A 57671-nucleotide genomic window follows, 5' to 3' on the forward strand; every position below is an offset into this window, starting at 1 on the left:
GTTCGATACCGAATACGGCCGGGCGCCGCTCGCGGGAACGACTCCGCGGGCGACGTTCGTCGTGTCGAGGATCGGGGACGCGGAAAGGAATTCGGAGCGTCGAGGTGACCAGCGGGTACTCCGACGTCGGCACGGGCAACTCCCCGTCGGTGCGTACAGTGCAGATATGCCCGAAACGCATCCCACACCAGTGGTGCGTGTCGAAGCGGCCGAAACCTCCGGTGGTGCTACCGCGCCCTCCCGGGGAACCGACACCGACCTGCTCTCGCTCGCCGCACAACTGTGCTTTGCCCTGTACTCGACCTCGCGTGCCATGACGGCGGCCTACCGCCCGTTCCTCGACGCCATGGAGGTGACATATCCGCAGTACCTGGCGCTGCTGGCGCTCTGGGAACAGCCGGGTATGACCATGCGGGAGCTGGGGGAACGACTACGCCTCGACTACGGCACCGTCTCACCGCTGATCCAGCGTCTACAGGCGCACGGGCTGGTGGAAAGTGTTCGCAGCCCGCATGATCGGCGCGCGGTGCAGTTGCGCGCCACGGATGCCGGTCGCGCGCTTCAGGATCGGGCGCGACAGATGATCGAAACGGTGCTCCTGGAGGTGGACTGGCCATTGGAAACCGTAATCGCGTTGCGCGATCAGGTGAATGCGCTCGGTGCGCGACTGGACGCCGTCGTTGGAGAGAGAACCCGCGCTGTGATCGCGGACGTGGGATCGAACACAGCTGTTCGTCCGGAATAGATGCGTTAGCCCGTGCCCCGGGTGGTACTCCGTGACAGATACGCGGCACCGACGACGGGAGGGCTATCGCTGATGGGCGACAACCGCGGTGCGGTGCGCGAGGTATTGCCGTCCAAGGATGAGCTGCTCGCGGCATTGCGGGGGCACTATCTGCTCGGTCCGTTGTGCGCCCAGGCCTTCGGTTTGGCCGAACTGCACAGACAGCGCCGCGACCATCCCGAGCGGTCCGCCGAGATCGATTCCTACCGTAAGGAAATCATCGAGGAGATCGATGAGTGGACGCGGACGGCGCTGCCCGACCCGCGTCCGGGCGCGCGCCGGGTCGCCGAACCGCTCGGTGTGACGATCGACCGGATGGCGGCGGCCTCGGATCTGGCCTTCCATTTGTTGATGACGATCGATCCGGGCAGCGACGAAATGCACGCGGCCTGGACTCGTTTGGCGGAATTGGAGATCGCCTACGGGGAATTGTCGACCGCGTTGGCGGCGGGCTACCGCAGCCTGCCGTGGGAGTAGCTCGGTCGCGGCCCTCGTGCCGACCCACCGGGCATCGATCCATTCGCGACACGGGAGTAGTAACGTATCAAATAGTCCCGGGCTCACGTCCCGGAATCGCGAGAGGATATGCCCGTGCGCTCGACGTTGATCTCCCGACGGGATCTGGACTTCCTGCTCTACGAATGGCTGCGGGTCGAGGAATTGACCGCGCTGCCGCGTTTCGTTGAGCATTCCCGGGAGACCTTCGACGGCTTCCTCGATCTGTGCGAGGACTTGGCGACGCGCCATTTCGCGCCGCACAACAAGCGCAACGACACCGACGAGCCGACCTTCGACGGCGCGCGGGTCACCATCATTCCCGAGGTCAAGGCCGCGATCGAGGCGTTCGGCAAGGCCAACCTGCTCGGCGCGGGAATGGACGAGCAGATCGGCGGACTACAGCTGCCCTCGGCCGTCGAGGCCGCCGGATTCAGCTGGTTCCAGGCCGCCAACGTGGGTACGGCCGCCTATCTGTTCCTGACCGTCGGCAATGCCAATCTGCTCGCGGCGCACGGCACCCCCGAACAGGTCGACCGGTTCGTGCGGCCGATGGTCGAGGGTCGTTTCACCGGGACGATGTGCCTTTCCGAACCACAGGCCGGTTCCTCGCTTGCCGATATCGTCACCAGGGCCGAGCCGCAACCCGACGGCACCTACCGGCTGTTCGGTTCGAAGATGTGGATTTCGGGCGGCGATCACGAGCTGACCGAGAATATCGTGCATCTGGTGCTGGCCAAGATTCCCGGCGGCCCCGCCGGTGTCAAAGGGATATCCCTGTTCGTCGTGCCCAAATATCTCGTCGGCGAGGACAATTCGCTCGGCGCGCGCAATGATGTGGTGCTGGCGGGACTGAACCACAAAATGGGCTATCGCGGCACCACCAATACCGTGCTGAATTTCGGCGAGGGTGCGTTCACCCCGGACGGCGCGCGGGGGGCGGTCGGCTATCTGGTCGGCGAACAGCATCGCGGCCTGTCGTACATGTTCCACATGATGAACGAGGCGCGCCTCGGCGTCGGGCTCGGTGCGACGGCGCTCGGCTACACCGGATACCTGAAATCGCTCGACTACGCCCGCGAGCGTCGTCAGGGCCGCGCGATCACCGCCAAAGATCCCGCCGCCCAGCAGATTCCGATCATCGAACACGCCGACGTCCGACGCATGCTGCTGGCGCAGAAGTCCTACGTGGAGGGCGCGCTCGGTCTGCTGCTGTACTGTAACCGGCTCGTCGACCTGCGGCGCACCGCGACCGACGCCGAGATCGCGCGCGAACACACGCTGCTGCTTGAAATCCTCACCGGCGTCGCCAAGAGTTGGCCTTCCCAGTGGTGCCTCGAAGCCAACAATCTGGCGATCCAGGTGCACGGCGGCTATGGATACACCCGCGAATACGATGTCGAACAGCATTACCGCGACAATCGCCTCAATCCCATCCACGAGGGCACCCACGGCATCCAGGGCATGGATCTGCTGGGACGCAAGGTGATCCAGCACGACGGCGCGAGTCTGGGGGTGCTGTCCGCCCGAATCGCCGAGACCGTCGCCGCCGCGACCGACCACGGTGGCGACGCGGCCGGATTCGGCGCGGAACTGGCGGCGGCGTGGCAGCGGCTGGTCGTCGTGACCGGGGGCATGTTCGCCGCGGGCGATCCGGCCGCCGCCATGGCCAATTCCAGCGTGTACCTGGAGGCGTTCGGGCATATCGTGCTCGCCTGGATCTGGCTCGAGCAGTCGCTCGCGACGCGGGGACGCGAGGGTGATTTCTACGAAGGCAAGCGTGCGGCTGCCAGGTACTTCTTCCGCTACGAACTGCCGAAGACAGCCCCGCAGCTCGATCTGCTCGAGTCGCTGGATCGCACCACCCTGGAGATGCGTGACAGCTGGTTCTGATGATCTGATGAGTGCCGCGCTCGCGCATTGGAATCTGCGTGATCTGAAGTCGGAGCTGGTCGCCGGGGTGGCGTTTATACCGCTCACGAACCCGTCTGCCCAGGTAGAGCCGATGGTCGAGCGGCGCAATAACATCCCCTGATTCGCTCGGCATCAGCGCGGGGTCTCCGGCGGCCTTTCTCCCACTATCGTCGCTATCCATGCAGGTCAGCGACCGACAAGGGGATGAGATGGCGGCGGAACCCACGCCCGTACGGCATCTGCGCGCCGATCAGGCGCGCCGGGTCGCCGACGTATTGCGTCATCAGATCCATGCCGGTGCCTTCGGCGACGCGCTGCCCGGTGAACAGCAGCTCGCCGCCGAGTACTCGGCCTCGCGCAATACCGTGCGCGAGGCGTTGGCCCTGCTCAAGGACGAAGGTCTGATCGATCGGGTGCCGAAGGTCGGCACCAGGGTCGCCAAGCGCAAGTACGACCACGGCCTCGACGCGCTGCTCGGCCTGCAGGAAACCCTCAAGGGGCATGGGACGGTCCGCAACGAGGTCCGTGCCGCCATGCACATCACCGCGCCGCCCGCGGTGGCGCGGCGACTCGGCATCGCGCCGGGGGAGCGCGTGGTCTATCTGGAACGCCTGCGCTACCTCGCCGATCTCCCGCTGAGTCTCGACCTCACCTATCTCGCGCCCGATATCGGCACCGAAGTGCTCGGCCACGATCTGGAGGCCACCGATATCTTCGTGCTGCTCGAGCAGATCAGCGGACAATCCCTCGGCTCGGCCGATCTCGCCCTGGAGGCGACCCCCGCCGACCCGCATACCGCCTCGACGCTGGAAATCCCGGACGGCGCGCCCCTGCTCATGCTCGAGCGACTCACCCGACTCGATGACGGCAGGCCCGTCGATCTGGAGTACATCCGCATGCGCGGCGACCGAATCACCATGCGCGGCAGTCTGACCCGCAGCACACCGGAATGGAAGGTCATCTGATGGCACTGGCGAACCAGCGTGCCGACATCCCCGTCACCATCGACGAATCGCTGTGCATCCAAGGCTGCACACTCTGCGTCGAGATCTGCCCCCTCGATTCGCTCGCGATCAATCCGGATAACGGCAAGGCCTTCATGCACGTGGACGAGTGCTGGTATTGCGGGCCGTGTGCTGCTCGCTGTCCCACCGGTGCCGTCACCGTCAATATGCCCTATCTGCTCCGCTGAAATCTCTGGGAAGTTCGATGAAACGCCTTGCGCCCCTTGCTCTCGTAGCCGCACTCACCGCCGCCATCGCCGGTTGTTCGCTGGACAGTTCCGGCGACACCCCGGCAGGCACCGTCACGGTGGTGGTCGGCTACCAGTCGAAGACCATCAACACCGTCACCGCCGGAACCCTGCTGAAGGCGCAGGGTTACCTGGAGCAGCGGCTCCAGCGCATCACCGAGCGTGGCGGCGCGAAGTACCAGGTGCAGTGGCAGGACTACGACACCGGCGCGCCGATCACCGCGCAGATGGTGGCGGAGAAGATCGATATCGGCTCGATGGGCGACTACCCGCTGCTGATCAACGGATCGCGGACCCAGGCCAACGAGCGTTCCAAGACCGCCCTGGTGTCGGTGACCGGGTACAACCCCAAGGGCGCGCTCAATATGGTTGTGGTGCCGACGGATTCGGCGGTCGACAGCCTGAGCCGACTGTCCGGGCAGAAGATCTCGGCCAGTGTCGGCTCGGCCGGGCACGGCACCCTGGTGCAGGCGCTCTCGCGTGCCGGAATCGATCCGGCGAAGGGCGTGGAAGTCCTCAACCAGCAGCCGCAGGTCGGCGCGACGGCACTGGAATCGCACCAGGTGAGCGCGCTGTCGCAGTTCGTGGCGTGGCCGGGTCTGCTGGTCTTCCAGAACAAGGCGAAACTGCTGTACGACGGCGCCGAACTGAATGTGCCGACCTTCCACGGCGTGGTCGCCCGACGCGCCTACAGCGCCGAACACCCGGAGGTGCTCGAGGCGTTCCTGGCCGCACAACTGGACGCCACGAGATTCCTGAACGAGAAACCCTTCGAGGCCGCGAAGATCGTGGCTGACGGATCGGGGCTGCCGCAGGAGGTGGTGTACCTCTACAACGGACCCGGCGGCACCTCGTTCGACGTCACCCTCAAGCCGAATCTGATCGAGGCGCTCAAAGGCGATGTGCCGTACCTGAAGTCGATCGGTGACTTCGCGGATCTGAATATCGACGGATTCGTCGACGAGGCGGCACTGCGCACCGTCTACGGCGGGCAGGGAATCGGCGACTACGACCAGGCCAAGGGCTCGACTGTCAATCCGAGCCGGGTGACCGGCACCGACCGGACCTGCGGCCGATCCGTCGACGCCGCGCCCGCCGCGGGCGAACTGTGGCTACAGGGCGCCGACCGGCCCGCCCCCGCCGCCGACGCCACCTGCCTGCTGCGCGCCGTCGCCGCCGCGAAGGCCGATGGCGCGGTTATCCGCGCCGCCTACATTCCCGATGCCGAACTCGGTACCCGATGGTTCGCCGATAAGGCGAGCTGGCTGCGGGAGGGCGAGAACTACCTGCCCTTCACCACCCCGGCTGCCGCGCAGCGCTACCGCCAGGCCCACCCGGCCGCCGTGGTCGTCTCCTACGACCAGGCCGTGACGGAAGTCCGTGGATGAGCACCGCGGCCATGGCAGGCCCTTCGGCCGCCCGAACCGGCGAACCTGCCAAGGGGCCCCGCGTCTCCGGTTGGCGCACCAGGGTGATCCAGATCCTGTCGGTAGCGGCGGCGGTCGGCCTGTGGCAGCTGCTGACCGCGAACAATGTGCGAGCGTGGCTGCGCTTCGACACGCTGCCCACCGTCACCGAAATCATCGCCGAATTCGGTGAGCGGCTCGGCCGCGACGAGTACTACCTCGATATCGGGCAGTCGCTGATCCGGATCCTGACCGGATTCGGACTGGCGGCGGTGGTCGGCGTGCTCGCGGGTATCGGCCTCGGTCGTTCCGATCTGCTCGCCGCCGTCTTCGGCCCGCTCACCGAATTGGTGCGCCCGATTCCGGCCATCGCGCTGGTGCCGGTCGCGATCCTGCTGTTCCCCAGCGACGAATCGGGGATCGCCTTCATCACTTTCACCGCCTCGCTGTTCCCGGTGCTGGTCAGTACCAGGCACGCGGTGCGGGCGCTGCCGACGATCTGGGAGGACGCCTTGCGGACCCTGGGCGCCACACGAACCGATGTGCTGGTACGCGTGGTGTTCCCCGGCATTCTGCCCGGCATTTTCAGCGGGCTCTCGGTCGGGATCGGCGTCGGCTGGATCTGCCTGATCTCGGCCGAGATGATCTCGGGACGCCTCGGCGTCGGGTACCGGACTTGGCAGGCGTACACCATCGTCGACTACCCCGGCGTCTTCGTCGGCATGATCACCATCGGCGTCCTCGGGTTCGGCACCTCGGCCCTCGTCGAGTACACGGGCCGCCGCGTCACCCGCTGGCTGCCGGGAGAGGTTTCGCGATGACCACGACCACCGCACAGACCTCGGCACCGGTGCATACCGGGATGAGTTTGAGCCTGAACGATATTCGGATCGCCTACGGTGGGCAGGCCGTGATCGAGAAGCTGGATCTCACCATCGCGCCGGGCGAGATCCTTGTTCTCGTCGGCAAATCCGGCTGCGGCAAATCCACGCTGCTGCGCGCGATCGCCGGATTGCGCGCACCCCAGGCGGGCCGGATCAGCGCCGATGGCGTGCCGGTCACCGGCCCCTCCGCGGACCGAGCGCTGGTCTTCCAGGACGACGCGCTGCTGCCATGGCGGACCGCGCGCCAGAATATCGAGCTGGCGCTGCAATTGCGCGGTGTCGCACGGTCGGTGCGCAGGGCGACAGCGCGTCACTGGGTGGAGGAGATCGGGCTCACCGACTACGCCGACTACCTGCCGCGCGATCTGTCCGGCGGTATGCGCCAGCGGGTTCAGTTGGCGCGCAGTCTCGCCGGCGCCCCGCGCGCGGTACTGATGGACGAACCGTTCGGCGCGCTGGACACGCAGACGCGAGCCACCATGCAGCGGTTGCTGATCGACACCTGGCGCGCCCACCCCACCACGATCGTCTTCGTCACCCACGATCTGGACGAGGCCCTGGTGCTGGGCGACCGGATCGCGGTTCTCGGCGGCGGCGCGCTACGCGCCGTCGTCGATGTCCCCGAGCCGCGAACCCCGCTGGATCGCCGGTCGGCGAAGGCCGAACTACTGGAGACGTTGTGAACATTCCGGAACTGAACGAGCGGACGCGGCTCGACTGCGACGTGCTGGTCATCGGCGGCGGCACGGCGGGCACCATGGCCGCGCTGACCGCCGCCGAACAGGGCGCCGATGTGTTGCTGCTGGAGAAGGCGCACGTGCGGCATTCGGGTGCGCTCGCGATGGGGATGGACGGTGTCAACAACGCCGTCATTCCCGGCAAGGCCGAACCCGAGGACTACGTCGCCGAGATCACCCGCGCCAACGACGGAATCGTCAACCAGCGCACCGTGTATCAGACCGCGACCCGCGGCTTCGCCATGGTGCAGCGGCTCGAGAAGTACGGGGTGAAATTCGAGAAGGACGAATACGGCGAGTACGCGGTGCGTCGCGTGCACCGCTCGGGGGCCTACGTGCTGCCGATGCCCGAGGGCAAGGATATCAAGAAGGCGCTGTATCGCGTTCTGCGGCAACGGAAGATGCGGGAGAAGATCCGCATCGAGAACCGGCTGATGCCGGTGCGGGTACTGACAGACAACGGCCGCGCGGTCGGCGCCGCCGCATTGAATACGCGCACCGGCGAATTCGTCGCGGTCGGCGCGAAGGCGGTGATCCTGGCGACCGGTCCGTGCGGCCGGTTGGGACTGCCCGCCTCCGGCTACCTGTACGGCACGTACGAGAACCCGACCAACGCCGGTGACGGCTATTCGATGGCGTACCACGCCGGAGCCGAACTCAGCGGTATCGAATGCTTCCAGATCAATCCGCTCATCAAGGATTACAACGGACCGGCCTGCGCCTACGTCGCCAATCCGTTCGGCGGCTACCAGGTGAACGCACACGGCGAACGGTTCGTCGATTCCGATTACTGGTCCGGCCAGATGATGGCGGAGGTGAAAGAGGAGATCGAATCGGCGCGCGGCCCCATCTATCTGAAGGTGTCGCATCTGCCCGACGAGACGCTCAGCACGCTCGAGGGCATTCTGCACACCACCGAACGACCCACCCGCGGCACCTTCCACAGCAATCGCGGACACGACTATCGCACCCACGACATCGAGATGCACATCTCCGAAATCGGTCTGTGCGGCGGCCATTCCGCCTCGGGCGTGTGGGTGGACGAATACGCGCGCACCACCGTGCCCGGCCTCTACGCCGCGGGCGATCTGGCCTGCGTACCGCACAACTACATGATCGGCGCGTTCGTCTACGGTGATCTGGCGGGCGCGCACGCCGCGGGAACGCTTGCCGAGGTCGACGCCCCCGCCGACCTACCCGAGGATCAGCTCGCGCAGGCGCATGAACTCGTCTATCGGCCGCTGCGCAATCCGGACGGTCCGCCCCAGCCGCAGGTCGAATACAAACTGCGCCGTTTCGTGAACGACTATGTCGCCCCGCCCAAGACGGCCGCGAAACTGTCCATCGCGGTGGAGACCTTCGAGCGGATGCGCGGTGATATCGAGGAAATGGGCGCGCGCACCCCGCACGAGTTGATGCGCGCGGTGGAAGTGTCGTTCATCCGCGACTGCGCCGAAATGGCGTCTCGTAGTTCGCTCACCCGCACCGAATCCCGCTGGGGCCTCTACCACGAACGCGCCGACATCCCCGAACGCGACGATGTGGCGTGGCGCTATCACCTGAATCTGCGCAAGACCGACTCCGGCGAGATGGAATTCCTCAAGCGCCCGGTCGCGCCCTATATCGTGCCGGTGCCCGGCCTGGACGATCTGCCCTCTGCCGATGATTCTGCGGTGATCGTCGCCCAGCCGGAACTGGTCGGCGGACGTGCTCCGCAGAATGTGGCGGCGGTAGTACCACAACGGGTGCCGCCCGCTCCGCCCTCGCCCCGCATCGTCACCCTGCTCGGCCTGGATTCGCCGACGGTGGAGGATCTTTCGAGCTACCTGCGCGACACCGACCCGGTGGTGCGGATAGCCGCGCTTTCGGTGCTCACCGAACACACCCCCGAGCGCTTCGCCGACGAACTGGTGCGCGCCCTCGACGACGAGGCGTCCTCCGTTCGCCGCGCCGCGACCGAGAGCCTGCGCGAATTGGTGGAGGTACTGCCCGCATCGGACGGGTTGGCCGAGCGGCTGGATTCACGCGATCCGGTGGTTCGCGCCACGGTGATCGACCTGCTGCGGGCGCTGCGGGCGGGCTCGGCGCCGCAGTTCGCCGCCGGCCTGACGGATTCGGACCACCGGGTGCGCATCGAGGCGGTGCGGGCTCTGGTATCCCTGGACGACTGGCACGCTGTGGCGTCCGCCGCCGGTGACGAGAACCGCGAGGTGCGCGTCGCCGTCGCGCAAGGTCTTGCCGCGATCGGGACGGGCGGAGCCGAGGCCATCCGCGGCCTCACGGCTGACGCCGACCCCCTGGTGCGGGCCGCGGCCTTCGCCGCCTTCGCCCAACTCGGCGCGACCGCCGAAGACGTCTCGGAACTCGCTGTCGCACTGGGTAGTTCGGCATGGCAGGTGCGTGTCGGGGCAGCTACGGGCCTGTCCGGGGCCGAGGTCGACACGGCCGTGCCGCCGCTGACATCGGCCCTGCTCGACCCGCATCTCGACGTGCGCAAGGCCGCCGTCCTCGCACTGGCGTCCTGGCCGGATGACAATGGCGCCCAGGATGCGTTGAAGACGGCGATCGACGACGGCGATGCGGATGTGCGGGCATACGCGCGCCGCGCCCTGACGCACGCGGCGGTGTAGCGGAGGGGGCGCGCAGGCGCATCCGAGACGATCAGTTCGGGTCTGCGAGTAGACGGTGTTCGAGTAGGCGGTGTTCGAGTAGGTGGTGTTCGAGTAGGCGGTGTTGATGGGCGAATGCCGCGGCTTCGGTGCGAGTGGAGACGCCGAGTTTGTCGAGGATGCGGGAGACGTGGACACCGGCGGTATTGGCGCTGATGAACAGTTCCGCGGCGAGTTGGCGGTTGCTCGAACCCTGTGCCACCAAGCGCAGCACCTCGAGTTCGCGCGGGGTGAGTCCGAAGGTGACCGGTTTCGGTGCGCCGCCGGATCGGCCGGGTGGGGTGCTGTCGAGACGAAGGCGGGCGCGGTCGGCCGTGCGGCGGATCTTTTCGACCAGTGGGTCCGCGCCGATCGCCGTCGCGCGGGTGGCGGCCGAGCGCAGCGCCGTGCGGGCCGCCGCGCGATCACCAGCGCCCAATTCTGCGATAGCGCACGCTAATAGCGTCTGCGCCTGTTCGTAGGGTTGGGCGATGGTCTGCCACGCGGTGACGGCCGCCTGCCAATCGAGCGCGTCGGAGGAGATCGTCGCGGTGTAGACGGCGCGGTGCGCGGCGGCCACCGGGGACGTCCACGGCAGTGCGGCGGCCAACGTGGCGAGAACGGGCGGTGGCTGCGGCAATCGGACGCCGAGTGCCAGCAGGGCCCAGGCTTCGCCCGGATGTCTGTCGAGTTCGCCCACGGTCAGTGATTCCGTGAGCCTGCGGGCCGCGAGTTCCGGATCGGCCTGTGCCAGAGCCAGACTCGCGCCAACCCAGCCAAGTTCCAGCCGGTATTGCCCGACCCGGATACCCGCACCCAGAATGCGTTCGGCGCGCTCGGCCTCGATCGTCGCATCCTCGATACGGCCTCGGGCGAGGGCGATTCGGGCATGACACAGATGGAGAGCCGCGGTACTGAGCGGAGGAAGCGGTTCGGCGAGGGTTTCGCGGATCAGTTGCGTGGCCTCCGGCCAGCGACCGAGCGCGGTCAGTGCCTGCGCCCATTTCACCAGCAGGATCGGGCCGCGCTCGGCGAATCGGAAGGTGTCGTGCGCGGTGCGCAAACCGGTACGGATGGTGTCGATCGCGGTCGTGTAGTCGCCGGCGGCGACGAGTGCGGCGGTCTCCCAGGTGAGGACGCTCAGCACGGTCTCGGCGTCGTCCGCGGCAGTCGCGGCGTCGTGGGCGCGGGCGAAATGTTGGATCGCCGCGGCCGAATCCATCTCGGCGAGACCGAGATACGCATGCGCCTTGGCGGCGAGCGCGCTCGCGCCGAGGGATTGCGCCACCGCCAGCGCGTTCAGCGCATGCCGCTCGGCGGCTGCCCGGTCCCCGGTGAAACTCGCGATCGCCGCGAGTTCGGCGAACACCCTGCCGCGCAACAGTGTCGGCGGTTGCGCGGGGAGCAGGTCGAGCGCGCGCTGTAGATCCTCGTACCCGTCCTCGCCGCCTTGATTCCTGAGATACGCACGCTGGTAGTGCAGGCGCGCGGCCCGCTCGGCCGCCGCCGCGTCGACCAGGGCCAGCGCCTGGTCGGCCGCCTCGATGCCGCGGTGTGCCGCGGCGCTGTGGAAACAGGCGTCGACGATCTGCTCGAGTACCGCCAGCCGATCGACGGGCGTGCCATCTGATGCCGTCGTCTCCCATAATTCGACGACGCGCTCGAGATGTCGCAGCCGTTCACCGTGGGCGCAGGCCCGCTCGGCGATCCGCGCGGCCTCCAGCGACGCCGTGAGCGCGAGCGAACACTCGCCCGCGGCGAAGGCGTGACGGGCCAGGTCCGCGTGCAGGCGTTCGGTAGGCAGCAGCGAGGGCCGCGCGCGGAGCAACCGGGACAGGGCCGCGTGCCGCCGGATACGTTCGATCGGCAACAGATCCTGGTAGACGGCCTGCCGGATCAGAACGTGGCGGAACGCGTATCCGGTGTCGGTCGCGGTCAGCAGATGTTGGTCGACGAGTTCGCGTACCGCCGCGTGCAGCCGTGACATCGGCAGCTCGGCCGCGGCTTCCAGCAGATCGTGTTCCACCGGCGATCCCGCGACCGCGGCGACCCGCAGCACCGTTCGCGCGTCGGCGCCCAGTTCCGACTGTGCTGACAGCAGCAGTTCGGACAGTTCGGCAGGGGTCTGCTCCGGCGATCGGCTCAGCGCCTCGACGAACAGCGGATTGCCCCCGCTGCGGGCGAAGATCCGGCCGATCGACTCCGGTTCCGGTTCGCGACCGAGCAGTGCCGCCAACTGCCTGCCGACCTCGTGTCTGGTCAGCGGTTCCGGCGCGATGAACCGCACGGCCGGGTTGCGGCGCAATTCGGCGACGAGCCTGCGTAATGCCGGCGGCCCCGAGGGCCGAAAGGTCGCTACCAGCAACGCGTTCGGTTCGGCCAGATTGGCGACGAGGAAGGCGAACAGCTCGCGGCTGGAATCGTCTGCCCAATGCAGATCCTCCAGGATCAGCACCGCAGGACGCTCTACGGCGAGCCGTTCGAGCAGCGTAAGCAATTCGCCGAAAAGTCTCAGGCGGTCGAATTCGACATCGGCTTCCACTGTGCCGGTGCGCAATTCGGGAAGCCAACGGGCCAGTGCCGGATTCGCCCCCGGTAGCAGCGCGGCGAGTTCCTCGGGTCCGCGCAGCCGGATCAACCTGCGCAACGCGGCGACGAACGGCGCGAACGGAACGCCTCCGCCGCCGAATTCGGGGCAGCGTCCGATCAGGACCGCTGTCTCCGGGGCGAGTCGGGCGGTGAATTCGGCGACCAGCCGTGATTTGCCGATTCCCGCCTCGCCCGTCACCAGCACGGCCTGCACCCGCGTTGTCGCCGCGGCCTCCACCAGCGCGGTCAAATCACCCCCGCGCCCGACGAACGTGGTGCTGACCGGAATGCTCACCCCGAGATCATGCCCGCGTACTACCCGCCCGCGCCAACCGTGATTACGGGTGAACAGGTCCCGACATGGCGGAATAACGAATTCTCGTGATTCGCCGACCCCCTCTTTACGCAGAGCATTGATGGCATGACCGATAACGCGAACGGCATCCATCCCTTCCGCATCGACATCCCCGACACCGACCTCGACGACCTGAAGGATCGACTGGCTCGTACCCGCTGGATCGATGATCTGCCCGGCACCGGTTGGGAACGTGGCGTCCCCGCGTCGTACCTGAGGGAGCTGGCCGGATACTGGGGTGAGAAATTCGATTGGCGCGCGCGGGAGGCGGCGCTCAACGCCTACCCGCAATTCACCACCGCCATCGATGGCCAGCGCGTCCACTTCCTGCATATTCGCTCGAACGCGTCGGAGGCCACGCCCCTGCTGCTGATCCACGGCTGGCCGAGTTCGGTGGCGGATTTCCTCGACCTGATCGGTCCGCTCACCGCGGGCGATGCGGACGCACCGGCCTTCCACCTGGTCATTCCCTCGCTTCCCGGCCACGGATTCTCCGGCCCGCTCACCGAACCCGGCTGGGATGACGGGCGCGTAGCCGCCGCGTTCGCCGAGTTGATGGATCGGCTCGGCTACGACCGCTACGGCGTACACGGCGGCGATCACGGCGCGTTCATCGCACCGCGACTTGGCCGTCTCGCCCCCGACCGGGTGATCGGTGTGCACGTCAACGCGTTGGTCACCTTCCCGACCGGCGATCCCGCCGATATGGCGGCGCTCACCGAGGCCGAACGCCAGCGGCTCGCCGCCATGAAGAGGTTCAAGGACGACGGATCGGCGTATATGGACCTGCAGGGTTCGCGTCCCAACACCATCGCGCAATCGCTGGCCGATTCGCCCGCGGGCCAACTGGGCTGGATCATCGAGAAGTATCGGGAATGGACCGATCAGTCGCACGAACAGCCGGAATCGGCCATCGACCAGGACCGTATCCTCACCACGGTCAGCATCTACTGGTTCACCGAGACCGCGCGCAGCGTCGCCAATTACTACTACGAACGGTTCCACGACGCGACCATGTTCGCGCCGAAGCCGAAAGGGACGGTGCCGACGGGCGTCGCGGTTTTCAAGGACGGCGATTACGCCATCCGCCGTTTCGCGGAGCGGGCGCATACGGTGACGCACTGGTCGGAGTTCTACTCCGGTGGACACTTCCCCGCATTGGAGGTTCCCGAACTCCTGCTCGGCGATATCCGAGCATTCTTCGGCGCACTCCGGTGAATTCCCGACGCTGATTCCCTGACGCTGATTCTTCGACGCGGATTCCCCGACGCGGCGATCAGGCCAGATCCGCCAACCTGCCCAGGATGATCGCCGCCATCGCCACCGGATCACCGTGCTCGGGCCGCAAAATCAGGTCCGGCTCGGCCGGCGCCTCATAGGGGGCGTCGATCCCGGTGAAACCCTTGATCTCACCGGCTCGGGCCTTGGCGTACATCCCCTTGGGGTCACGGGCTTCGCAGATCTCCAGGGGAGTGTCGACGAAGACCTCCACGAACGGGATGCCGGCGGCCAGGTGTGCGGCGCGGACCGTCGCCCGATCGGCCTGGTACGGGCTGATGAGCGAAACCACCGCCACCACACCGGCTTCGGCGAACAGGCGAGCGACCTCCCCGACGCGCCGGATGTTCTCGATCCGGTCCTCGGCGGAGAAACCGAGATCGGCATTGAGTCCGTGCCGCAGGTTATCGCCGTCCAGCAGGAAGGCGGGGCGGCCACTGGCGACCAGCCGACGTTCCAATTCGACGGCGACGGTGGACTTTCCGGATCCGGACAGGCCCGTCAGCCAGACCGTCAGCCCCCGGGTGGCGCGTTCGTCGCGCCCGACGGCGGTGGAATGCCAGACCACGCGGGCCGATGGCAGGGTCGGGCCGGTGATCATGCCCGCCGCGACGGTGTTGTTGGTGGTGTCGTCGACGAGGATGAAACTGCCGGTGGACCGGTTGCGGCGATAGGGGTCGAACAGCAGCGGCGTGCGGGTGCGCAGCTGGACGCGTCCGATCTCGTTGAGCGACAAGCTTTCCGCGCTCTCGTCGCGATGCAGCGTGTTGATGTCGAGCCGGTAGTCCAGGCTCCGGATTTCGGCGGTGGCGGTGCGGGTGGTGTGCCGAATGGTGTAGGTGGCCCCCGGGGTCAGCTGGGTTTCGTCGGCGAACCAGCAGACCATGGCGTCGATATCGCGGCCGACCTGCGGGCGGTTGGCCGGGCGGCAGATCATATCGCCGCGCGCGATATCGAGTTCGTCGGCGAGCTGGATGGTCACCGCCTGCGGGGGGAAGGCCTCGGCGACCGGGACGCCGCCCGGACCCCAGATGGCGGAGACCGTACTGGTGAACCCCGAGGGCAGGACCGTCACGTCATCGCCGGGTTTGAAGACACCGCCCGCGATCGTGCCCGCGTAGCCGCGGAAATCCTCCGCGTGCCTTCGGGTGACGTACTGCACCGGGAAGCGCGCGTCGATCAGGTTGCGATCGGAGGCGATATGCACCTCCTCCAGGTGGTGCAGCAGCGGCGTGCCTTCATACCACGGCATACTCGCGCCCCTGTGCACGATATTGTCGCCCTGCAGGGCCGAGACCGGCACGAACGCGAGGTCGGAGATATCGAGTTTGGTGGCGAAACCGGTGAACTCCTGACGGATCTCCTCGAATCGCTCCTGCGACCAGTCGACCAGGTCCATCTTGTTCACGCACAGCACGAGGTGCGGGATGCCGAGCAGTCCGGCGAGGAACGCGTGCCGCCGGGTCTGTTCGACCACGCCCTTGCGCGCGTCCACCAGGATCAGCGCGACATCGGCGTTGGACGCCCCGGTCACCATATTGCGGGTGTACTGGATGTGCCCCGGGGTGTCGGCGATGATGAATTTGCGTCGTGGCGTGGCGAAATAGCGATGGGCGACATCGATGGTGATGCCCTGCTCGCGTTCGGCGCGCAGCCCGTCGGTGAGCAGCGCCAGATTCGTGTACTCGTCACCGCGATCACGGCTGGTCCGCTCCACCGCGGCGAGTTGGTCGGTGAAGATCGTCTTGGAGTCGAAGAGCAGTCGGCCGATGAGCGTCGATTTGCCGTCGTCGACGCTGCCCGCGGTGGCGAGGCGCAGCAGGGTGGTGGCCATCAGAAGTACCCTTCTCGTTTGCGATCTTCCATGCCGGCCTCGGAAATCCGGTCGTCGGCGCGGGTAGCGCCGCGTTCGGTCACCCTGGCCGCGGCGACCTCGATGACCACTTCGTCGGGGGTCGCGGCGCTCGACTCCACGCATCCGGTGCACGTCGCGTCGCCGACGGTGCGGAAGCGCACGGTGGCCTCGTAGGGCTGCTCGCCGTCGAGCAGTCGCAGGAATCTGGTGTGCGCAAGCAGCATTCCGTCGCGCTGCACTACCTCGCGACGGTGCGAGTAGTAGAGCGGCGGCAGGTCGATGCCCTCGGCGGCGATATAGCTCCAGATGTCGAGTTCGGTCCAATTCGACAGCGGGAACACTCGAATGTGTTCGCCGGGACGGTGTTTGCCGTTGTAGAGATTCCAGAGCTCGGGCCGCTGGCTGCGCGGTTCCCACTGTCCGTATTCGTCGCGGAAGCTGAATACCCGCTCCTTGGCGCGCGCCTTCTCCTCGTCGCGGCGGGCGCCGCCGAAGACCGCGTCGTAGCCGCCTTCCTGGATCGAGCGCAGCAGGGTGGCGGTCTGCAGGCGGTTGCGTGAGGCGCGCGGACCGGTGTCCTCGACGACGCGGCCCGCGTCGATATCGTCCTGCACCCGTGCGACCACCAAGCGCAGGCCGAGCCGTTCGACGGTTTCGTCGCGAAAGGCGATAACCTCGTCGAAATTGTGCCCGGTGTCGATGTGCAATACCGGGAACGGCAGCGGCGCGGGCCAGAAGGCCTTGGCCGCCAGATGCAGCATCACCACCGAATCCTTGCCGCCGGAGAACAGCAGCACCGGACGTTCGAAAGTCGCTGCCACTTCACGGAATATATGTGCCGACTCGGCCTCGAGCGCGTCCAAGTGCGGCAGCTCGTAGGTGCTCGCCGTCGACTTTGCGTACTGGCTCACCTCTCAAAACTAGAACACGTTTCGGTCATTGGTCAACGGGTGCGGGCATCGGGAGGCGACCGCCGGAGTTCTCGGTGACCGCGCGCGCGGCCTCGACGAGGGCGGCCCCTCTGCGCTCGATCTCGGCCCCGGTGATCGACGCGCCGACATACATCGTCAGCACCATGTTCTGCCTGCCGTCCGCGTCGTAGGTCGGTGCCGCGAGCAGGCTGACCGGATGTTCCTTCCTCGGTCGCAGATCGGTGCCGAGGTAGACCCGTTCGCCGAGGCTGGTCACCAATTCGCCGACCAGTTCGCGCAGCTCGTCGGGCAGGTCTCGGGCGGCGACCCCGGCCAACAGCCCGTAGAGGCGCCTGCCGTGCGCGGTGAGGCTCTCGACGAGATAGCCGCGCTCCCTGCACTCGCCGACGACCTGACGCAAACGCGCCTCGTCCTGCCGCAAAGGCACCGTCGGCGGCGTCGCGAGCCAGGCGTCGAATGCCGCGTCGGTGTCCCACAGCACGTACATCAGTCCGACCGGCGGCGCGAACGCGTACGAGGCGCCGACCTTGACCATTCCGGGTCCGGTGCCTTCGAGTACCGCGATGCGTTCGCCGACCACGGCCGACGCGGTGCAGGTCGTCCGGTATCGCGCGGTGAGTTTCTCTAGTTCGGCGCGGGCGATCGCCGAGATCGCGAAACTCTGCTGGGCGACCCGGCCCGCGGCGATCAGGGCGGGTCCGAGGCCGTAGGTGAGATCCCTCGGATCGCGTACCAGGTAGCCGCCCGCGGTGAGTTCGGTGAGGATGCCGAGGCAGGTCGGTTTGGCTAGGTCGAGTTCGCGCGCCAACTCGGATAATCCGAAGCGTTTGCCGCGTTGTTCGACGAGGAAATCCAAGACGCGCACCACCCGCTCGGTGGGGGCGGATCGTCGGGTGACCGGGGAAGCCATTGACCACTCCTAGAACACGTTCTAATCTCTCTCCTAGTGAAATGTACCAGAGCGGTACATATATGGAACACCGGGAGAAGGCTTGTGCTGACCCAGCCGTTCGCGGACGCGATCGCCGCCGCCGAAGAGATCATCAAGGGCGCCCCGCATATCGAGACCGAGCAGGATCTCATCGAGGGATACGACTATCTCGCGGGCAGTATCCGCGCCTCGCTCCAGCTGGCGTGGGCCTACGATCGCGACTTTCCGTTCTTCGCGATGTCCACTGGTCCGTACACGAAAATGGGGCTCGACAATCCCGATACCCTCTATTTCCACGCCTTTCTGCGCCCCGACGCGGAATATGTGGTCACCGGCAAACGCGGCACCACCCGTGACCTGAGTTTTCAGGTGCTGAACGGTAACTACTCGCCGGTGGACGTGCCCGACAGCCTCACCGCATTCGATGATCGCGCGCTTGACATCGCGGCGGACGGCTCCTACGAGATTCGTTTCGGACCCGGTCAGAGCAAGCCGGGATACGTGCAACTCGGCTCCGATGCCGCGATGCTCGTGGTCCGCGAGGTCTCCAGCGACTGGACCGACGAGGCGGCGGGCACGATCCGCATCCAGCGCGTCGACCGGATCGGTGACGCGCCGCCCGCGCCGACCATGGATGTGATGGCCAAGCGGTACGCGGTGACAGGCAGGATGCTGACGTCGCGGCTGAACACCTTCCTGGCCTTCCCCCAGTGGTTCTACCTGAACCTGCCGGTGAACACCCTCACCGAACCGCGCCCCACGCCGGGCGGACTCGCCACCCAGTTCTCCTCGGTCGGCCATTACGACCTGACCGACGATCAGGCGATGATCATCACGGTGCCCAAGTCCGACGCCCCCTACCAGGGGTTCCAGCTCGGCAGCATGTGGTATCTGTCGCTGGATTACATCAACCACCAAACCAGCCTCACCGCCGATCAGGCCCGGGTCGATCCGGACGGGCTGATTCGGCTGGTCGTCAGCGAGCGCAATCCCGGCCTCGCCAACTGGATCGAACGCACCGGCCACGCCCGCGGCTATCTGCAATTCCGGTGGCAGCGGCTCTCGCGCGATCTCGGGCCCGAGGACGGGCCGACCGTCGAGGTGGTCTCGGTCGACGAACTGCCGAGGCGGCTGCCGTTCTACGAACAGGCGCAGATCTCGCCCAAGGAATGGCAGTCGCGCATCGCGGCCCGCCAGGTGGCCGTCGCGGAGAGGATGCTGGGCTGATGTTGTTGCGGGACAAGGTCGTCGTGGTCTCCGGTATAGGTCCCGGCCTCGGCAGGGCGATCGCGGTGCAGAGCGCGAAGGCAGGCGCGGACCTGGTGCTGGCCGCGCGCACCGAATCGCGACTCACCGAGGTAGCCGAGGAGATCACCGAACTCGGCAGGCGGGCGGTGGTTGTGCCGACCGATATCAATGACGAGGCGGCGGTGACGAATCTGGTCGAGACGGCGCACAGCGCCTTCGGCCGGGTCGACACGGTGGTGAACAATGCCTTCGCGATCCCGCCGATCGCGGATCTCGCCGATGTCGACCTCGATCAGGTGCGCGCCGGTTTCGAGACGAATGTGCTCGCGGCACTACGCCTGACGCGGTTGTTCATCCCCGCGCTGGCCGAGACGAAGGGCTCGGTCGTGATGATCAATTCCGCCGTGCTGCGGCATTCGCGGCGGACTTTCGGGCCGTACAAGATGGCGAAGTCGAGTCTGCTCGCGCTCGCCCAGAGTCTGGCGACCGAACTCGGTCCGAAGGGGATCCGGGTGAATACCGTTGCCCCGGGCTATATCTGGGCGGACAACCTGAAGTGGTATTTCAACTACCTCGCCGAACAGCGCGGGATCACCTGCGAGGAGGTGTACGCGGAGACGGCCTCGACCATCGACCTGCGCAGGCTGCCCGAGCCCGACGAGATCGCCGAGGCGGTGGTCTTCTTCGCGTCATCGATGGCGCGGGCGATCACCGGGGCGTGCCTCGACGTCAACTGCGGCGAATACCACCACTGACACGCGTTCGCCCCGCGGGGGCGTGCGAATACCGAGGAGACGGCAAGACATGATCGGCAGAGACGACGTCGGCACCATCGATGATCTGCACGCCTCGGCCACCAAGGTGGTCGGGCTGGAGGATTTCGGCGATCCGGGATATCGCGAGGGTTTACACGTGCTGCTCGAGTCCTACGCGAAGGACGCCGAGCTGACCCCTCTCGGCAACAAGGTGAACCGCGCCTTCCTGCGTGGCGCGCTCATCGCGCGCTTGCTGAGCGAGTCGGCGTGGCAGCGTTTTCCGGAACACGCGGACGTGGCGATCGATCGCCCGATCTTCGTGACGGGGCTGCCGCGTTCCGGCACCACCGCGGTGCACCGGCTGTTGAACGCGGACCCGGCGCATCAGGGTCTGCAAATGTGGCTCACCGAGATGCCGCAGCCGCGCCCGCCGCGCGAGACCTGGGCGGACAATCCGGTCTACCAGCGGATCGAGGCGGCCTTCGCCCAGCATCACGTGGAACATCCGGAATTCATGGGCGTACACCATATTTCGGCGGATCAGGTGGAGGAGTGCTGGCAGCTGCTGCGGCAGTCGGCCATGTCGGTGTCCTACGAATGCCTGGCCTACCTGCCCGGCTACTCCCAGTGGCTGCGCGAACAGGACTGGACCCACGCCTACCGCAGACATCGGCGCAATCTCCAGCTGATCGGTCTCCCGGACGCGGACCGTCGCTGGGTGCTGAAGAATCCGAGCCACCTGTTCGCCCTCGACGCGATCTTCGAGGTGTACCCGGACGCGCTGATCATCCAGATGCACCGGGATCCGAGCACCATCATCGCCTCGGTGTGCAGCCTCAACGAGCAGGCCTCGGCCGGATGGTCGGAGAAATTTCGCGGCGCGACGGTAGGCGAGACGCAGTTGGACCTGTGGGCCCGCGGCGCGGATCGGTTCCTGGCGGATCGTCAGCGCCACGACGCCGCGCAGTTCTGCGACGTCTACTACGACGATTTCATCGCCGACCCGATCGGCACGGTCGGATCGATCTACGGTCACTTCGGAATACCGCTCAGCGCGGAGGCCGAGGCGGCGATGGCGACGCTGCATGCCGAGAGCACCTCCGGGGCGGCGCGGCCGGTGCACCGATACACACTCGATGATTTCGGCTTGACCGCCGAGCAGGTCGACGCGCGTTTCGGCGCGTACCGGGAAGCGCACTTCCCGGGTCGGTGAGTGCGGGAACCCGCCGGTCGTCTCCGCTGATCGGCGGGGCTTGCGCGCAGTGCCGACCGACCTACTGTTGACCGGGTTTGAGCACGATGAACAACCCGTTCGCCTCGGCGCACAGACGTTCGCCCGCGTGCAGGGTGGCGCGGACGTAGACCTTGCGACCCTCCTGGCGTTCGGCCCACGAGTGCACCCGCAACTCGGTGTTCAGCGGCGTGATCGAGCGATAGTCGATGGTCAGCGAGGCGGTCCTGGTCACGCCGCCCGCGTGCACGGCGGCCGCCATACCCAGCAGTTCGTCCAGGGCGATCGCGATCTGTCCGCCGTGCGCGGCCGCGTTACCGCCCAGGTGGAACGTACGAAACGTCACGCGGGCGTCGACACCGTCTCGATCGGCCCGGTCGACCGTGAACGGCGGCAGTGTGATGTTGCCTCGGCCGGGCAGGTCGTGGCGCGTCCAGGTGGGCGAGGACCATTCGTCGACGACGGAAGCGTCGAGTTTGTCGTTGAGCTTTTCGAGGATGCCGATGACTTCCAATGTCTCCTGGTCGGAGGGACAGGCCAGCCGAGCGCGATCCATGAGAGTGCGGACCTGCTCGATCAAGGCGCCGAAGTGCGGCCCGCCCCGCGTGGTATCGGACGCGTGCTCCTCGATCAGCTCCATCATCGGCCGGAAACCGCCTTCGTGGTGTTCCGCGCTGGGTAGGGCGGCGCCGACCTGCTGTTCACTCATATAGAACAAGTTATCGGTTGCCAGTCGAATGCTCACTGTCGGCATCCCGTCGTTCGCGTCACATTCGGGCGCGTTCGGCGATGACGGCCGACCCCGATATGGTCGGCGAGGCGGGCCGAGCGCGGGTGAACGCCGTGCCCTACGCTGGATACTCGTTGATCCATCAGGTCTTGCGAACAACCCCGCGATGCCCGAATCGGTCCGGCTCGAGCGTCGGGTCGAAACGAGTCGCGGCCTGGCGAAAGGCGTTGTACCGATGCGTATTACGGCGGTCGTCTTCGACATGGACGGCGTCCTCATCGATTCCGAACCGGTGTGGGAGCGAGTGCGCCGCGACTATGTCGCCGAAAAGGGCGGGCAGTGGTTACCCGATACGCAGAAACGGCTGATGGGGATGAGCACGGGGGAGTGGTCGCAGTATCTCAGCGCCGACCTCGGTGTCGGGGAGACGCCCGATACGGTGGCCGACGAGGTGATCGAGCGGATGGCCGCCCACTATGACCGGAAGGTGCCGCTGCTGCCGGGCGCGGTCGAAGCGGTGCAGCGCTTGAGTGAGAACTGGCCGCTCGGGGTCGCGAGTTCCTCGCCGCGCGCACTGATCGACACGGTGCTCGGTCGTACCGGCCTGATCGAATTCTTCGATGTCACCTTCTCCACCGAGGAGGTTGACCGGGGCAAACCCGCGCCCGATGTCTACGTCGCCGTCGCGGGATTCCTGCGCAAGAAGTCGACCGACTGTGCCGCGGTGGAGGATTCGAGTAACGGCCTGCGGGCCGCGCACGCCGCGGGCATGCGCGTCATCGCAGTGCCGAGGCCCGAATATCCGCTCGACGCGGATGCCCGCGCACTGGCCACCCACATCATCGACGGGCTCGACGAACTGACACCCGCACTGGTGGCGGCGGGGAGTTGAGGCGGTACCTCACCCCCGGTACGACTCGAGCAGCGTGCGGGCGGCGGTGAGGTCGGCATCGAGCCAGTCCGGCATGGCCGCCGCGTACTCGCTCTCGCTCTCGCCATCGCGACCCCGGCATCGACCGCGTCCGAATGATCGGACGCGGCGAGCGCGCGGGTCTGGAAGCGCTCGAGTGCGCGCAACCACGCGGCGGTGAGTACGCCGTTGCGATTGCCGAAACGGTGGTAGAGGGTGCCGACCGGCGCCCCGCTCGCCGCGGCGATGGCCGCGACGCCTGCCGCCCTCGGTCCGTCCTCCGGGACCAGGGTGCGCGCGGCGTCGAGGATCACGTCGGTGGAGTGCTTGCGCGGTGGTGCCATGTACTAGTACGGGCGCTGGTCATCGGCTCCGGCGGACACAAGGTCGTGGTCCGGCGGATGTTGCGTCGGATCGCGGCGGCGGCATGATGCGGGGCCGGGCTACTGGGCCAGTGTGACGATCTTCGCCTGCCCCGAGACGACGATATTGTTCCGATCGACCAGCGCGACGCGCACCTGCATCAGCGCACCGGCTTCCAACGGCGCTTCGCCCTCGGCCCTGGTCATGGGGATGGCAGCGGTCTGCGGCGTGCCGTCGCAGATGACGGCGTCCTGGGCGCCGAGTGCGGCGGGACGTTCCGCGGTCGGTTCGCCCACCATCGCCTTCACGCTGGTCACGCCCGCGTTGGCATCGCAGCTGTAGTCGACGCCGACGGCCCGGGAACCCGCGCTGACGACGTCGATCGCATTGGCGGCGGAAGCGGGCGCGGCCACCGCCACCAACGCGGCGCTCAATGCGACGAAGGCGGCGGCGCGGGTGATGATGCGAGGATTTCGAGTGGTCATCATGGATCTTCGTTCCTCCTGTGCGGTGGAGTCGGATCGCTGAACACGACGAATGCGTATACGGCCCTCATCCGGCCACGCGCTTCCATGATCCAGCCCATCGACCACCCGCGTGGTCGAATGCCGCAGACAGCGGCGTCACCGTGCTGGTCAGGGCATCGGTCATCGACCAGGTGACGCGCGCGGGAGGGTATTCCGTGCTCGGCTACCCGCGCTCGACGAAGAACCGCGCCGCGCCCCGGATCGACTCGATGGCGGGACGCGGCTGCCAGTGCAACTCCCGTACGGCCTTGCCGTGGTCCAGCGGCGAGGTCCACCGCAGCAACTGGACCGAGGTCGGGGTGAAACGATAATCCCGACGACGCATTCTCCTGACGACAGCCATCGCATAGCCGACGGTGACGAGGACGAATTGCGGAATGCCGACGGCAGGCGGTTTCAGCCCGACCGCCTCCGCCGCCACGGCATAGAGTTCGCGCTGCGTCAGGTAACTCTCCGACACGATATAGCGTTCACCGACACGCCCGTTGTCGGCGGCCAGTACCATCGCCTCCGCCGCGTCGTCGATGCCGACCACAGCCGATCCGATGCCACGGAAGTAGACCGGCATCCTGCCCCTTGCGACCATCGCCACCAGTGCCCCGTGCGGTGTCGGCTGCCAGTCATCGGGCCCGTAGGTGTTCGCCACACACATCACCACGGCGGGCAGGCCGTGTTCGCGGGTGTATCGGAGGACGAGATCCTCGGCCCTGCGGCGTGATTCGATATACGGACCACCCCTGCCTTTCCAGTTGTACGGCGTGTCCTCGGTAGCGGGGGAATTCACCTCGCCAACGGCGATCGTTCCGATCGTGCTGGTGAAGACGAAGCGGCGCAGGTTCAGCTGAATCGCGATATCGAGGACATGCCGCAGGCCGTCGACATTGGTGCGGAACAGCGGTGTCGCGTCCCGCAGCCAGGCGCGGGTGTCGACCACGCAGTAGTACACGGTGTCGCAGCCGGCCATCGCCGCCCGCACCGCCCGCTCGTCGAAGATATCGCCGTAATGCCGCTCGACGTCCAGATCCTCGATCGGCTTCGTGGTGCTGCTCCGCCGGAGCAGCACCCGGACCTCGTCACCGCGTTCGACCAAGTGCCGCGTCACGTGCGAGCCGAGGAATCCGCTGGCGCCCATGACGAGTACGGTGCGTCCGCGCGTGTCCGGCTGGTTCGGCGTCACTGGCGACTCCACTGGTAGTGAAATTTACTGTTCACGCTACAGTAAACGCACTCGGCGTCTCAGTCGCGCCGGGTGAACCGTGCGGCGTCGGGGCCGCTGAGATACCCGGTCGGCAGGGTTCGCCCGCACAGTACCAGCAGCAGATCCTGGGCTCGCCCGGACAGCACCGCGCCCGATCCGTAACTCCAGTCCAGGTCGTCGGCCCGTAGTTCGATACCGTCCAGGTCGACGCCGAAGTAGGCGACGCTCCTGGGGGAGTTGGCGTCGAGTACTGCCCGCATGCGCTCGATCGGAACGACGCGGTCGATCCCGAGGGCGACGGTGATGTCCAAACCGTGAATGACGTCGTGACTCAGCGCGCCCGCGTACCCGCCACCCGGCGGCTTCCACGGATGGTGACGGTTGTCCCGGAGTGCGGCGATCAGGTCGTCGCGGGTGAGTTCGGCGGCGTCGCGGCGCGCCTGACGATCGGCCATCCGATCGAAATTGCCTCGCGCCTTGAGCATTTCGAGCCCGAATCGCGGCATGGACAGCCGGAACGGCATGGTGATGTGCGCGACCACTTCGGGAACGCGCCAGCCCCGGCACAGGGTGGCGCTGTCCCAACTCGCCGCGTCCAAACCGCCGAGCAGTTCGGCGAGATCACCCCGTTCGGCCGCGATCGCCTCGCGTATCTCGGTCTCTGTCACTATCGGTCCTCCTGTCGCGAACGAACATATTCGGCCATCACTGCAGACGGGGCACGGCTGCGAAACTCATCGGCCCATCCGATGGTGAGTTCCGAGAGGTTATTTCCGCGGCGGGCGCGGCGCGGCCCGATCACATCGGGCACACTGGGCGCGGTGAGCGACGACCCGGACGAGGAATCCGGCATCCGTATCCGAACCGGTGACGGGGCCGCGCTGCCCGCGCTGACGGATCGGGCGCTGAACGGTCTGCTCGGCGCCACGGTCGCGGCCGAACGCCCCTTCCTGGAGATGACCCGCGCGGACGAGTGGATCAGGGCCGGGCTGCTGCCCGACGAGATGTACCGGCTCACCCATGGGACCGGCGCGACCGCTGACGAGTTCGAGCTGTACACCGGCGACCTGGTACTCCTGCGCGACATCATGTTCGCCTGGATCGATCGCGACTCGTGGTGGTCGAAGAGGGTGGCGTGGTCGCGTATCGATCCGGCGATCGCGGAACTGGAATCGGCGCGCGCCGAGTTGACCGAATTCGTGGACGGTTTCGGCATGCTCGACACCCTGGCGGGCACGATGGACGACGCTCTCGCCCGCGCGGACGAACTGCTCGCGGGAACGTTCGACACCGTCGATCCGCCGGCCCGGGATGCGTCGGTGTCGCGCGGTGGCGAAACGGGCGCCGGGCTCGCACTGTTCGGCCCCGGTGAGGAAATCGGCGCAACGGATATCGATGATCCGTTCGCGCGGATGGACGCGCTCCTCGCGATGGACCTCGACGATCCGGATTTCGGCTCGCCGATCGAACGGGACGATCCCGAATCCACCGGACGCTGACCTCGGGATTCAGGAAGGGTGTTCCGCCCCGCGCTGTTCGGCCGCGAGGAAATGGGCGATATCGGCGGTGCCGCGATACAGATCGCGGTAGTGCAGGTAGTAGGGCTCGTAGCGGGCCGCCCGCTCGGCATCGGGCTCTACGGTGTCGACCACCGGGTTCCATGCCGACGTGTCGACGCCCGCCGCCTCGGCCGCGAGCCGCGCGTCGCCGAGACAGGCGCCTATGGTCTCGGCCGGAAGTTGTTGCGGCAGGCCGGTGATATCGGAGACGATCCGGGTCCACAGCCCGCCCCTGGTGCCGCCGCCGACCGCGATCAGACGGCGTGCCCGCCCGCCCGCCTCGGTCATCGCCTCGAGATTGTGCCGCACGCCGTAGGCGGTGCCCTCCAGAGCGGCCCGGTACAACTCGGCCCGGCCGTGCGCCGTCGTCAGTCCCGCGACCATCCCGCGCGCGTCCGGATCGAACAGCGGTGTGCGTTCGCCCGCGAAATAGGGGAGAAGTAGCAGTCCTCGGCTGCCCGCGGGCACCCTAGCCGCCGCTTCGGTCAGTGTGGCGTAATCCTCGCCGAACAGCCGTCGCAGCCAGTCGGTGACCGCGCCCGAGGTGGCCATGCCCGCGGCGAGGGTGTACATACCCGGGTCGACTCCGCAGGTGCCCCACAATCCCGGATGCGGTCGCGGGTCCGCGAGCACCTGTACCAGGAACATGGTGGTGCCGTACATGATCATCGCGTCACCCGGTTCCCGGACGCCGACGCTGGTGGCCTCGGCCCAGGCGTCGACGGTGCCGGTGGTCACCGGCAGCCCGGCGGGGAGCCCGGTATCCGCCGCGGCCCGTTCGGTGACGCGGCCGATCACCTCGGTAGGCCAGGCCAATTCGGGCAGTGGGAGTCCGGGTGCGACGGTCTCGCACCAATCCGCCGCCCATTCCCGCCGGTACAGGTCGTACAGGGGAACACACTGGCTGGCCGAGTGGTGGTCGAGCACATATCGGCCGGTGAGCCGGTGCACGAGAAAAGAACTCGCCATCAGCAGCTTGGCGGTGCGGTCGGCGACATGTGGTTCGTGACGGGCGAGCCAGCGCCATTTCGGCCCGACGGCCTGACTCGTCAGTGGCGCGCCCGCGCGAGCAAGTACCGTGTCCGCGCCCAATTCCGCGTTGAGGTCGGCGATTTCGCGGGTGGACCGGGTATCGACGCCGTAGAGGATGGCCGGGCGCAACGGAATCCCCTCGGCATCGGCGGGAAGCAGGCAGGGGCCGATCCCGGAGACCCCGATCCCCGCCAACCCGCCGACGTCGGTCGCGGCGAGCAGCTCGCGGGTGATCGCGCGGAAATCGGCCCACCACACCGCCTCGGCGTCGTGTTCGACCCATCCCGGATGCGGCGTCGAGACGCCGTGCGCGCGTTCGGCTTTCGCGACAACGACCCCGTCGTGACGGACCAGGGCGCCTTTGGAAGCCGATGTTCCGATATCGATGCCGAGAAAGATGGCGCACCTCCCACTCGAATACCGCTCGCTGGAGAAGTCGCCCGCGATATCGCGGTACGTGGGGGCAAGCCTATCCGCCGAGATCGCGGTGCGGCGCGATCGGGGCCGATCGGTCGGGCGACGGTATCCGCGACAGTGCGGGGTCACCGTATCCAGCCGCCGTGCCGGTTCGGGTCGATATCGACCCGTCCGGCGCACGGTGTGCGCCGCCCGATCGTCAATCCCCCTGGACCGTAATTATTTACGATCGGAGGGTCGGATCGGCACGCCATTCCCGCGATGTCGCCCGATAACCGGAGCAATGTCGTCGGCGGCCCGGTAACGCGATTCTCGCTGGTCACGTTCGCGGTCGGCATCGGAGCAACCCCAGCGCATACCGCCCCGCGCACCGGTGATGGTACTGAATTATGTTGGGCGATAGCGGTATACGCTTCATTTCGGAAACGATCGTGGTTCGTGACGCGGGGTACGGTGAGTCCGTGGCGGAGTGGATCAGCGTGTACTGCGAGAGTCGGATCGAGCTCGACGTGAAGGAACTGCGCGACGAACTCGCGACCGCCGACCTGCGGACCCTGGCGAAAGCGGTTTTCGACAGCGACGAGGAGGCCGCGCGAGCGCTCGAGGCGGCCACGCGGAACCTGCGGATCGAACGCTACGGGGCCGAGATCGAAGTGCGGTGGAAATCCGCCGGACGACCGCTGCAGATCCGCGCCGTATCGGGTGCGGCGGCGGAGGGGGATATCGCGGAGGTTCTCGCCGAGCGATTACCCGCCGCATCGGGCCCCGGCCCCGATCGCGTGCGTGCCCAACTCGCGCGTTCCCAGCAGGTCGTCTACCTCGAAATGGCCGCCAACGACGCCAAGGGGCTCGGCGCGGTATTCGGCGAGGTTCTCGCCTTCCGGCTGGCGGCGGCGGGTGACGGTCTGGTGTGGCTTTTCGATCGGGAATGGGCCGCACCGGATGACCGGGCCGTGCCGATCTGGAGTCATTCCTGATCCTCGGCGGACCCTGCGGTCGAATCAGCCGCGGGGGCGAGCGGCGGCGGTGATGGCCTCGGCGGCGGCACGTGTCGCGCGAATGTAGGCGTCGCGTTCGGAGGTGGTGGTCGCGGCGCGCAGTGGACCGAGTTGGACCTCGTAGGCGGCCGTGCCCGAGCCGTCGAAGACCGGGGCGGCGAGATAGCTGAGGGGCAGCGTCGCGTCGGAATCCAATTCGGCCTTGGTGAAAGGGCGCGAGGTCAGCGCGAAGAGTTGGCGCAGCGCCCTGGTGCGTAGATTCGATTGCAGCAGTTCGGTTCCCGCCGCGGTGAGCAGATCGGCGAGCAGGTCGACCATTCCGGTGTCGTCGGCGCGGGGGCGGAACAGGGCGACACCCCGGTCGCGCACCAGGCTGAGCAGCGCGCCCGCGATGTGGCGGTCGGCGCCGGGGGCGGTACGGAGCCAGGCGTTCTGTTCGCTCGCACTACGCCACGGCATCACACCCGCGCCCGCCGGGAATTGCAGCGGTATGCGGTGCCCCACCGGAATCCCCGGGACGACGCGATCAGGGCCGTGGCGCACCTCGAGCACGGTGAGCCAGTCCGGCGAAATCCGGCTCAGCGTCGCGCCGCAGCCCGTCTCCGCGGCGAGCGCGGCGAGGATGTCACCCACGCCGGGTGGTAGCGACGGGTCGGCCAGGCCGGCCATGGCGCTGCCGATGCGGTAGCCGCGCCGCGGCACCCGCACCACCCAGCCCGCCGAATCCAGTTCGGCCAGCACGGCGGTCGCGGTAGCGCGGGCGATATCGAGGCGGTCGGCGATGGTGGCGACGGGTAGTGGCTCCGGCGCCGACGCGAGTAGCGCGACGATATCGACGACACGGCGGGTCGGCGGCGACGCGCAGCGGTCGTCCTCGATCGGCGCGCGGGTATCGCCGGTCGTGCGTTCGATCATGGACAACCCCTTGTGCGAACTTCTCGGACAACCTTACGATGACGAATATACGACATAAGGTGTCGAATATTCGTCATCAGGATGGGTGGATCGCATGATTCTGGATAGGTTCCGGATAGACGGCCAGGTCGCTGTCGTCACGGGTGCTGGACGCGGACTCGGCCGGGCGATCGCGGTGGCGTTCGCGGAGGCGGGGGCCGATGTGGTGCTCGCGGCGCGGACGAAGAGTCAGTTGGACGAGGTGGCCGAGCGGGTCGCCGTGCTCGGTCGCCGGGCGTACGTGGTGCCCGCGGATTTGAACGACGTCGACACCGTCGCCGCCTTGGCCGGGACGGCCGTCGAACAGTTCGGCCGACTCGATATCGTGGTCAACAATGTCGGCGGCGCGATGCCGTGCACACTGCTCGACACCACGCCGGAGGCGCTGGACGCCGCCTTCCATTTCAATGTCACCACCGCGCACGCACTGGTACGGGCCGCGGTGCCGCGGATACTCGACACCGCGGGCGGCGGCTCGATCGTGAACATCACCTCGACCATGGGGCGGTTGCCCGGCCGCGCTTTCGCCGCCTACGGCACCGCGAAAGCGGCGCTGGCGCACTACACCAAATTGGCCGCGCTGGACCTGAATCCGCGGATCAGGGTGAATGCCATCGCGCCCGGCTCGATCCTCACCTCGGCGCTGGAGATCGTCGCGGGCAACGAGGCGATGCGCACCGAAGTGGAGTCGAAAACGCCGCTGCACACCATCGGGGAACCAGAGGACATCGCCGCTGCCGCGCTGTATCTGGTCTCGCCGGCGGGCAAATACCTCACCGGTAAGGTGCTCGAACCGGACGGCGGATTGATCAGCCCGAATCTCGACCTGCCGATCCCGGACCTGTCATGACCTACCGCGTGGTGCAGTGGGGCACGGGCAATGTCGGCAGGCACGCGTTGGCGGGCATCATCGCCTCGCCGGATCTGGAATTGACCGGCGTATGGGTTTCGGGGCCGGAGAAATCCGGCCGGGACGCGGGAATTCTCGCGGGACTGGATCATCCGGTCGGCGTCATCGCGACGAACGATGCCGAGGCCGTCATCGCCGCGCGACCGGACTGCGTCGTCTACTGCTCGATGACCGACAACCGGCTGATGGAAGCGATCGAGGACCTGCGGCGTCTGCTCGCGGCGGGTATCAATGTCGTGGCCTGCGCGCCGGTGTTCTTCCAGTACCCCTACGGAGTACTGCCCGACGAACTGTTGACACCGATCGAAGACGCCGCGCGCGAGGGGAATTCGTCGCTCTGGGTGAACGGCATCGATCCCGGATTCGCGAACGACCTGCTACCGCTGGCGCTCGCGGGCACCTGTCTGCGCATCGACCAGCTGCGCTGCCTGGAGATAGTCGACTACGCCAGCTATGACAACCGGGCGGTCATGTTCGACATCATGGGTTTCGGCACACCGCTCGACGAGGTGCCGATGCTGCTACAGCCCGGCGTGCTGTCGCTGGCTTGGGGCGGAACGGTGCGTCAGCTGGCAGCGGGTATCGGCGTCACCCTCGATGGTGTCACCGAGGTCTTCGAACGGGTGCCTGCCCCGGATTCCTTCGATATCGCCACCGGCCGCATAGCCGAAGGCACCGCCGCCGCCCTGCGTTTCGAGGTGCGGGGGATGGTCGGCGACGAGCCGGTGACGGTGCTGGAACACGTGACCCGGCTGCGACCCGACCTGTGTCCGCAGTGGCCGCAACCGGCGCATCCGCAGGGCTCCTACCGGATCGAGATCACCGGCGATCCGTGCTACGCCATGGATGTGGTGACCTCGAGTCCGCGTGGCGATCACAATTTCGCGACGCTGCTCGCGACAGCCATGCGAATCGTCAACGCGGTACCCGCCGTGGTGGAATCCGCGCCCGGCATCCGGACCGCACTGGATATGCCGCTGATCACCACGCCCGCCAGCAGACCCGGTTAGCCGAACAGTCCGCTATCGCGCCTCGCCCAACACTTCGAGCGCCCGGTCGACGTCACGCGTGCTGTTGTAGAGGTGGAAGGCGAATCGCAGTCCGCCGCCGCGCGCCGAAATGATGACATCGGAGTGTTCCAAGCGTCGGGCCGTTTCTTCGGCGCCGGGTACCGAGACGATCGCGGACTGCCCCGGCACCGGCGCGTAGCCCCGGTCGGCGAGGCCGGTGCGGAACCGGTCCGCGAGGGCGAGATTGTGCGCGTTGATGGTCTCGACGGTGATTTCCTCGAGTAGTCGCAGGCCCGCGCCCGCCGCGATGACACCGAGCCAGTCGGGTGAGGAGTCGAAGCGCCGTGCCGAATCCGCCAGCGCCACCGGCTGGTACAGCTGCGCCCAGCGATCGGAGGCCGCGTACCAGCCGGGGGAGACCGGTCGCAAGGAGGCGGCGGCCTCCGGGCCCGCGGCGAAGAAGGCGACGCTGCGCGCGCCGATCATCCATTTGTAGGTGGCGCATACCCAGTAGTCGGCGTCGGCGAAAGTCAGCGGCAACCATCCGGCGGCCTGGGTCGCGTCGACCAGCAGCCGGGTGTCGTGTGCCGACGTGGCGGCGCGCAGCCGCGCCAGATCGGTGACGCTGCCGTCGGCGGACTGCACCACACTCACCGCGACCAGCGCGGTCTCCGGGCGTACCTGCGCCGCCAACTGGTCCAGCGGAACGACCCGAACTGCGAGATCGCCTCGGTGCAGGAAGGGCATGGAGACCGAGGAGAACTCGCCCTCGGCCAGTAATACCTCGGCGCCCGGCGGCAGCGCGGTGACCACGGGGCCGATCAGTCCCGCGGCCGTGCTGCCGAGGCCGATGTCATCGGCGGTCGCGCCCGCGAGCAGTCGGGCGAACCCCGCGCGCACGGGTTCGATGCTGTCGTCGGCGGCACTGGGGCCGCCCCTGCCCGCGGCCCATCGCGTCTCGGCCTCGCCGACGGCCGCCAGGGCGCGCGCGGACGGCAAACCGTACGAGGCGGTGTTGAGATAGGTGGTCTCGGGGGCGAATTCGGCTGGCGCGAGCGAGTTCATGACCCCAGCATGTGATCTCGTCCGGAGTCCGTCCAGCGCCACTGCGGCGGAACTGGACCGGTCGAGCCGGGGTGCGGCGGTCCTCAGCCCGAGAAGGCCGTCGACCCCGGCCCGGAGCCGATGCCGATCGGCGGACCGGCCTGCTGGAAATCGACGGCGCCGAAGGGGATCAGCGTGCCCGGTCGTGGGTTCGCCTGCAGGAACGCGGGCAGTACTTCCGTGGCGTCGAAACCGGCGATCGCGGTTGGCACCAGCGGCCGTGACTGGGGGCCGAGACTGCCGACGTACATCTTGGCGCCGTCGGCGGTGAATCCGACCGAGACGGGGGCGTCGACGGGAACTGTGCCGACCACCCGGTCGGAGGCGATATCGATGATCTGCACCGCGTCCGAGCCCACGGTCGCGACCATGAGCCTGGTGCCGTCCGGGCTGATCGCGCCCGCGACGGGCGCACTGCCCGCGCCGAACGAGATCGCCCCGGTGCGTTGCCAACTGGCCGTGTCGATGACCGACACGTTATCGCCGAGCACATTCATCGAATACAACTTGCGGCCGTCGGCGGAGACCGCGGCGGCATAGGGCACCGATCCGTCGATCTGGATGCGCTGTCCGAGTTGGAATCCGGATTCCGGGTCGAACGCGGCGGCGGTGGAATCGGCGAAGACGGTGTACAGGCGGCTGCCGTCGGGCGCGATGGCCGCGGCGAACGGGATGGACGGCAACGGCATCGAGCGCACCAGGGTATTGGTTGTCGTGCTCAGCACGTCGATCGACGGTCGCGCGGTGAGAATGTAGACCTGATCGCGCACCGGATCCGAAATCGGCTGGGCGAGTCCGTCGGTGCCGGTGATCGGGACGCGGGCGGTGACAGCGTGGGATTCCGTGTCGATCACGGCGATATCGTCCGCGCCGACGAACGGTGGATTGAAGGCCTGGACGTAGAGATGGCGGCCGTCACGCGACGCGGTCACCGCGGAGGCGTGCGGGCCCGCGCCTTCGATTCGCTCGACGACGCGGTCAGCGGCGGTGTCGACCACGAGTACCGCGCCTTCGCTCACCACGGGGACGTAGGCGTAGGGACCGGTCCGCTCCGCCGAGGCGCTCGGAGCGAGAATCGTGAGCCCGACCGCGGTCAGCGCGACCGCGATAGACCTGAATGCCATCCCTTGACCTTTCCGTGTTATCCGCAAGAGGTCACTATTGCGTGGAAATGCCACGGCCGCAACAGGTCGTCATGATTCGATGAGATTTCTCGCGGCGCGGGCGGCATTCTCGCTACGGCGCGGCGGGGGCCCACATATTGCTCAACAGTTGATAACTGGGCGTGTCGGCCAGTGCCTGTGACGATTCGTAGATGCGTCGGTAACCGGTCTCGGCAATCCGCCAGCGGCCGTCGTCGTCGCGGCGGTAACGGTCGGTGTAGTACCCGGCGCCGCGGATCAATACCCCGTATTCGGTGGCGATCACGGTGTCCTCGAAGGCCCAGGATCCGGTGGCGGTATCACCGTCGACGGTGATCTCCGGGTGGTTCGCGATATGGACCGTGACGATCGACGGGCCGAGGTTCTGGCGCATGAAGTCGGTGATGGCGTCGCGTCCGTCGAGCACGAGGGGTTCACCGAGTGCCTGCGTGCCGTATCGCCCACGGGCGTCCTGGGCGAGGGTATCCGCGAATTCGTCCCACTGTTTGAGGTCGAGGGTCCGGAAATAGCGGTACTTGAGCAGGCGAACGGCTTCGATGGCGGCGAGATCCATCCGCCCAGCGTCGCACGCCGGATCCCACCACACAAGAACGTGTTCTAATTCTGCCCCGGCCTCGTCGGCGCTGACGAGTGCCACGGCCGGTCGCCGCGGGGCGCGAGCGGCCGATTGGTGAACGGCGGCGAATCGGGTATTCGGGAGAGGAGCGCGGGTCACCGGCCCGGCTCGTCTTCGAGAATCCACAGACGCCATGTCGAGGAGCCATCGTGACCGACAGTCCCATCGAGACCGACAGTCCCATCGAGACCGACAGTCCCATCGAGACCGACCTCTCGCATTCCGACGCATCCCCCGATCAGGCGGTCGCGCTGCGCGCGGCCGTCGAGCGCCTGACGCGTGAATTCGGCGGCGTCGCCGCTGACGAGATCGCGGGCATGGTGCACGCCGCGTATGCGCATATGGCTGACCACGCGAATATCGACAATTTCCTCCCCCTGCTCGCCGAGCGCTACACCCGCGAACTGTTGCAGGCGGCGGACGAGGATCGCCGCCACGAGGACAGGAAGGCGCCTGCCGATCTGTAGTGCCGCACCGAGGTCACCGGGCTCGATCGTGAGCCCGGTGATCAGCCGAGCGCGTGACGGTCTCAGCGCTCGCGACGGCCGGTGCGGCGTCGCGGATCGCTCAGTGCGGGATGGAGTCGATCAACGCGCGGGCACCCTGGCGCAGCAGGTCCGCGCCGACGAAGAAGCCCAACGCCCGGGGATCTTCCGGCACACCCCAGTGCATGGCGTCCAGCCATCGACTGCCGTCGCGGTCGAATACCTTGCCGTGCAGGGTGAGACGGCCGGTGGCGTCGGAGGTCGCGTAGCCCGCGATGGGGGAGTTGCAGTGCCCCTGGAGTGCGTGCAGCATGGCGCGTTCGGCGTCGGCGTGACGATGGGTGCCGACATGATCCAGCTGCGCGCCGAGTTCGAGGAGTTCGGTGTCGTCCGCGCGGCACTGCAGTGCGATGACGCCGGCGCCGATGGGCGGGAGCATGACGTCCAGGCCGAGGGTTTCGGTGATGCGATGCGCCTGGTTCACCCGGTGCAGACCGGAGACGGCCGCGATCAGCACGTCGACATGGCCCTCCTCGAGGCGTGCCAGCCGGGTATTGACGTTGCCGCGCAACGGCTTCACCGCGAGGTGCGGGTAGTGCAGCCGCAACTGCGCCGTACGCCGGACCGAGCTGGTGCCGACCACCGTGCCCTCCGGCAATTCGTTCAGCGGTGCGCCGGTGCGCGTGATCACCGCATCGTGCACGTCTTCACGGGCCAGATATCCGGCGAAGGCGAGCCCGTCCGGCACCGGGATATCCCCCGGGATGTCCTTGAGGCAGTGCACGGCCAGATCCGCCTCGTCCGCGAGCAGCGCGACGTCGATCTCCTTGACGAACGCGCCCTTGCCGCCGAGTTTCGACAGATCACCCATCCATCGGTCGCCCGCGGTGGTCAGTTTCACGATCTCGCTGTCGACGCCGAGCCCGCCGAGTAGCTCGGCGACCTGCTCGGCTTGGGCCAGAGCCATGGGGCTCGACCGGGTGGAAATGCGGATGATGCGCCCACGCGACATGGCGGGGACACTACTCCGGCGACAGGAGCGGTGAACAGAGGGGCTGGCGGCGAGCCGGAGGTGTCGGACCGTGCGCGAGGGCCGGTGCAGGGGAAAGGGTCCGCGACTGTTGCCTGTATCGCCCTACTCCCGGGTTCGAGTGACGGAGGTTCGTCGGACGCGGTCGGGTCCGGGCTCCTACCCCGGCGCGGCAGCACCGGTCCCCCGGACGGGACCGGTGGCCGCGCAGGGCATTTCGCCGGATTGTCGGCGCTAGGACGGTGAATTCGCCGAGGTTTCACCGGTCGTGAGCCGGGTCGCCAGCGCGCGCCCGGCGGTACGGCCGGAGAAGATACACCCGCCGAGGAAGGTGCCCTCCAAGGCGTTGTAGCCGTGCACACCGCCGCCGCCGAATCCCGCGACCTCCCCCGCGGCGTACAGGCCGGGGAACGGTGTGCCGTCAGGACGCATGACCTGCGAATCCAGATTCGTCTGCAGACCGCCGAGAGTTTTGCGGGTCAGAATATTCAACCGGACGGCGATGAGCGGGCCGTGCGCCGGATCGAGGATGCGATGCGGTTTGGCCACGCGTCCCGCCTTGTCACCGAAGTACCTGCGCGCGTTGGTGATCGCCATCAACTGGCTGTCCTTGCTGTATTTGTTGTCGATCTCCCGATCCCTCGCGATGATCTGGCGCTCGAGTGCCTCGAAGTTCAACTGCGGGCCCCTGGCGATCTTGTTCATGCCGTCGACCAGTTCGCGCAGTGTATCGGCCACGACGAAATCGACGCCGTGCTGTTTGAAGGCCTCGACCGGGCCGGGCGCACCCTTGGCGACGCGGCTCTTGAGCGTGAGTTTGAGATCCTTACCGGTGAGATCAGGATTCTGTTCGGACCCGGAGAGCGCGAACTCCTTCTCGATGATCGACTGGGTGAGGACGAACCACGAGTAGTCGTAGCCGGTTGCCAGGATCTCCTTCATGGTGGCGTTGGTGTCGAATCCGGGGAAACACGGTGCGGGCAGGCGCTTTCCGTTCGCGTCGAACCACAGCGAGGAGGGGCCGGGAATGATCCGGATGGCGTGGTCCGGCCAGATCGGATTCCAGTTGAGGATGCCTTCGGTGTAGTGCCACATGCGATCCCGGTTGACGATCGCGCCGCCCGCCGCCTCGGTGATGCCGAGCATGCGGCCGTCCACGTGGGCGGGCACCCCGGAGATCATCGTTTCGGGGCACGGCCCGAGCCGGTCGGTCGGCCAGTTGCGGCGGATCAGCTCGTGATTGTGGCCGATGCCGCCCGAGGTGACGACCACCGCCTTCGCGCGGAATTCGAACTCGCCGACGACCGTGCGCGAGGAGGCGACGCCGCGTTCGAGATCGGTGTCCTCGAGAACGCTGCCCGTCACGCCGACCACCGCGCCGTCTTCGACGATCAGCTCGTCCACGCGGTGGCGGAAGCTGAATCCGACCAGACCGCGCTTCTCGCCGTCGAGTAGAGGTTCGGTGAAGACGCGCAGCACCTCGGGGCCGGTCCCCCAGGTGAGGTGGAAGCGGGGCACCGAATTGCCGTGCCCGTCGGCGAAACCGCCGCCGCGCTCGGCCCAGCCGACCAGCGGAGTCACCCGCAAACCCAAGTCGTGCAGGTAATCCCGCTTCTCGGTGGCGGCGAATCGGACATATGCCTGCGCCCACTGGCGGGCCCAGTGATCCTCGTCGTCGCGGTCGAAACCCGCCGAGCCGAGCCAATCCTGCAGCGCCAGCTCGTAGGAGTCCTTGATGCCGAGACGGCGTTGTTCCGGACTGTCCACGAAGAACAGTCCACCCAGCGACCAGAACGCCTGTCCGCCGAGATTGTTGCGGTTCTCCTGATCGACCAGATGTACCTTGCGGCCCGCTTTGGCGAGTTCGTAGGCCGCGACCAGACCGGCCAGGCCTGCGCCGACCACGATGACATCGGCCTCGCGCGCGAATTCGGGACTGCAATTGGTCATGTTCATCCTTTGGTGTGTGTGCGGTGCGGTTCGGGCGCGCTGTATGCCAGGACGACGTGCATCAGCAGGTCGGTGCGCCTGCGCCTGATCCGGCTGTCGCGCGGTTCCATGAGTACTTGGATCGCGGTGCCGTCGTGGACGGCGACGATCGCCTGACCGAGTGCGACCGGGTCGGCGACGGTGCGCCCGAGCCGGGCCAGCGCGTCGAGCACGGTCGGTATGAGCGCCGCGACGATCGCCTCCTCGCGGGCGGCCATCGCGTTGCGCAGGGCCGGGGTGCGCAACGCGTGCGCGGTGAATTCGGCGCTGATCCGGAACCAGGCCTCGTCCAGCGGCACCGCTGCTTCCAGGCGATCGATCGCGTCGCGGATATCGCGCACACCGTCGGCGGCGATGCCGTCGAGCGCGGCGCGTACGTCGTCGAGCATGGCGGCCGAGCGTTGCTCCCAGATGGCGAGGAACAGTTCGTCGAGCGAATCGAAATTGGAGTAGAACGCGCCGCGCGTGAATCCGGCTCGGTCGCAGATCCGCTCCACCGACGCGTGCCCGAAACCCTCCTCGGCGAACGCGTCGTAGGCGGCGGCGAGTAGGCGATTGCGGGTCTCGGCGCGCCGACGCGTGACGCGCCGGGGTGCGCTGGGGGCGGTCGATGAGGACAGTGCGACCTCCTCTGGTGAACCGGACATATCAGTCCGTTGAATACAACAATGTATTCGATACAGAACTGTATCAGAACGTGGGGCCGCTCGACTCGAATTCGGCGGTCGTGTTCGCGCCCGCCGGTGCGCCGGTACCACGCGCACCGCGCGCGCCGGATCGGGGTGGTGCTCGCATCGACCGGAATCCACCTCGGTGATATCCCCGCTCCGAACTATCGGCGGTATCCGTTGCGGCAACGCGAGATACGACCCGGTAACAGCCGAATTTCCGGTCGCGCACAACGATTGGGCGTTGAGCAGGTCTCGCTTCGGTGGAGTTGCTTGACGGACGTCCCCGCCGTTCTTACCTTCGCGGATATAGCCGAGTGGCGCTTGTCATCGACAGGCGCCACTCGGCGTCTCACAACGGCGTGAGTGGGTGATCACGATGGCAATCCGACACATCAAGTTCTCCGAGAAGTGGCGTCCGATAAGGGCATTCGCGGTGGTGGCGCTGGTGGCGGGGGCGACGAGTCTTGGCGCGACGGCCTGGGCGAACGACTGCGCGGCGGTGGACATCGTCGTCGCGAGGGGTACCGGGGAGCCGGGGTGGTTGGGCAGCGTGGTCGGCGATCCGCTGTACGGCGAACTGGCACAGGCGCTTCCGGTCGATTCGACCGCCAACGCGGTGATCTATCCCGCCGATCTGCGGGTTGCCTCCTCGGCCGCGGACGGTACCGCGGACATGGTGGATCACCTCGTCCGGCAGTCCGCGGACTGCCCCGATCAGCGTTTCGTCCTGGTCGGCTACTCGCAGGGCGCCGCGGTCGTCCACGGTGTCCTCGGCACCGCACTCGTGGCAGGCATCCCTGGCGTCCACACACTGCCGGTCTACGCCGAATCGAAGGTCGCGGCTGTACTGCTGTTCGGTGATCCGCTCCGGGCGCTCGGCTGGGATGTGCCGGATCTCTATCGGTGGCGAACCGGAAACTACTGTGCCGGTGGCGATCCGATCTGCGGCGCCGGCATCGATATGCGGGCGCATACCGACTACGGGTGGGCGATCCGGCCCGCCGCGTGGTTCGCGGTCGCCCACCTCTGATCGAAGGTCTGTCCGGACCGACGGTTCATCGAGGGAATAGGGCGCGCGGCGGCATGCGGGGCGGGGGCCGAGACCCACCGCCCCGCATACCGCCGCGATGCGCGAAAGACGCTGGATTCCGTTTCCTACCAGCGCAATCCGGGAAGAACGCGTGCCATATGAGCCGCCGGACTCGGCAGGGTCGTCAGCGAAAGCAGGATCGGAGCGAGCACGCGGAGCGCGCCACCGCCACCACCCGCCGACATCGCGTCGCCGTCCGGCACAGCCGATATGGTTCGGGCTCTCTCGAATCCGTCGAGGAATTGAACGCCCCGACGCGTGATCGTCGGCTCGGCCGACGGCACGAACCGATCGACGGTCTGGGCGAAAGCGCTTACCGCAGTGCCGACCACGGCGGCGGCTGCCGGTTCGGTGACCGGATGCCCGCGGTTCGGATCCAGGTGCTCGCACCAGTATTGCCACAGAGTTGCGGCGTAGCTGTCGAAGGCCGGAACCGCTATTCCAGCGCCGCGCAGCAGCGCCTGCGTCGAATCGGAGACGAATTCGGTCGCGAAACGGGTGTGCGCCACGACGGCGGCGGGAATGCCGAACTTGCGCAGCAGGAAATCGCGAACGGCGGGCACCCCGGGGAGATGGGCGAGTCGGCCGAGCGCGGCGCGGCTTCCCGGCACGACACCGATTCCGGTCGGCGCGCCCGCGGCGGCGGCGAGAGCGCTGTAGATCTTGTCGAACGGCTGCGGTCGCGGATCGACCAGATGGAAGGTGCGCCCGTCGAGTCCGGCACGGCAGGCCAGTTCCACCACCGCGTCGGCGACATAATCGACCGGCACCATATTGGTCGCACCGAGATCGGGCAGCGGAATCGGCAGTTCCGCTGGCAGTCCGGCCAGCGCCGCGATGACGGCGAAGAAATAGTACGGACCGTGGATCCCCGCTATTTCGCCGGTGCGGGAATCGCCGATCACGATGCCGGGGCGGTAAATCCGCCAGCGCACCCCGGAGGAATCGCGGACCAGTTTCTCGGTCGCGAATATCGTCCGGTGATACGGCGAGGGCAGATTCTGGCCGAGATCGAAATCCTCCTCGAAATACCGGCCCCGGTGATCGCCTGCCACCGCGACCGAGGAGATGTGGTGCAGCACCGCGCCGGTTTCGCGGGCGAGTTCGATGACCGATCGGGTGGCCGCGATATCGGCGGCGTGCGCCGCCGGGTCGTCGCCGGTCATCTCGGACACCGTGCCGAGATGGATCACGTGATCGGCGCGCGGCGGCGGCCCGTGCAGTCCGAGTCGGTCCGCCCTCGGATCGCCGAGCAGTGCGAATACGCGTTCGCCACCGCGCAGGCCGGTGGTCGGATCATCGAACGCCGTCGGCGGCTCGGTGCGCACCAGTACGTGGACGATCGCCGCGGGATCCCTGTCCAGCAGACCCTGCACCACTCGCCGACCCAGAAAGCCGGTACCGCCAGTCACGATGTAGGAAACCATCGTCCCTCCTGCTGTTCACTCGAACCCTGTTGTCGCACAACATTGATCCGGCATGCTGCGGTGGATGCGGAATCAATGGTTCGGCACCGCGCCGCGATGTGACAGCCGTCGGGCCGAACGTAGGAACACCTTCGTCCTGACTGATAGGCAACTGTAATGGGTCGGGTTCGGTGAGAGCAAGTTATGGTGTTCGGTGTCCCTGTGTGAATCGTCACCGGATGTCTACTGCGATTTATGTGTGTGCCAACAGTTTCCGTGCGTGCGCCGGGGAGCTGATGCGCAGGTCACATTCTCCGGGGCGGATCGCGCCGAATCACTTCTTCTCGACGCGAGCGGTCGGAGCCTGCAACGGCGGACGAGCGGTCAGAAATGATTCGAACGCGCCGAGATCCGTCGGGCCGACGGTCTTGTCGGTGCCCTCGGTGAAAACCGTGAAACCATCGCCGCCGGAGGCGAGGAAACTATTGGTGGTGATCCGATAGGTGGCGACCGGATTGAGCGGCTGGCCCGCGATGCGGACACTCGCCGCCACCACCTTGTGATCCCTCGGCGCGGAATCGACGTAGGTATAGGTGAGGCCGGATGGCGAAAGCACGGCGGTCTTACCGGTATTGCTCCACTGTTGCTCCAGCAGCCGCAGCACCTGCCGGCCGGTGAGGGTGACGGTGACGACCTGGTTCCCGAACGGCTGGACGGTGTAGATATCGCCGTAGGTGATCGGGCCGGGTTTCAGGTCGGAGCGTACCCCGCCCGGATTCGTGAATGCCGCGACGGCGGCGGCAGGCGCGGCGGCGGTGACCGACAGCATCGAATCGGCGATCACGCCGCCGAGCGGTGATTCGCCGGACGGGCCGGGCGTGTGGGCGAGGGCGACGGCGGCCGTGCCGACCACCCGTGCCGCCCGCGGCGCGGCCTGCTCGGCATAGAAGCCGACCAGGGCCGCCGCCGCAGGGTCCGGTGTCACCTCGCGGGTCACCACCCTGTTCACCGCCGCGGTCCGCACGCCGTCGGGGCCGAACCGCAGCGTGATATCGGTGATCAGCCTGCCGTAGGAGGCGGCCTGAGTCACCACTTTTCCGTCGACGGCGCAGACGTAGGGTTGGTGGGTGTGCCCGGTGATCACGGCGCGGACCGCCGGATCGGTGCGGGTGGCGAGCGCGGTGACCTCGGGCCCGACGTCGACGCAGCCGTTGTAGTCGACCGAGCCGTTCCCGGCGGGCTGCTGCGCGCCGCCGTCGTGGACCAATGCCACGACCGCCTCGGCGCCCGCGGCCTTCATCTCGGGAACATAGGCGTTGATCGCGCTCACCTCGTCACCGAAGCTGTAACCCCGAATACCCTCGGGCATCACGATATTCACGGTATCCGGGGTGACGGTGCCGACCACGCCGATCTTGCGGCCGCCGACCTCGAGCATTGTCCACGCGCGCAATCCCTGCGGCAGTTTCCCGGCGGCGTCGGTGACGTTCGCGGCGAGGAAGGGGAATTTCGCACCGGTGAACGGCTCACCGGGCGAACAGCCGTCGGGTGCGCATCCACCCTGTTGCAGTCGCGCCAATTCCAGTACGCCGTCATCGAATTCGTGATTGCCGACGGCAGCGGCCGCGACCCCGGCCGAATTCATGAACTCGATCGTCGGCTCGTCGTGGAAGAGTCCTGACACCGGCGGACTCGCTCCCACATTGTCGCCCGCCGACACCACCGCACTGGCCGGGTAGGCCGCCTTCAATCGCGCCAGGTGGGTGGCCAGGTATACGGCCCCGCCCGCGTCGTAACCCGCGATCTTGCCGGTCGTTCCCTGCGGCGGTTCCAGATTCCCGTGGAAGTCGTTGAATCCGAACAGGTGCACCTCATCCGGTTTCACGCCGACGAGGTCATCGGTCGAGATCAGGGGGATGGCGCCCGACGTGGTCACCGGCGCCCTCTCGTCGGCGGCAGGCGCGCATCCGGCGAGCATGCCGAGGGTAAGGAATCCGATGACGACACCGGCGATGGGACGGAACTCGCTCATACGCCAGACTTTCCCACGCGCGGGGCGTCTACGCACCGAGTGCGCGATGTCGTGCGCGGCGGCGTTCGACACGCCGTGGCCGGTGTCCCGTGTCTATCCGCCGTCATCGCCCCTCCGCGCCGATCGCGCGGTAGAGTCGCCGCGCGGTGCGGGAGTCCGGCACCGTGACGGCCCACAGATCATGGTCGGCGCGGTGTCCGGTGACGCCGACGAAGTCGCGCATGCGACCCTCCCAGGCCATGCCGGCGCGGGCGGCGATCTCGGCTGCCTCGGTGTCGTCCGGTTCGATCTCGGCGGCGACGCGGACCAACCGCAGATCGGCGAGCGCGTACTCCACGACCAATCCGATCGCCACCGTCCGAATCCGGCGTAATGTCGCCGCGGGCAGCGCCGGGTCCGTCCACGCGAACAGCCGGGCGTGCCGATTGAACATATCCGCCTCGAACAGCCGCACCTCGCCCGCGTACGCGCCGTCGGCCTCGATCGTCAACAGCAGGGGAGGGGCCGCCGTGCCCGGCCGGGGGCGAACGAGTCCGAATGTCCGCCGCGCCCGCCTGCCGGGGTCGTTCGCTGTCACCACGCCGAAATCCGCGCCAACGCGACGCAATCCGGCCGCTCGCCGCGCATGATCGGCGCTGTCGATATTTCGTACCACCACTCCGGGATGGCGCGGGTCGGTGAGCCGGACGCGCTGCGCGGACCACAGCGGGTCGGCAGGACGCAGCAGTCGGCCCGCGTGGTAGCGGGCGATCGCGACGAGTATTTCGGAACGGCGCGGCGACGGCACCTCGGGAAGGTCCGGCGGTGGCGGCGCCTCGCGCGGCGCTCGGTCCGATCGGCGCCGAATCCAGTTCGCGGTCAGACCTTCTCGCGGCGCCGCGCGGTCGGTGATGGCCCACAGTTCGTGATCGCGTGGCGTGCCGCCGACGTCGAAGTACCTGGCCATGAGCGCTTCGCGGCGAAAGCCGAGTTGCTGTGCTCCGGCGCTGGTGGCGAGGTTGTCCGGAGAGATCGGGGCGGTGATCCGCCGCAGACCGGCAGGCCCGAACGCGAAATCCACCGTGAGCGCCGTGGCCAGCACCGCGATGCCGCGGCGCGCCAGTTGGGACGACAACCACAGTCCCAATTCGGCGCTGCCGGAGGCGAAGTCGACATGGGCCAGTTCGACCTGACCCGCCAGGAGGCCGTCCACCTCGATCACGAGTCCCAGTCTGCGCCCGGCCTTCTCGTCGACTCGGCCCGAGAGGTATTCGTGGATCCAGTGTCTGGGGGTATGGCGCGCCGACCAGTCCAGCGGGGAACTCGACCAGAACGGTTCGATGCGGTGTCGGTCGTACAGGCGCAGCTGTCGCCAGCGGGAATAGTCATCGATGCGCGGTGGCCGCAGGACGATGGTGGCGCCGTGCAGGGTGACCGGACCGAGCCGTACCCCTGACAGGGCGGTCGGATGGTCGGGCACGGCTCATCCCTTCGGTCGCTGGCGTCCCAGCGGGGATGTCCGGACGGCGCCATCGGTGGATACGGTCAGCCTCCAGTAGCCGCCGTCGGTGTCCTTGAGCACGACTCCGCCCTCGGCTCGGTCGGAAAGCCACGCTCCACTGGATAGTACGGCCGCTCGCAGATCGCCGTCGGGCCCCTTGGCCTGCATGATGTCCGCGTCGCCGCGCCCGGCCCTGCCCACGATCGTCCCGTCGAAGCGCGGCGCGCGCATGCCGGCGCGCCCGAGTACATGCCAGCGCTCGGGAAACAGCCCGGGCGGGAAATCCTCCTCGGCGCTGGAGATCAGATTGACGGCGGTGCCTTCGGGGCAGCCGGCCGGATCGATGCGCAATTCGGTCGGGTGCCGGTCCAGATCCCGATCGAATTGGACATTGGCCAGATAGGGCTGGCGGCAGTACACCAGGTCGATACCGACCGAACGGGCCGCGACCTTGCAGTTGACCATGCCGAACTGGGCGGGCCCGCCGCGCTCGCGGTCGCCGACCGACACCGCGATCTCCGCACCCTCGAACCACACGTTCGTCAGCCACCAGTCATTGGCGGCGCCGTCGATGGCGATGTGTCTATCGGTGGTGTTCGGGTCGTGATCGGAGACGAATTCGACATTGGTCAGCGCTAGACCGGCGTTGTGGTCGTTGCCGGTACCGAGCACGCCGATGAAGTTGCTGGTGAGTTTGGACGAGGTCACGTAATTCTGGATGCACGAGGTGACGATGCCGAGGCCGAAATTGTTGATATCGCAGTTGATGAACGCGGTGCCGCCGGTATTGCCTTCCAGCACCACACCACGCTGTGCCAGATATTGCGGGTGGTTGGTGCTGAGATGGTTGCCTCGGATCACCACCGTGTCGAAAGAACAGCGGAAACATTCGGACAGGAGCACGGCCGTCGAGCGGGGACCGGACATGTAGATCCCCAGCCGGGAGAACCGCACCCTGCTGCGATTGCGCAGCGCGATGAGCGTGGTGTCGGTTTCGCAGACCAGCGTCGAGATATCGGCGCCGTCGCCGAGGACCGTGGCGAAGTCGGGAAGTTCGGGGAAGGCCGTCACCCGGTAGTGGCCGGCGGGCAGGTACAGCACCGGGGGGCCGTCGCCCGAAGCCGCGGCCGCGGCGATGGCGGCGGTGTCGTCGGCGATGCCGTCGCCGACCGCGCCGAAATCGCGCACATTGCGTGCGGCGGGCGCGTCGGTCACCGTGGGGGACCGGAATTCGGTATCCGGTTCTTCGGCGGCCGAGCACGCGGCCAGCGGCAGCGCGGCGGCGGCGCCGAGAGATACGGCCAGCAGTCGTCGTCGACGGATGGCGTCATCGGTCATTTGTGTAGTCTCCCGACCCAATATCGCAGGCCCCTACCCGGGGTTCCGTACGCTACCGCGTCGATCCGACGGTGTGCACCGGCGGGGATCCCGCGCGTCCGCGCCGCCTCGACGGTTCGCCCTCGCCCGGAGCCGCCGTGACATCCGGGCGAGGGCATGGCCGGATCAGATGGTCCAGGGCTTGCCGTAGGTGATCACCGTGTCACCGCTGGAGCTCACGACCTGGACGAACGGCCGGATATTGGTCTGGCCGAGCACCCCGGTGATGGTCGCGTGGAATCCGGACAGCCGGATGAAGCCGTCGGTGCCCGAGATCTCTCCGCCCGCGCATTCGATGGTCTGGATGCCGGGGCCGAAACCTGCCTCCAGCTGGACACCCGCCTTCGGGATCAGGCTGTCGATCCTCAGCACTCCGATATCCGTGCCGCCCAGATCGACGCCGAGACCGGGCGTGGAGTACTCGAATTTGATTTTTCCGCCCACCGTCGCCGGATATCCGACCTGATAGCCGAACGTGATACGGCCCTTCCAGTCCTGCGCGTCCGGGCCGGAGATCTTGAAGCCCGCGGACCCGTTGTGGAACCACTCGCGGGTCAACGGATTTCCGTCCAGCGGCGGAACGGATTCGATCGAGGTGTCGGACTGGATGGCCTCGACCGTGCGCTGAGCGCGGTCGACGATGGAACTGCTGTTATCGATCGCCGCGGCGGCCGGCCCGTTCCCGAATGCCAGCCCCGCGGCGACGACCGAGGCCATGGTGAATACACGTACGCTCCGAGATCGGAGCCGGGGGGTTTCCCTCATCAGATTTCTCTCTATTCCGTACACCGTGCTCGGCGCTCTACGCGCGTCGTGTCCATTGTGTGTGCTGCGTCACGGAGCGCGAATTCGGTGCGGCGCAGCATGTTCAAGGTAGCCGATCGACCTCCGTTCCGGCCGGTCGAGTTTTCGGCGGGCGCGCGGGGCGAAATGGGCGGATTCGGACATAGCGGCGCTCCCTCGTTCATGGCACGATGGCGCGGTGCGTATCGAGCAGACGGAGCTCGCCGATGTCCTGCTGCTGATTCCGCAGCCATTCCGGGACGATCGGGGCCTGTTCACGAGGACTTTCGACGCGGAACTCTTCGACGAGTACCTCGGCGTGCCCGGTGCGGGCGCCGCCTTCGTCCAGGACTCCCAGTCGCGTTCCGGCCGGGGGGTGATCCGCGGCATGCACGGGCGGCGCGGGCGCGGCGAAGCGAAACTGGTGCGCTGCGCCAACGGCGCTGTCCACGACGTACTGGTCGATATCCGTCCCGGATCGCGGAGCTTCGGTCAGCAGCAGGCGTTCCGGCTCGATGACACCGACTTCCACCACCTGTACGTGCCGCCCGGATTCCTGCACGGATTCCAGGCGATCACCCCGACCGCGGATGTCTGCTACCGGATCGACCGGTCGCACGATCCCGCCGAGGATATCGGCGTCGCCTTCGACGATCCGGATCTGGGAATCGAATGGCCGCTACCGGTGGGCGCGGTGTCGCCGAGAGATGCGGCGGCAGGCAGTTGGGAGCATCTGCTCCGGACGGTGTGGCAGGCTCACTGAGGCACTTTCGTCGGCGAAATCATCTGTGTGATAGCGGGTTCCGGACTACCCGCCACCCGGTTCGCCAGGTAGCATCCAGCGGGCTACCGGCGCTGCTCTCGGGGATTCCCCGGGCAAGGGGTCGGAGCCCCGGTATGCGGGCGGTGAGAATCGGGAATTGTGCCCGATCGGCTATCGCGTGGAATACTCTGTGGCCCTTGTCATCAGATATGTGAATCGGAATGTGGTCTGTAAGAATCACCTGTCGGGCGCCGAATGACCGAACACCCCGGGCGACCCGCGCTTGCCGAGGGGACCGGTCGATGCTGATCGGTGGCGACGATTCTCTCCCAGGGGGAGGTACAGGTTCATGAGCTTCGAGCCTTCGGGCCGCGATGACCCTGATGTGCCCGGGCTGGTCCCGGTGTCGCCGCGTTCGGACCGGGAACGGTGGCAGGCCGAGTACGTGCGGCGTCTGGAAGCGACGGATTTCGTGGTGATCGTGGCGGCGGTGGTGTTGGCCCAGGTCATCCGGTTCGGCGGTCCGGTGGCGCCGCCGCTGGCGTGGCCGATGCCCTACGAGGTGGGCTACACCGTCGTTTCCGCGGTGCTCGCGGTGAGCTGGATGGGTTTCCTCATCGCGTGCAGCACTCGTTCGCCCCAGGTGGTGGGGAGCGGGACCGAGGAATACCGGCGGCTGGTCTCCGCGACGATGCGGCTGTTCGGGGTGCTCGCGATCATCTCGCTGATCTTCCAGATCGAGTTCGCCCGCGGATATCTGGCGATCGCACTGCCGCTCGGACTTCTCGGCCTGATGTTCAGCAGGCTGGCCTGGCGATTGCACACCCGGTCTCGGCGGCGCAGCCGCGGTGAGTGCCTGACCGCGGTGCTCGTGGTCGGACCGCCGGAGGCGGCCCAGGCGATGGCGGCGGCGTTCTCCCGCGATCCCGCGACCGGGTATCGGGTGGTCGGCGTCTGCGTCCCCGACGGAATACCCGGCAGCGGGGGATATGGGCTGCACGCCTCGGGGCGCAGCATCTCCGTCGTCGGCGACGACCGCTCGGTGTTGGAGGCGGTGCGGCGCAGCGAAGCCGATACCGTCGCCGTCACCGCCACCGACTATCTCGGGCCCGCCGAACTGCGCAGGATGGCGTGGGAACTCGACCCGCTCGGCGTGGAACTCGTCGTCGCGCCGGGCGTCGCCGATATCTCCGGCGCCAGGCTCACCAATCGACTCGTGGCGGGTATGCCGATGCTGCATATCGCCAAACCACAGTACGATCGGGCCAAATCGACCGGCAAGGCGGTATTCGACGTCTGCTTCTCGGCGGCCGTGCTCCTCGCGATACTGCCGGTGCTCCTCGTTATCGCGGTGGCCGTCAAGGTGACGAGTCCCGGCCCGGTGTTCTATCTGTCGGAGCGTATCGGGCGCGGCGGCAAGCCTTTCCGCATGATCAAGTTCCGCAGCATGTACACCGGCGCGGATCGTAGGGTCGCGCATCTGATCGAACACAACGGCGGCAACCCGGTGTTCTTCAAGTTGAAGGACGATCCTCGCGTCACCCCGGTCGGACGTGTCATCCGCAAATTCAGTCTGGACGAACTGCCGCAGTTCCTCAATGTGCTGCGCGGTGAGATGAGCGTGGTCGGCCCGCGCCCCCAAGTGCAGCGCGAGGTCGATACCTACGACGGGGAGATGCGCCGCCGCCTGCTGGTGAAACCGGGCGTGACCGGGCTGTGGCAGGTGAGCGGGCGATCCGATCTCTCCGTGGAGGATTCGGTCCGCTTGGACCTGTCCTATGTCGAGAACTGGTCCATGGTGCTGGATCTGCTGCTCATCGCCAAGACGATCGGCGCGGTCGCTCGGGGCGAGGGCGCCTACTGATCAGCGGCGGTCGTAGACGCTCGCGTCATCGAGCAGGGCGGCGCGGAGCATGGTTTCCGGCACGCCCATCGCCTCGACGAGGGTCAGCGCTTCGGGACGCAGCCGGTCAACCAATTCGTTGACGCCGCGGCGCACGGCCTTGGCCCGTTCCACCGACATGAACCGGTGCATGATGAACCAGGCCGCGTGCTCCTCCACCAGGGAGTAGACGAACAGATCGCATACCTCCCCGGCGAGGCGGCGGGCGTCGGCATCCTCGATATCGGCGATGCCGTCGATGAACGCCTCGAGGACAAGGCGGTCGATATGCGCCGAGCCCGCGGCCAGGATGTGATCCTGGGCATTGTTGAACGCCTCGAACGGGCCGGTCTCCTCGGCGCGGGCGCGTAAGCGGTGCGCCGCGGTGCGCACCAGGTAATCCTCGCGATCGGCGAACAGTTGCAGCTGTACCGAGCGGCGCGACAGATCGCCGTCGTCGACCGATTCGTCGCCGCGATCGCGCATGGTCTGGATCATCTGGCGCACGCCGGAACGTTTGCGCACCACATCTCCGGCCATGGTCGCGGCGAAGCGGACCCAGCCGAGGGCGTCCAGATCGCGGACCTCGTCGGCGTAGGCGGTGAGCAGTTCTTTGGCGACCAGCTGGGTGAGCACCACGTTGTCGCCTTCGAAGGTGGTGAACACATCGGTATCGGCCTTCAGCGTGACCAGGCGATTCTCGGTGAGATAGCCCGCGCCGCCGCAGGCCTCACGGCATTCCTGGATGGCGCGGGTGGCATGCCGGGTCTGGGCGACCTTCAGGCCGGCGGCCCGCTTCTCCAGCGAACGCTGCGCTTCGGGATCGAGGTTCTGCCCGGTCTGCACCAGATGCATGCGGCGCACCAGGTCGTTCTGCGCGAATGCCAGCGCGAACGACCGTGCGACCAGCGGGAAGAGCCTGCGCTGATGGCTGCGGTAATCCATCAGCAGCGTTTCCTCGCCGGTGTCGGGATCGGAGAACTGACGCCGCTTCAGGGCGTAGCGCACCGCGATACTCAACGCGACCCTTGCCCCCGCCGCGGCCGCGCCGCCGACGCTGACCCGGCCGCGCACCAGGGTTCCGAGAGTGGTGAAGAAGCGGCGGCTCGGGTTCTCGATCTCGGAGGTGTATGTGCCGTCCGGCTCCACATCGGCGTAACGGTTCAGCAGGTTCTCCCGGGGGATCCGGACCTGGTCGAAGGTGATGCGCCCGTTGTCGACGCCGGGCAGGCCGCCTTTGAGTCCGTCGTCGTAGGTGGTGACACCCGGCAGATCCGCGCCCTGCTCGTCGCGGATCGGCACGAGCAGACAGTGCACGCCCCTGTTCTCGCCCTGGGTCACGAGCTGGGCGAAAACCGCCGCCATCCTGGCATGTTCGGCGGCGCCGCCGATGTAATCCTTGCGGGCCGACGGCGTCGGGGTATGGATGACGAATTCCTCGGTCGCCGGATCGTAGGTCGCGGTGGTCTCGACATTGGCGACATCGCTGCCGTGGCCGGATTCGGTCATCGCGAAACAGCCGAGTAGATCGAGTGAGAGCAGTCTCTTGATGTACTCGCGGTGCCGTTCGGTGCCGAGGTTCTCCACGGCACCGCCGAACAGCCCCCATTGCACGCCCGCTTTCACCCACAGCGACAGATCGGTGTAGGCCAGCATTTCCAGGCCGGTCACCGCGGCGCCGGGTTCACCGGTGCCGCCGTTCTCGCGCCGGAAGCCGCGCTCGGCATATCCCATGGTCGCGACGGTGCGCATCTGCTCGAGAACCCGGGCTCGCGCCGCCTTGTAATCCAGGTGCGGATCGCCCGCGAATTCGTCTCCCGCGAGATGGGTACGCGCCTCCTCCCTGACATCGCGCCAGGGGCCGTCGAGTGCCGCACGAAGGTGATCCGCCGTCGATGAGCTGCCGGTATCCATAACCCGACGATAACCCGCTGAGTGGGCGGCAAACCTGTGACGCGACAACTGTGATCCAGCTCTTGCCACCACGCTGAACAAGTGTTTAAGCTACTGAACATGCGTTTAATCGACACGCCACCCCGAGCCGCCCCGCGCCGCAAAGATCCGCCGATTCGATGAATGCCTCGGACCTGACCACGGTCGCGCGCATCCGCGACGCGGCGATCGACGTCTTCGGTGAGAGTGGATTCCAGGTCGGTGTCCGGGCGATCGCCGCCGCCGCGGGCGTCTCCCCGGGGCTGGTGAACCATCACTTCGGATCCAAGGAGGGATTGCGCGCCGTCTGCGACGAGCGGGTGCTGGAAATCATCAGGGTCGAGAAGGCCAAGGCCATCAATACTCCCGGACCGGCGGGCATGATCAACGCCCTGGCCGAGATCGAGGTATACGCCCCGGTCGTCGCCTATATGCTGCGCAGTTTCCAGGCAGGCGGAGCGCTGGCCGAATCACTGCTGGAGCACATGATCGACGACGCCGAGAATTACATGCAGGCCGCCGTGGACGCCGGTCAGATCAAACCGAGTCGCGATCCGGCCGCCCGCGCCCGATACATCGTGCTCTGCCATGTCGGAGCAATGAATCTCTACTTACAACTGCGCCAACAGCGTGAGGGAAAAATCGACTACCGCAAGGCGATTCGCGATATCGCCGAGGAGACCACATTCCCGGCGCTCGAGCTCTACACGCAGGGAATGCTGACCGATTCCACGCTGCTGGACGCACTCGACGAGGAGCGATAATGGCCGATCGAGCCACCCAACCGGTAATCGAGATCACCGATCTCACCAAGACATTCGGACATGTCGCAGCCCTCGACGGGCTGAACCTCTCGGTCGACGAGGGGGAAATCCACGGTTTCCTCGGGCCCAACGGCGCGGGTAAATCGACGACTATTCGCGTCCTGCTCGGAATTCTGCGCGCCACCGAGGGCCGCGCCGCGCTGTTCGGGCGTGACCCGTGGACCGACGCGGTCGCCCTGCATCGCGAACTCGCCTATGTGCCCGGCGATGTCACGCTGTGGCCGTCGCTGTCGGGCGGGGAGACCATCGACCTGCTGGCTCGCATGCGCGGCGGTATCGACGCCGGGCGTCGCGCCGAGCTGATCGAACGTTTCGACCTCGACCCGCGCAAGAAGGCGCGCGCCTACTCCAAGGGCAACAGGCAGAAGGTCGCGTTGGTCTCGGCCTTCGCCTCCAATGTGCGACTGCTGCTGCTCGATGAGCCGACCTCGGGTCTGGATCCCCTGATGGAACAGGTATTCCGCGAATGCGCGCGCGAGGCGCAGGAGCGCGGAGCCACGGTACTGCTGTCCAGCCACATCCTGTCCGAGGTGGAGGCGCTGTGCGATCGGGTGACGATCATCCGGTCGGGCCGCACCGTGGAAAGCGGTTCGCTGTCGGATATGCGGCATCTCTCGCGCACCTCGATCACCGCCGAATTACTCGGCGATCCAGGCGATCTCACCCGGATCGCCGGGGTCGACGACGTCGTGCGCGACGGCTCGACGCTGCGCTGCCAGGTGGACGGGGAACATCTGGGCGAACTGATCCGGGTGCTCGGCGACACCGGGCTGCGCAGCCTCACCAGTGCCCCGCCGACACTGGAGGAATTGTTCCTGCGGCACTACCACGTCGAAGGCGCGGCACAGGAGTCCGGGGAGAAGGTGCGGGCATGACCACCGTCACCGCCGAAAGCGGTTTCAGCGCACCGGTATCGCGCCGATCGCCCGATTTCGCGGGCACCCGGCAGGTGCTCCGGCTCATCCTGCGCCGAGATCGGATCGTGTTGCCGCTGTGGGTACTCGCCTTCGGACTGTTGCCGACGTTCTATGTGGTCAGTACCCAGGGCGTGTACGACACCGAGGCCGGACTCGAGAACTACGCCAGGTCCATCACCGACAGCCCCGCGCTCGTCGCGATGTACGGACCGGTTTTCGGGACCGAACTCGGCTCGATCGGATTGTGGAAGGCGGGACCGTTCTACGCGATGATCGCGATCGCGACGATCCTGACCGTCATCCGGCACACCCGCGTCGAGGAGGAGACCGGGCGCGCGGAGTTGGTGGGGTCCACCAGTATCGGCCGCTACGCGGGACTGACCGCCGCGCTGATGATGACGAGCGTCGGCTGCGCACTCGTCGGCGTGCTCGCCGCCGCCGCGTTGATCGGCAGCGGTCTGCCCGCCGGCGGTGCGGTGGCCTACGGCGCGGCGCTCGGTGGTTCCGGGCTGGTCTGGGCCTCGGTAGCCGCGGTCGCCGCGCAGGTGAGCACCGGGGCCAGGGTCGCGCGCGGGATCGCCTTCGCCGCGCTCGGTACGGCATTCGCGCTGCGCGCGGTCGGCGACGCGGGCAACGGCGTGCTGTCCTGGTTCTCGCCGCTGGGCTGGTGTATCAATATGCGCCCGTTCGCCGACGAACGCTGGTGGGTGCTGATCCCGCTGACGGTGCTCGCCGTGTCGGGCACCGTCGCGGCCTACGCGCTGCTGCGTCATCGGGATACCGGGTCGGGGCTGCTGGCCGAACGACCGGGCCCGGCGGTGGCCGCGCCGGGGCTGTCCGGTGCGGCGGGGCTGGCCTGGCGGCTGCATCGCGGCGCTCTGCTCGCGTGGTCGGTCGGATTCCTGCTGTACGGGCTGCTGATGGGCGGGGCCATCGACAGCGTCGGTGAGATGCTCGACGACAGTCAGCAGGTCAAGGACGTGATTGCCAGGATGGGCGGCTCCGACGTGCTGCAGAACTCCTTCATCACCTTCGCGGTGTCCTTCCTCGCCATCGCGGCGGCTGCCTATTCGATCTCGGCGGTGCTGCGGCTGCACGAGGAGGAGAACACCCAGCGCGCCGAGACGGCGCTGGCCGGATCGGTGAGTCGCGAGCGATACGCGTTGAGCCACCTCGGTTTCGCGCTGATCGGGCCCGCGCTGCTGTTGGTGATCGCCGGTGGGGCGATCGGCGTCGTCTACGGTGCGATGGACGGCGCGATCGTGGAGAAGGTCGGCGACTCGCTCGGCGCCGCGCTGGTCCAGGTGCCCGCCGTCTGGGTGCTGACGGGGATCGCGGTGGCGATCTTCGGTCTCGCGCCGCGGTTCGCCCCGATGGCCTGGGGTGTGCTCAGCGCGATGCTGGTCGTCTTCTTCCTCGGGGCGCTGGACGGATTGCCGCAGTGGCTGGTCGACGTGGTGCCTTTCGTGCACCCGCCGAAACTGCCTGGCGCGCCGTGGCAGTGGCGGCCGATCCTGTGGCTGCTCGCCGTCTCCGCGGTGTTGATCGGGGTCGGTATCGCGGCATTCCGTCGCCGTGACCTGCGCTGACACGTCTCCCGGCACCGGAGGAACCGGCCGGTCGATGTGGCATTCGGCATGTCTGTGACAGGCGCGGATGCGCGATCGCGGAGGAGTTGACTACGTTCGCGGGCATGGGTCTTGACGCACTCTCGGGAGCAGAAGAGACGATTTCGCGGTCCGGGCACACCGGCAGGCGCGGGCGCTTACGGCCGCGTCGAGCGTTGCGGGTGCCGGGGGTTACCCAGGCCGTCGGCCTGCTGGTCGCGGACCGGCAGGCCATGGCCGACACCATCGTGTCGGCTCCGACGCCACTGCAACCGATCGATCTGGCCGATGACGCGAGGGTCGCCGAAGTACTCGATCTCGCCGTGCGGGTCGGGGAGGTCGTGCTGGCCTCGGGCACCGGCGTGATCGACACCACGACCCAGGTCCGCTTCATCGCCGCCACCTACGGCCTGGCGCGCTGCGATATCGACGTCACCTACGACGCCATCCGCATCTGGGCCGATCGCGGTCCCCGCCTGCCGCCCGCGAGCACCATGCGCGTCGTGCACTACCGGTCGCTGGATTTCACGCGGCTCGCGGCCGTCGACCGGCTCACCCGCCGTATCCGCACCCAGGTCGTCGCCCCCGACGACGCGCGCGCCGCGCTCGACGCCATCACCACCGCGCCGCATCCCTACCACCGCTGGACCGCCACCTTCGGCTGGTCGCTGCTCGCCGCGGCCATCGGCGCGCTGCTCGGCGGCGGCTGGCTGGTGGCGGCGGTCAGTTTCGGCACCACCGCACTCATCGACCGGGTGAACCGGGTGCTCAACGGTTACGGCCTCCCGTTCTTCTTCCAACATATGGCGGGCGGCGTCATCGCGGCGACGCCGGCCATCGTCTTGTCCACGCTGGCGGGACCGCTCGGGATCGCCGTCGACCCGACGCTCATCATCGCGGCGGGAAATCACGGTGCTGCTCAGTGGTCTGCAATTGGTCGGCGCGGTACAGGACGCCATCACGGGTGCGCCGATCACCGCGTCCGCGCGACTGCTCGAGGTCATGATGATGACCGGCGGCATCGTCGCGGGCATCGTGCTCGCGCTGCGTCTGGGCCAGGTGCTCGGCGCGACGGCGCCCTCCATCGATATGACCTCCGGCCGCGATCTCATCGATCTGCCGGTCAAATTGGTCGCGGGCGCGGTGGCCGCGTTCGCCTTCGCGCTGGCCTGCTACGCGGAGCGCCGGGCGCTGGCCGCGGCCGCGTTGGGCGGGGCGGCGGGCATCATCTGCTTCCTGCTCGTTCAGCAGGCCGGTTTCGGGCCGATCATCTCCTCCGGCGTAGCGGCGACGATGGTCGGTCTGGCCGGTGGTCTGATGGCGCGGCGGTCGTTGACGCCGCCGCTGGTCGTCGCGGTCGCGGGCATCACGCCCTTGCTGCCCGGTCTGAAGGTGTACCGCGGGCTCTACGCACTGCTGACCGACGAACTGCTGCTCGGGTTCAATCAGCTGCTCGCGGCCTTCTGCGTCGGCTGTGCCCTGGCGGCGGGCGTCACTCTCGGCGAATGGTTCGACCGGACCCAATTGCGGCCGCGGATCCTGCGCCGATTCGGTTCGCTGCGTAGGCCGGTCGTGCGCAGGCGCAGGCGCGGGTCTTCGGTCGCGTGACTCGGTGGCGGGGGGCTCGCGCGCGCGGATGCGCTAGACCGAACACTCGTGCGTCGGCGGTATCGAACCGGTATGGTCGGTGCGGATTATGAGGGTATCCATACGGGTTGCTCACGGGCGATGGTGAGGTGGTTCGGATATGTCGGATGACGCGGCGACGTTCTCGGCCCAGATCCGTTCGGCGACCGAACGTCAGCACGCCGAGGCCGAGAATTCCTCGTTCATCGGCGAGATGCTGAGCGGCTCACTCGGTATCGCGTCCTATCAGCGCTACACCGTCCAGCTGTGGTTCATCTACCGCGCGCTGGAAGCCCACTGGGACCTCCTCGCCGCCGATCCGATCGCCGCGCCGTTCATCCGGCCCGAACTGGCGAGGATCGCCGAACTCGAACGCGATCTCGCCCATCTGATCGGCCCGCGATGGCGTGACGGACTCACCGCGCTGCCCGCGACCACGGCCTATGCCACGCGTATCGAGGAATGCGCCACGCAGTGGCCCGCTGGCTATATCGCCCACCACTACACCCGCTACCTCGGTGACCTCTCCGGCGGTCAGGTCATCCGGGGTACCGCCGAGAAACTGTGGGATCTGCCGCGCCGCGGCGACGGAGTGCGGTTCTACGTCTTCGACGGCATCGGCAATCCGGCCGCTTTCAAGCGCGAATACCGCCGACTGCTCGATGAATTGGCGGTCGACGACCTCGAGCGCCGCCGCGTCATCGATGAAGGGCAGCGGGCTTTCGCGATGAATGCGGCGGTATTCGCCGAACTCGGCGCGGAATTCCCGGCGCGCCGCCCGTCCTGAACGGTCGAACCGGGCTGTTGCCGCGTCGTCGGTGGAGTCGATGCCGACGGTCGACGTGAAGATCCGGTCGACCGAGGGTTCGTGCCCGCCGCGAGTCGCGTGGGCGCGCACAGCACGATGACCAGGGCGATCGCGGCGGCCGCACCGCCGATGACATCGGTGACGAGGTGATAGCCGAGCCCGATCATGCCGACCGCGACCCCGC

49 protein-coding genes and 3 pseudogenes (1 of these 52 only partly in view) are annotated in these 57671 nt (G+C 67.5%); 28 read left to right on the top strand and 24 right to left on the bottom strand.

The annotated features are described in order from the left end of the window. The first annotated feature begins 166 nt into the window (after positions 1–166). From ABZS43_RS24390 to ABZS43_RS24435, 10 genes are all read left to right on the top strand, one after another. Positions 167–745 (top strand): MarR family transcriptional regulator, encoded by a 579-nt coding sequence (locus ABZS43_RS24390; RefSeq protein WP_355038263.1) that lies wholly within the window; start codon positions 167–169, stop codon positions 743–745. 72 nt (positions 746–817) lie between these two features. Next, on the top strand, positions 818–1261 hold the full coding sequence (locus ABZS43_RS24395; protein ID WP_355038264.1) for a hypothetical protein: 444 nt from the start codon (positions 818–820) through the stop codon (positions 1259–1261). Positions 1262–1375: 114 nt separating this feature from the next. Further along, positions 1376–3172: an acyl-CoA dehydrogenase gene (locus ABZS43_RS24400; protein WP_355038265.1), complete on the top strand. Its 1797-nt coding sequence runs from the start codon at positions 1376–1378 to the stop codon at positions 3170–3172. Beyond that, the gene (locus ABZS43_RS24405; protein WP_355038266.1) at positions 3156–3314 is read left to right on the top strand and encodes a hypothetical protein; all 159 of its coding nucleotides are present in this window, start codon (positions 3156–3158) and stop codon (positions 3312–3314) included. Before ABZS43_RS24400 ends, ABZS43_RS24405 begins: the two co-directional genes overlap by 17 nt. Before the next feature lie 88 nt (positions 3315–3402). Further along, a complete protein-coding gene (locus ABZS43_RS24410; protein ID WP_355038267.1) occupies positions 3403–4158 on the top strand; it encodes a GntR family transcriptional regulator in 756 nt (251 codons plus the stop codon). Next, on the top strand, positions 4158–4385 hold the full coding sequence (locus ABZS43_RS24415) for a ferredoxin family protein (protein WP_040706604.1): 228 nt from the start codon (positions 4158–4160) through the stop codon (positions 4383–4385). Before ABZS43_RS24410 ends, ABZS43_RS24415 begins: the two co-directional genes overlap by 1 nt. A 17-nt stretch (positions 4386–4402) precedes the next feature. Then, positions 4403–5833 carry an ABC transporter substrate-binding protein gene (locus tag ABZS43_RS24420; protein ID WP_355038268.1) on the top strand — a complete coding sequence of 477 codons (1431 nt, stop codon included), beginning with the start codon at positions 4403–4405 and terminating at the stop codon, positions 5831–5833. A gap of 11 nt (positions 5834–5844) precedes the next feature. Next, on the top strand, positions 5845–6672 hold the full coding sequence (locus tag ABZS43_RS24425) for an ABC transporter permease (protein WP_355038326.1): 828 nt from the start codon (positions 5845–5847) through the stop codon (positions 6670–6672). Then, a complete protein-coding gene (locus ABZS43_RS24430) occupies positions 6669–7418 on the top strand; it encodes an ABC transporter ATP-binding protein (protein WP_355038269.1) in 750 nt (249 codons plus the stop codon). Before ABZS43_RS24425 ends, ABZS43_RS24430 begins: the two co-directional genes overlap by 4 nt. After that, positions 7415–10102: a fumarate reductase/succinate dehydrogenase flavoprotein subunit gene (locus ABZS43_RS24435; RefSeq protein WP_355038270.1), complete on the top strand. Its 2688-nt coding sequence runs from the start codon at positions 7415–7417 to the stop codon at positions 10100–10102. The genes ABZS43_RS24430 and ABZS43_RS24435 overlap by 4 nt, the downstream gene beginning before the upstream one ends. A 31-nt stretch (positions 10103–10133) precedes the next feature. Here ABZS43_RS24435 and ABZS43_RS24440 read toward each other — a convergent pair whose 3' ends face one another. After that, positions 10134–13004, bottom strand: coding sequence for an AAA family ATPase (locus ABZS43_RS24440; protein WP_355038271.1), 2871 nt, complete (start codon positions 13002–13004; stop codon positions 10134–10136). 126 nt (positions 13005–13130) lie between these two features. On the opposite strand from ABZS43_RS24440, the gene ABZS43_RS24445 reads away from it, so the two are divergent. Next, positions 13131–14282 carry an epoxide hydrolase family protein gene (locus tag ABZS43_RS24445; protein WP_355038272.1) on the top strand — a complete coding sequence of 384 codons (1152 nt, stop codon included), beginning with the start codon at positions 13131–13133 and terminating at the stop codon, positions 14280–14282. A 58-nt stretch (positions 14283–14340) separates the two neighbouring features. On the opposite strand, the gene cysC is transcribed toward ABZS43_RS24445, so the two are convergent. From cysC to ABZS43_RS24460, 3 genes are read right to left on the bottom strand one after another with little or no spacing between them, the layout of a single operon-like run. Beyond that, positions 14341–16176 (bottom strand): adenylyl-sulfate kinase, encoded by a 1836-nt coding sequence (cysC, locus tag ABZS43_RS24450; RefSeq protein ID WP_355038273.1) that lies wholly within the window; start codon positions 16174–16176, stop codon positions 14341–14343. Then, positions 16176–17108: a sulfate adenylyltransferase subunit CysD gene (gene cysD, locus ABZS43_RS24455; RefSeq protein WP_355038274.1), complete on the bottom strand. Its 933-nt coding sequence runs from the start codon at positions 17106–17108 to the stop codon at positions 16176–16178. Before cysD ends, cysC begins: the two co-directional genes overlap by 1 nt. A 25-nt stretch (positions 17109–17133) precedes the next feature. Then, positions 17134–18039 carry a helix-turn-helix domain-containing protein gene (locus ABZS43_RS24460; RefSeq protein ID WP_355038275.1) on the bottom strand — a complete coding sequence of 302 codons (906 nt, stop codon included), beginning with the start codon at positions 18037–18039 and terminating at the stop codon, positions 17134–17136. 84 nt (positions 18040–18123) lie between these two features. Between ABZS43_RS24460 and ABZS43_RS24465 the strand changes: the two genes are divergently transcribed. From ABZS43_RS24465 to ABZS43_RS24475, 3 genes are read left to right on the top strand one after another with little or no spacing between them, the layout of a single operon-like run. Continuing rightward, positions 18124–19287: a hypothetical protein gene (locus ABZS43_RS24465; RefSeq protein ID WP_355038276.1), complete on the top strand. Its 1164-nt coding sequence runs from the start codon at positions 18124–18126 to the stop codon at positions 19285–19287. Further along, positions 19287–20063: an SDR family oxidoreductase gene (locus ABZS43_RS24470; RefSeq protein ID WP_355038277.1), complete on the top strand. Its 777-nt coding sequence runs from the start codon at positions 19287–19289 to the stop codon at positions 20061–20063. Before ABZS43_RS24465 ends, ABZS43_RS24470 begins: the two co-directional genes overlap by 1 nt. A gap of 49 nt (positions 20064–20112) precedes the next feature. Beyond that, positions 20113–21276: a sulfotransferase gene (locus tag ABZS43_RS24475; protein ID WP_355038278.1), complete on the top strand. Its 1164-nt coding sequence runs from the start codon at positions 20113–20115 to the stop codon at positions 21274–21276. A gap of 61 nt (positions 21277–21337) precedes the next feature. Here ABZS43_RS24475 and ABZS43_RS24480 read toward each other — a convergent pair whose 3' ends face one another. Further along, complete coding sequence (locus ABZS43_RS24480) at positions 21338–22003, bottom strand: PaaI family thioesterase (RefSeq protein ID WP_355038279.1); 666 nt, start codon at positions 22001–22003, stop codon at positions 21338–21340. A gap of 256 nt (positions 22004–22259) precedes the next feature. Between ABZS43_RS24480 and ABZS43_RS24485 the strand changes: the two genes are divergently transcribed. Then, positions 22260–22916: an HAD family phosphatase gene (locus ABZS43_RS24485; protein WP_355038280.1), complete on the top strand. Its 657-nt coding sequence runs from the start codon at positions 22260–22262 to the stop codon at positions 22914–22916. Between the two features lie 143 nt (positions 22917–23059). Here the strand turns inward: ABZS43_RS24485 and ABZS43_RS24490 are convergent. From ABZS43_RS24490 to ABZS43_RS24505, 4 genes and pseudogenes are all read right to left on the bottom strand, one after another. Then, positions 23060–23278, bottom strand: a pseudogene (locus ABZS43_RS24490) (TetR family transcriptional regulator); the annotation flags it as partial. Between the two features lie 99 nt (positions 23279–23377). Beyond that, positions 23378–23785: a hypothetical protein gene (locus tag ABZS43_RS24495; protein ID WP_355038281.1), complete on the bottom strand. Its 408-nt coding sequence runs from the start codon at positions 23783–23785 to the stop codon at positions 23378–23380. 202 nt (positions 23786–23987) lie between these two features. After that, positions 23988–24956 (bottom strand): NAD-dependent epimerase/dehydratase family protein, encoded by a 969-nt coding sequence (locus ABZS43_RS24500; RefSeq protein WP_355038327.1) that lies wholly within the window; start codon positions 24954–24956, stop codon positions 23988–23990. A 104-nt stretch (positions 24957–25060) separates the two neighbouring features. Continuing rightward, positions 25061–25690 carry a maleylpyruvate isomerase family mycothiol-dependent enzyme gene (locus tag ABZS43_RS24505; RefSeq protein WP_355038282.1) on the bottom strand — a complete coding sequence of 210 codons (630 nt, stop codon included), beginning with the start codon at positions 25688–25690 and terminating at the stop codon, positions 25061–25063. Between the two features lie 81 nt (positions 25691–25771). On the opposite strand from ABZS43_RS24505, the gene ABZS43_RS24510 reads away from it, so the two are divergent. Beyond that, the gene (locus ABZS43_RS24510; protein WP_355038283.1) at positions 25772–26521 is read left to right on the top strand and encodes a hypothetical protein; all 750 of its coding nucleotides are present in this window, start codon (positions 25772–25774) and stop codon (positions 26519–26521) included. Positions 26522–26530: 9 nt separating this feature from the next. Here ABZS43_RS24510 and ABZS43_RS24515 read toward each other — a convergent pair whose 3' ends face one another. Then, the gene (locus tag ABZS43_RS24515) at positions 26531–28159 is read right to left on the bottom strand and encodes an FGGY-family carbohydrate kinase (protein ID WP_355038284.1); all 1629 of its coding nucleotides are present in this window, start codon (positions 28157–28159) and stop codon (positions 26531–26533) included. A gap of 332 nt (positions 28160–28491) precedes the next feature. Here ABZS43_RS24515 and ABZS43_RS24520 point away from each other — a divergent pair, with 332 nt between their 5' ends. Next, complete coding sequence (locus tag ABZS43_RS24520) at positions 28492–29007, top strand: hypothetical protein (RefSeq protein WP_355038285.1); 516 nt, start codon at positions 28492–28494, stop codon at positions 29005–29007. A gap of 24 nt (positions 29008–29031) precedes the next feature. Here the strand turns inward: ABZS43_RS24520 and ABZS43_RS24525 are convergent, their stop codons facing one another. Then, entirely contained in the window at positions 29032–29943 is a 912-nt protein-coding gene (locus tag ABZS43_RS24525; protein WP_355038286.1) for a helix-turn-helix domain-containing protein, read from the bottom strand. 94 nt (positions 29944–30037) lie between these two features. Here ABZS43_RS24525 and ABZS43_RS24530 point away from each other — a divergent pair, with 94 nt between their 5' ends. Together ABZS43_RS24530 and ABZS43_RS24535 are read left to right on the top strand one after the other, a co-directional pair. Next, positions 30038–30832 (top strand): SDR family oxidoreductase, encoded by a 795-nt coding sequence (locus ABZS43_RS24530; protein WP_355038287.1) that lies wholly within the window; start codon positions 30038–30040, stop codon positions 30830–30832. Beyond that, the gene (locus ABZS43_RS24535) at positions 30829–31902 is read left to right on the top strand and encodes a diacylglycerol kinase (protein WP_355038288.1); all 1074 of its coding nucleotides are present in this window, start codon (positions 30829–30831) and stop codon (positions 31900–31902) included. Before ABZS43_RS24530 ends, ABZS43_RS24535 begins: the two co-directional genes overlap by 4 nt. Positions 31903–31914: 12 nt before the next feature. Here the strand turns inward: ABZS43_RS24535 and ABZS43_RS24540 are convergent, their stop codons facing one another. The 3 genes from ABZS43_RS24540 to ABZS43_RS24550 all read right to left on the bottom strand — a co-directional run bounded on the left by ABZS43_RS24540 (position 31915) and on the right by ABZS43_RS24550 (position 34722). Next, the gene (locus tag ABZS43_RS24540) at positions 31915–32967 is read right to left on the bottom strand and encodes an aminotransferase class V-fold PLP-dependent enzyme (RefSeq protein ID WP_355038289.1); all 1053 of its coding nucleotides are present in this window, start codon (positions 32965–32967) and stop codon (positions 31915–31917) included. 83 nt (positions 32968–33050) lie between these two features. After that, on the bottom strand, positions 33051–34130 hold the full coding sequence (locus ABZS43_RS24545) for a YncE family protein (RefSeq protein WP_355038290.1): 1080 nt from the start codon (positions 34128–34130) through the stop codon (positions 33051–33053). A 112-nt stretch (positions 34131–34242) separates the two neighbouring features. Continuing rightward, on the bottom strand, positions 34243–34722 hold the full coding sequence (locus tag ABZS43_RS24550; protein ID WP_355038328.1) for a nuclear transport factor 2 family protein: 480 nt from the start codon (positions 34720–34722) through the stop codon (positions 34243–34245). Positions 34723–34934: 212 nt separating this feature from the next. Between ABZS43_RS24550 and ABZS43_RS24555 the strand changes: the two genes are divergently transcribed. Then, a complete protein-coding gene (locus ABZS43_RS24555; protein WP_355038291.1) occupies positions 34935–35252 on the top strand; it encodes a three-helix bundle dimerization domain-containing protein in 318 nt (105 codons plus the stop codon). A 100-nt stretch (positions 35253–35352) separates the two neighbouring features. On the opposite strand, the gene hemC is transcribed toward ABZS43_RS24555, so the two are convergent. The 3 genes from hemC to ABZS43_RS24570 form a co-directional block, all read right to left on the bottom strand. Further along, entirely contained in the window at positions 35353–36282 is a 930-nt protein-coding gene (hemC, locus tag ABZS43_RS24560) for a hydroxymethylbilane synthase (RefSeq protein WP_355038292.1), read from the bottom strand. Between the two features lie 252 nt (positions 36283–36534). After that, positions 36535–38256 (bottom strand): FAD-binding dehydrogenase, encoded by a 1722-nt coding sequence (locus ABZS43_RS24565; protein ID WP_355038293.1) that lies wholly within the window; start codon positions 38254–38256, stop codon positions 36535–36537. Next, complete coding sequence (locus ABZS43_RS24570) at positions 38253–38936, bottom strand: TetR/AcrR family transcriptional regulator (RefSeq protein WP_355038294.1); 684 nt, start codon at positions 38934–38936, stop codon at positions 38253–38255. The genes ABZS43_RS24565 and ABZS43_RS24570 overlap by 4 nt, the downstream gene beginning before the upstream one ends. Positions 38937–39336: 400 nt before the next feature. Between ABZS43_RS24570 and ABZS43_RS24575 the strand changes: the two genes are divergently transcribed. Then, positions 39337–39990, top strand: a complete 654-nt coding sequence (locus tag ABZS43_RS24575; protein WP_355038295.1) for a cutinase family protein — start codon at positions 39337–39339, stop codon at positions 39988–39990. A gap of 125 nt (positions 39991–40115) precedes the next feature. Here the strand turns inward: ABZS43_RS24575 and ABZS43_RS24580 are convergent, their stop codons facing one another. From ABZS43_RS24580 to ABZS43_RS24600, 5 genes are all read right to left on the bottom strand, one after another. Beyond that, complete coding sequence (locus ABZS43_RS24580) at positions 40116–41477, bottom strand: SDR family oxidoreductase (protein ID WP_355038296.1); 1362 nt, start codon at positions 41475–41477, stop codon at positions 40116–40118. A 313-nt stretch (positions 41478–41790) separates the two neighbouring features. Next, on the bottom strand, positions 41791–43488 hold the full coding sequence (locus tag ABZS43_RS24585) for a 5'-nucleotidase C-terminal domain-containing protein (RefSeq protein WP_355038297.1): 1698 nt from the start codon (positions 43486–43488) through the stop codon (positions 41791–41793). A 103-nt stretch (positions 43489–43591) separates the two neighbouring features. Next, on the bottom strand, positions 43592–44947 hold the full coding sequence (locus tag ABZS43_RS24590) for a GNAT family protein (RefSeq protein ID WP_355038298.1): 1356 nt from the start codon (positions 44945–44947) through the stop codon (positions 43592–43594). A 3-nt stretch (positions 44948–44950) separates the two neighbouring features. Next, on the bottom strand, positions 44951–46306 hold the full coding sequence (locus ABZS43_RS24595) for a glycosyl hydrolase family 28-related protein (RefSeq protein ID WP_355038299.1): 1356 nt from the start codon (positions 46304–46306) through the stop codon (positions 44951–44953). Between the two features lie 165 nt (positions 46307–46471). Beyond that, positions 46472–47062 carry an MspA family porin gene (locus ABZS43_RS24600; protein WP_355038300.1) on the bottom strand — a complete coding sequence of 197 codons (591 nt, stop codon included), beginning with the start codon at positions 47060–47062 and terminating at the stop codon, positions 46472–46474. 265 nt (positions 47063–47327) lie between these two features. Here ABZS43_RS24600 and rfbC point away from each other — a divergent pair, with 265 nt between their 5' ends. After that, positions 47328–47891, top strand: coding sequence for a dTDP-4-dehydrorhamnose 3,5-epimerase (gene rfbC, locus ABZS43_RS24605; protein ID WP_355038301.1), 564 nt, complete (start codon positions 47328–47330; stop codon positions 47889–47891). Positions 47892–48240: 349 nt separating this feature from the next. Further along, positions 48241–49755 (top strand): sugar transferase, encoded by a 1515-nt coding sequence (locus tag ABZS43_RS24610; protein WP_355038302.1) that lies wholly within the window; start codon positions 48241–48243, stop codon positions 49753–49755. Here ABZS43_RS24610 and ABZS43_RS24615 read toward each other — a convergent pair whose 3' ends face one another. Continuing rightward, positions 49756–51687: an acyl-CoA dehydrogenase gene (locus tag ABZS43_RS24615; protein ID WP_355038303.1), complete on the bottom strand. Its 1932-nt coding sequence runs from the start codon at positions 51685–51687 to the stop codon at positions 49756–49758. It lies immediately after the preceding gene. 158 nt (positions 51688–51845) lie between these two features. On the opposite strand from ABZS43_RS24615, the gene ABZS43_RS24620 reads away from it, so the two are divergent. From ABZS43_RS24620 to ABZS43_RS24640, 5 genes and pseudogenes are all read left to right on the top strand, one after another. Continuing rightward, positions 51846–52469: a TetR family transcriptional regulator gene (locus ABZS43_RS24620; RefSeq protein WP_355038304.1), complete on the top strand. Its 624-nt coding sequence runs from the start codon at positions 51846–51848 to the stop codon at positions 52467–52469. After that, a complete protein-coding gene (locus tag ABZS43_RS24625) occupies positions 52469–53404 on the top strand; it encodes an ABC transporter ATP-binding protein (protein WP_355038305.1) in 936 nt (311 codons plus the stop codon). The genes ABZS43_RS24620 and ABZS43_RS24625 overlap by 1 nt, the downstream gene beginning before the upstream one ends. Next, positions 53401–55035, top strand: a complete 1635-nt coding sequence (locus ABZS43_RS24630; protein WP_355038306.1) for an ABC transporter permease — start codon at positions 53401–53403, stop codon at positions 55033–55035. The genes ABZS43_RS24625 and ABZS43_RS24630 overlap by 4 nt, the downstream gene beginning before the upstream one ends. A gap of 200 nt (positions 55036–55235) precedes the next feature. Continuing rightward, positions 55236–56661, top strand: a pseudogene (locus tag ABZS43_RS24635) (threonine/serine exporter family protein). A gap of 139 nt (positions 56662–56800) precedes the next feature. Further along, positions 56801–57466 (top strand): biliverdin-producing heme oxygenase, encoded by a 666-nt coding sequence (locus ABZS43_RS24640; protein ID WP_355038307.1) that lies wholly within the window; start codon positions 56801–56803, stop codon positions 57464–57466. A 122-nt stretch (positions 57467–57588) separates the two neighbouring features. On the opposite strand, the pseudogene ABZS43_RS24645 reads toward ABZS43_RS24640, so the two are convergent. Next, a pseudogene (locus tag ABZS43_RS24645) lies at positions 57589–57671 on the bottom strand (phosphatase PAP2 family protein) (its annotated part continues 199 nt past the right edge of the window); the annotation flags it as partial.

Origin of the sequence: Nocardia sp. NPDC005366 (assembly GCF_040606855.1) — a bacterium.
Classification (GTDB): Bacteria; Actinomycetota; Actinomycetes; order Mycobacteriales; family Mycobacteriaceae; genus Nocardia.

What these genes read in the sequence shown, in the direction of transcription:
- ABZS43_RS24625 (WP_355038305.1), top strand. Translation starts at nt 52,469, where the DNA reads ATGGCCGATCGAGCCACCCAACCGGTAATCGAGATCACCGATCTCACC.
- ABZS43_RS24615 (WP_355038303.1), bottom strand. Translation starts at nt 51,687, where the DNA reads ATGGATACCGGCAGCTCATCGACGGCGGATCACCTTCGTGCGGCACTC.
- ABZS43_RS24475 (WP_355038278.1), top strand. Translation starts at nt 20,113, where the DNA reads ATGATCGGCAGAGACGACGTCGGCACCATCGATGATCTGCACGCCTCG.
- ABZS43_RS24630 (WP_355038306.1), top strand. Translation starts at nt 53,401, where the DNA reads ATGACCACCGTCACCGCCGAAAGCGGTTTCAGCGCACCGGTATCGCGC.
- ABZS43_RS24540 (WP_355038289.1), bottom strand. Translation starts at nt 32,967, where the DNA reads ATGAACTCGCTCGCGCCAGCCGAATTCGCCCCCGAGACCACCTATCTC.
- ABZS43_RS24565 (WP_355038293.1), bottom strand. Translation starts at nt 38,256, where the DNA reads ATGAACATGACCAATTGCAGTCCCGAATTCGCGCGCGAGGCCGATGTC.
- ABZS43_RS24595 (WP_355038299.1), bottom strand. Translation starts at nt 46,306, where the DNA reads ATGACCGATGACGCCATCCGTCGACGACGACTGCTGGCCGTATCTCTC.
- ABZS43_RS24600 (WP_355038300.1), bottom strand. Translation starts at nt 47,062, where the DNA reads ATGGCCTCGGTCGTCGCCGCGGGGCTGGCATTCGGGAACGGGCCGGCC.
- ABZS43_RS24445 (WP_355038272.1), top strand. Translation starts at nt 13,131, where the DNA reads ATGACCGATAACGCGAACGGCATCCATCCCTTCCGCATCGACATCCCC.
- ABZS43_RS24610 (WP_355038302.1), top strand. Translation starts at nt 48,241, where the DNA reads ATGAGCTTCGAGCCTTCGGGCCGCGATGACCCTGATGTGCCCGGGCTG.
- ABZS43_RS24620 (WP_355038304.1), top strand. Translation starts at nt 51,846, where the DNA reads ATGAATGCCTCGGACCTGACCACGGTCGCGCGCATCCGCGACGCGGCG.
- ABZS43_RS24480 (WP_355038279.1), bottom strand. Translation starts at nt 22,003, where the DNA reads ATGAGTGAACAGCAGGTCGGCGCCGCCCTACCCAGCGCGGAACACCAC.
- ABZS43_RS24425 (WP_355038326.1), top strand. Translation starts at nt 5,845, where the DNA reads ATGGCAGGCCCTTCGGCCGCCCGAACCGGCGAACCTGCCAAGGGGCCC.
- hemC (WP_355038292.1), bottom strand. Translation starts at nt 36,282, where the DNA reads ATGTCGCGTGGGCGCATCATCCGCATTTCCACCCGGTCGAGCCCCATG.
- ABZS43_RS24640 (WP_355038307.1), top strand. Translation starts at nt 56,801, where the DNA reads ATGTCGGATGACGCGGCGACGTTCTCGGCCCAGATCCGTTCGGCGACC.
- cysC (WP_355038273.1), bottom strand. Translation starts at nt 16,176, where the DNA reads ATGGCCACCACCCTGCTGCGCCTCGCCACCGCGGGCAGCGTCGACGAC.
- ABZS43_RS24535 (WP_355038288.1), top strand. Translation starts at nt 30,829, where the DNA reads ATGACCTACCGCGTGGTGCAGTGGGGCACGGGCAATGTCGGCAGGCAC.
- ABZS43_RS24430 (WP_355038269.1), top strand. Translation starts at nt 6,669, where the DNA reads ATGACCACGACCACCGCACAGACCTCGGCACCGGTGCATACCGGGATG.
- ABZS43_RS24575 (WP_355038295.1), top strand. Translation starts at nt 39,337, where the DNA reads ATGGCAATCCGACACATCAAGTTCTCCGAGAAGTGGCGTCCGATAAGG.
- ABZS43_RS24395 (WP_355038264.1), top strand. Translation starts at nt 818, where the DNA reads ATGGGCGACAACCGCGGTGCGGTGCGCGAGGTATTGCCGTCCAAGGAT.
- ABZS43_RS24500 (WP_355038327.1), bottom strand. Translation starts at nt 24,956, where the DNA reads ATGGGCGCCAGCGGATTCCTCGGCTCGCACGTGACGCGGCACTTGGTC.
- ABZS43_RS24570 (WP_355038294.1), bottom strand. Translation starts at nt 38,936, where the DNA reads ATGTCCGGTTCACCAGAGGAGGTCGCACTGTCCTCATCGACCGCCCCC.
- ABZS43_RS24415 (WP_040706604.1), top strand. Translation starts at nt 4,158, where the DNA reads ATGGCACTGGCGAACCAGCGTGCCGACATCCCCGTCACCATCGACGAA.
- ABZS43_RS24545 (WP_355038290.1), bottom strand. Translation starts at nt 34,130, where the DNA reads ATGGCATTCAGGTCTATCGCGGTCGCGCTGACCGCGGTCGGGCTCACG.
- ABZS43_RS24470 (WP_355038277.1), top strand. Translation starts at nt 19,287, where the DNA reads ATGTTGTTGCGGGACAAGGTCGTCGTGGTCTCCGGTATAGGTCCCGGC.
- ABZS43_RS24585 (WP_355038297.1), bottom strand. Translation starts at nt 43,488, where the DNA reads ATGAGCGAGTTCCGTCCCATCGCCGGTGTCGTCATCGGATTCCTTACC.
- ABZS43_RS24390 (WP_355038263.1), top strand. Translation starts at nt 167, where the DNA reads ATGCCCGAAACGCATCCCACACCAGTGGTGCGTGTCGAAGCGGCCGAA.
- ABZS43_RS24485 (WP_355038280.1), top strand. Translation starts at nt 22,260, where the DNA reads ATGCGTATTACGGCGGTCGTCTTCGACATGGACGGCGTCCTCATCGAT.
- ABZS43_RS24580 (WP_355038296.1), bottom strand. Translation starts at nt 41,477, where the DNA reads ATGGTTTCCTACATCGTGACTGGCGGTACCGGCTTTCTGGGTCGGCGA.
- ABZS43_RS24420 (WP_355038268.1), top strand. Translation starts at nt 4,403, where the DNA reads ATGAAACGCCTTGCGCCCCTTGCTCTCGTAGCCGCACTCACCGCCGCC.
- ABZS43_RS24525 (WP_355038286.1), bottom strand. Translation starts at nt 29,943, where the DNA reads ATGATCGAACGCACGACCGGCGATACCCGCGCGCCGATCGAGGACGAC.
- ABZS43_RS24550 (WP_355038328.1), bottom strand. Translation starts at nt 34,722, where the DNA reads ATGGATCTCGCCGCCATCGAAGCCGTTCGCCTGCTCAAGTACCGCTAT.
- ABZS43_RS24530 (WP_355038287.1), top strand. Translation starts at nt 30,038, where the DNA reads ATGATTCTGGATAGGTTCCGGATAGACGGCCAGGTCGCTGTCGTCACG.
- ABZS43_RS24495 (WP_355038281.1), bottom strand. Translation starts at nt 23,785, where the DNA reads ATGATGACCACTCGAAATCCTCGCATCATCACCCGCGCCGCCGCCTTC.
- ABZS43_RS24510 (WP_355038283.1), top strand. Translation starts at nt 25,772, where the DNA reads ATGGTGAGTTCCGAGAGGTTATTTCCGCGGCGGGCGCGGCGCGGCCCG.
- ABZS43_RS24460 (WP_355038275.1), bottom strand. Translation starts at nt 18,039, where the DNA reads ATGGCTTCCCCGGTCACCCGACGATCCGCCCCCACCGAGCGGGTGGTG.
- ABZS43_RS24410 (WP_355038267.1), top strand. Translation starts at nt 3,403, where the DNA reads ATGGCGGCGGAACCCACGCCCGTACGGCATCTGCGCGCCGATCAGGCG.